Annotated in this window: 53 protein-coding genes (2 of these 53 cut by a window edge); 22 read left to right on the top strand and 31 right to left on the bottom strand. The window is 68.6% G+C overall.

All coding sequences use genetic code 11. The features are described 5' to 3' along the window. Together ACLIVD_RS07245 and ACLIVD_RS07240 are read left to right on the top strand one after the other, a co-directional pair. Positions 1-194: the 3' end of an MFS transporter gene (locus tag ACLIVD_RS07245; RefSeq protein WP_283330805.1), read on the top strand. Its footprint begins 1390 nt before the window's first position; 194 of the gene's 1584 nt are visible here — the last part of the coding sequence; its start codon lies beyond the left edge, outside the window; its stop codon occupies positions 192-194. 99 nt (positions 195-293) lie between these two features. Beyond that, complete coding sequence (locus ACLIVD_RS07240; RefSeq protein ID WP_283351561.1) at positions 294-1190, top strand: AurF N-oxygenase family protein; 897 nt, start codon at positions 294-296, stop codon at positions 1188-1190. Between the two features lies 1 nt (position 1191). On the opposite strand, the gene ACLIVD_RS07235 is transcribed toward ACLIVD_RS07240, so the two are convergent. The 4 genes from ACLIVD_RS07235 to ACLIVD_RS07220 all read right to left on the bottom strand — a co-directional run bounded on the left by ACLIVD_RS07235 (position 1192) and on the right by ACLIVD_RS07220 (position 7191). Then, positions 1192-3471 (bottom strand): SulP family inorganic anion transporter, encoded by a 2280-nt coding sequence (locus ACLIVD_RS07235; protein WP_283330804.1) that lies wholly within the window; start codon positions 3469-3471, stop codon positions 1192-1194. A gap of 220 nt (positions 3472-3691) precedes the next feature. Beyond that, positions 3692-5059 carry an SLC13 family permease gene (locus tag ACLIVD_RS07230; protein WP_491932188.1) on the bottom strand — a complete coding sequence of 456 codons (1368 nt, stop codon included), beginning with the start codon at positions 5057-5059 and terminating at the stop codon, positions 3692-3694. Positions 5060-5087: 28 nt separating this feature from the next. Beyond that, on the bottom strand, positions 5088-5957 hold the full coding sequence (locus ACLIVD_RS07225) for a hydroxymethylglutaryl-CoA lyase (RefSeq protein WP_005561919.1): 870 nt from the start codon (positions 5955-5957) through the stop codon (positions 5088-5090). 16 nt (positions 5958-5973) lie between these two features. Next, complete coding sequence (locus tag ACLIVD_RS07220) at positions 5974-7191, bottom strand: CaiB/BaiF CoA transferase family protein (RefSeq protein WP_491932187.1); 1218 nt, start codon at positions 7189-7191, stop codon at positions 5974-5976. Between the two features lie 213 nt (positions 7192-7404). Between ACLIVD_RS07220 and ACLIVD_RS07215 the strand changes: the two genes are divergently transcribed. Then, complete coding sequence (locus ACLIVD_RS07215; protein WP_196775237.1) at positions 7405-7947, top strand: gamma carbonic anhydrase family protein; 543 nt, start codon at positions 7405-7407, stop codon at positions 7945-7947. A gap of 5 nt (positions 7948-7952) precedes the next feature. On the opposite strand, the gene ACLIVD_RS07210 is transcribed toward ACLIVD_RS07215, so the two are convergent. Further along, complete coding sequence (locus ACLIVD_RS07210) at positions 7953-8600, bottom strand: IclR family transcriptional regulator (RefSeq protein WP_009478110.1); 648 nt, start codon at positions 8598-8600, stop codon at positions 7953-7955. 217 nt (positions 8601-8817) lie between these two features. On the opposite strand from ACLIVD_RS07210, the gene hppD reads away from it, so the two are divergent. Further along, on the top strand, positions 8818-10023 hold the full coding sequence (hppD, locus tag ACLIVD_RS07205; RefSeq protein ID WP_491932186.1) for a 4-hydroxyphenylpyruvate dioxygenase: 1206 nt from the start codon (positions 8818-8820) through the stop codon (positions 10021-10023). 48 nt (positions 10024-10071) lie between these two features. On the opposite strand, the gene ACLIVD_RS07200 is transcribed toward hppD, so the two are convergent. Then, positions 10072-10530 carry a carboxymuconolactone decarboxylase family protein gene (locus ACLIVD_RS07200; protein ID WP_491932185.1) on the bottom strand — a complete coding sequence of 153 codons (459 nt, stop codon included), beginning with the start codon at positions 10528-10530 and terminating at the stop codon, positions 10072-10074. Between the two features lie 49 nt (positions 10531-10579). On the opposite strand from ACLIVD_RS07200, the gene pdxR reads away from it, so the two are divergent. From pdxR to ACLIVD_RS07185, 3 genes are all read left to right on the top strand, one after another. After that, positions 10580-11989, top strand: a complete 1410-nt coding sequence (gene pdxR, locus ACLIVD_RS07195; RefSeq protein WP_491932184.1) for a MocR-like pyridoxine biosynthesis transcription factor PdxR — start codon at positions 10580-10582, stop codon at positions 11987-11989. Positions 11990-12219: 230 nt separating this feature from the next. Further along, on the top strand, positions 12220-12747 hold the full coding sequence (locus tag ACLIVD_RS07190) for an OsmC family protein (protein ID WP_283330798.1): 528 nt from the start codon (positions 12220-12222) through the stop codon (positions 12745-12747). 40 nt (positions 12748-12787) lie between these two features. Then, positions 12788-14089 (top strand): bifunctional o-acetylhomoserine/o-acetylserine sulfhydrylase, encoded by a 1302-nt coding sequence (locus ACLIVD_RS07185; RefSeq protein ID WP_491932183.1) that lies wholly within the window; start codon positions 12788-12790, stop codon positions 14087-14089. Between the two features lie 46 nt (positions 14090-14135). On the opposite strand, the gene ACLIVD_RS07180 is transcribed toward ACLIVD_RS07185, so the two are convergent. Beyond that, positions 14136-15314, bottom strand: coding sequence for an acyl-CoA dehydrogenase family protein (locus ACLIVD_RS07180; protein ID WP_105414235.1), 1179 nt, complete (start codon positions 15312-15314; stop codon positions 14136-14138). A gap of 166 nt (positions 15315-15480) precedes the next feature. Between ACLIVD_RS07180 and ACLIVD_RS07175 the strand changes: the two genes are divergently transcribed. Further along, positions 15481-16743: an Nramp family divalent metal transporter gene (locus ACLIVD_RS07175; protein WP_280778532.1), complete on the top strand. Its 1263-nt coding sequence runs from the start codon at positions 15481-15483 to the stop codon at positions 16741-16743. On the opposite strand, the gene ACLIVD_RS07170 is transcribed toward ACLIVD_RS07175, so the two are convergent. Then, complete coding sequence (locus ACLIVD_RS07170; protein WP_491932182.1) at positions 16744-18981, bottom strand: serine/threonine-protein kinase; 2238 nt, start codon at positions 18979-18981, stop codon at positions 16744-16746. A gap of 77 nt (positions 18982-19058) precedes the next feature. After that, a complete protein-coding gene (locus ACLIVD_RS07165; RefSeq protein ID WP_025431932.1) occupies positions 19059-19754 on the bottom strand; it encodes a TetR/AcrR family transcriptional regulator in 696 nt (231 codons plus the stop codon). 104 nt (positions 19755-19858) lie between these two features. Between ACLIVD_RS07165 and ACLIVD_RS07160 the strand changes: the two genes are divergently transcribed. Genes ACLIVD_RS07160 through ACLIVD_RS07135 form a run of 6 tightly spaced genes read left to right on the top strand, consistent with a single transcriptional unit; the run spans position 19859 to position 26647 of the window. Next, positions 19859-21043 carry a lipid-transfer protein gene (locus ACLIVD_RS07160; RefSeq protein WP_491932181.1) on the top strand — a complete coding sequence of 395 codons (1185 nt, stop codon included), beginning with the start codon at positions 19859-19861 and terminating at the stop codon, positions 21041-21043. Positions 21044-21090: 47 nt separating this feature from the next. After that, positions 21091-21522 carry a type II toxin-antitoxin system Rv0910 family toxin gene (locus tag ACLIVD_RS07155; RefSeq protein WP_005243970.1) on the top strand — a complete coding sequence of 144 codons (432 nt, stop codon included), beginning with the start codon at positions 21091-21093 and terminating at the stop codon, positions 21520-21522. Positions 21523-21527: 5 nt separating this feature from the next. Continuing rightward, a complete protein-coding gene (locus ACLIVD_RS07150; protein ID WP_491932180.1) occupies positions 21528-22403 on the top strand; it encodes a MaoC/PaaZ C-terminal domain-containing protein in 876 nt (291 codons plus the stop codon). Between the two features lie 10 nt (positions 22404-22413). Next, the gene (locus ACLIVD_RS07145) at positions 22414-23283 is read left to right on the top strand and encodes an SDR family oxidoreductase (protein WP_491932179.1); all 870 of its coding nucleotides are present in this window, start codon (positions 22414-22416) and stop codon (positions 23281-23283) included. A gap of 11 nt (positions 23284-23294) precedes the next feature. After that, positions 23295-25508, top strand: coding sequence for an acyl-CoA dehydrogenase family protein (locus ACLIVD_RS07140; protein ID WP_491932178.1), 2214 nt, complete (start codon positions 23295-23297; stop codon positions 25506-25508). After that, positions 25505-26647: a CaiB/BaiF CoA transferase family protein gene (locus ACLIVD_RS07135; RefSeq protein WP_491932177.1), complete on the top strand. Its 1143-nt coding sequence runs from the start codon at positions 25505-25507 to the stop codon at positions 26645-26647. Before ACLIVD_RS07140 ends, ACLIVD_RS07135 begins: the two co-directional genes overlap by 4 nt. Positions 26648-26658: 11 nt before the next feature. Here the strand turns inward: ACLIVD_RS07135 and ACLIVD_RS07130 are convergent, their stop codons facing one another. Then, the gene (locus ACLIVD_RS07130; protein WP_280778540.1) at positions 26659-27120 is read right to left on the bottom strand and encodes a PPOX class F420-dependent oxidoreductase; all 462 of its coding nucleotides are present in this window, start codon (positions 27118-27120) and stop codon (positions 26659-26661) included. Positions 27121-27214: 94 nt separating this feature from the next. On the opposite strand from ACLIVD_RS07130, the gene ACLIVD_RS07125 reads away from it, so the two are divergent. Beyond that, on the top strand, positions 27215-27907 hold the full coding sequence (locus ACLIVD_RS07125) for a FadR/GntR family transcriptional regulator (RefSeq protein WP_491932176.1): 693 nt from the start codon (positions 27215-27217) through the stop codon (positions 27905-27907). Further along, positions 27904-28710 (top strand): ABC transporter ATP-binding protein, encoded by an 807-nt coding sequence (locus ACLIVD_RS07120; protein ID WP_491932175.1) that lies wholly within the window; start codon positions 27904-27906, stop codon positions 28708-28710. The genes ACLIVD_RS07125 and ACLIVD_RS07120 overlap by 4 nt, the downstream gene beginning before the upstream one ends. A 129-nt stretch (positions 28711-28839) precedes the next feature. Here ACLIVD_RS07120 and ACLIVD_RS07115 read toward each other — a convergent pair whose 3' ends face one another. The 3 genes from ACLIVD_RS07115 to ACLIVD_RS07105 all read right to left on the bottom strand — a co-directional run bounded on the left by ACLIVD_RS07115 (position 28840) and on the right by ACLIVD_RS07105 (position 32093). Further along, positions 28840-30327, bottom strand: a complete 1488-nt coding sequence (locus tag ACLIVD_RS07115; protein ID WP_491932174.1) for a DUF4153 domain-containing protein — start codon at positions 30325-30327, stop codon at positions 28840-28842. Between the two features lie 78 nt (positions 30328-30405). Further along, on the bottom strand, positions 30406-31383 hold the full coding sequence (locus tag ACLIVD_RS07110) for a HAMP domain-containing sensor histidine kinase (protein ID WP_283330786.1): 978 nt from the start codon (positions 31381-31383) through the stop codon (positions 30406-30408). Positions 31384-31406: 23 nt separating this feature from the next. Continuing rightward, a complete protein-coding gene (locus ACLIVD_RS07105; RefSeq protein ID WP_283330785.1) occupies positions 31407-32093 on the bottom strand; it encodes a response regulator transcription factor in 687 nt (228 codons plus the stop codon). A gap of 258 nt (positions 32094-32351) precedes the next feature. Between ACLIVD_RS07105 and ACLIVD_RS07100 the strand changes: the two genes are divergently transcribed. After that, entirely contained in the window at positions 32352-32897 is a 546-nt protein-coding gene (locus ACLIVD_RS07100; protein ID WP_283330784.1) for a hypothetical protein, read from the top strand. 21 nt (positions 32898-32918) lie between these two features. Beyond that, positions 32919-33185, top strand: coding sequence for a hypothetical protein (locus ACLIVD_RS07095; RefSeq protein ID WP_280778547.1), 267 nt, complete (start codon positions 32919-32921; stop codon positions 33183-33185). On the opposite strand, the gene ACLIVD_RS07090 is transcribed toward ACLIVD_RS07095, so the two are convergent. Then, a complete protein-coding gene (locus ACLIVD_RS07090; RefSeq protein ID WP_491932173.1) occupies positions 33135-33731 on the bottom strand; it encodes a hypothetical protein in 597 nt (198 codons plus the stop codon). The genes ACLIVD_RS07095 and ACLIVD_RS07090 overlap by 51 nt on opposite strands. Then, the gene (locus ACLIVD_RS07085) at positions 33731-36007 is read right to left on the bottom strand and encodes an ATP-dependent DNA ligase (protein WP_491932172.1); all 2277 of its coding nucleotides are present in this window, start codon (positions 36005-36007) and stop codon (positions 33731-33733) included. Before ACLIVD_RS07085 ends, ACLIVD_RS07090 begins: the two co-directional genes overlap by 1 nt. An 88-nt stretch (positions 36008-36095) precedes the next feature. Between ACLIVD_RS07085 and ACLIVD_RS07080 the strand changes: the two genes are divergently transcribed. After that, on the top strand, positions 36096-37010 hold the full coding sequence (locus ACLIVD_RS07080) for an ABC transporter substrate-binding protein (protein ID WP_283351540.1): 915 nt from the start codon (positions 36096-36098) through the stop codon (positions 37008-37010). On the opposite strand, the gene ACLIVD_RS07075 is transcribed toward ACLIVD_RS07080, so the two are convergent. From ACLIVD_RS07075 to ACLIVD_RS07010, 14 genes are all read right to left on the bottom strand, one after another. Next, positions 37011-37442 carry a type II toxin-antitoxin system Rv0910 family toxin gene (locus ACLIVD_RS07075; protein ID WP_283351539.1) on the bottom strand — a complete coding sequence of 144 codons (432 nt, stop codon included), beginning with the start codon at positions 37440-37442 and terminating at the stop codon, positions 37011-37013. It abuts the gene before it with no gap. A 71-nt stretch (positions 37443-37513) separates the two neighbouring features. Further along, positions 37514-39148 (bottom strand): monocarboxylic acid transporter, encoded by a 1635-nt coding sequence (locus ACLIVD_RS07070; protein WP_491932171.1) that lies wholly within the window; start codon positions 39146-39148, stop codon positions 37514-37516. Further along, complete coding sequence (locus ACLIVD_RS07065; protein ID WP_105414256.1) at positions 39145-39507, bottom strand: DUF485 domain-containing protein; 363 nt, start codon at positions 39505-39507, stop codon at positions 39145-39147. Before ACLIVD_RS07065 ends, ACLIVD_RS07070 begins: the two co-directional genes overlap by 4 nt. 184 nt (positions 39508-39691) lie before the next feature. After that, positions 39692-41449, bottom strand: a complete 1758-nt coding sequence (locus tag ACLIVD_RS07060; protein ID WP_491932170.1) for a sodium/solute symporter — start codon at positions 41447-41449, stop codon at positions 39692-39694. A 7-nt stretch (positions 41450-41456) separates the two neighbouring features. Then, entirely contained in the window at positions 41457-41816 is a 360-nt protein-coding gene (locus ACLIVD_RS07055) for a hypothetical protein (RefSeq protein ID WP_283351537.1), read from the bottom strand. Next, positions 41813-42607 carry a LytR/AlgR family response regulator transcription factor gene (locus ACLIVD_RS07050; RefSeq protein WP_005244000.1) on the bottom strand — a complete coding sequence of 265 codons (795 nt, stop codon included), beginning with the start codon at positions 42605-42607 and terminating at the stop codon, positions 41813-41815. The genes ACLIVD_RS07055 and ACLIVD_RS07050 overlap by 4 nt, the downstream gene beginning before the upstream one ends. Before the next feature lie 33 nt (positions 42608-42640). Next, on the bottom strand, positions 42641-43849 hold the full coding sequence (locus ACLIVD_RS07045; RefSeq protein ID WP_477955138.1) for a sensor histidine kinase: 1209 nt from the start codon (positions 43847-43849) through the stop codon (positions 42641-42643). After that, a complete protein-coding gene (locus ACLIVD_RS07040) occupies positions 43846-44211 on the bottom strand; it encodes an MmcQ/YjbR family DNA-binding protein (RefSeq protein WP_283330778.1) in 366 nt (121 codons plus the stop codon). The genes ACLIVD_RS07045 and ACLIVD_RS07040 overlap by 4 nt, the downstream gene beginning before the upstream one ends. Beyond that, positions 44208-45455: a lipase family protein gene (locus tag ACLIVD_RS07035; protein ID WP_491932169.1), complete on the bottom strand. Its 1248-nt coding sequence runs from the start codon at positions 45453-45455 to the stop codon at positions 44208-44210. The genes ACLIVD_RS07040 and ACLIVD_RS07035 overlap by 4 nt, the downstream gene beginning before the upstream one ends. Beyond that, a complete protein-coding gene (locus ACLIVD_RS07030) occupies positions 45452-47068 on the bottom strand; it encodes a Na+/H+ antiporter (RefSeq protein WP_418339464.1) in 1617 nt (538 codons plus the stop codon). Before ACLIVD_RS07030 ends, ACLIVD_RS07035 begins: the two co-directional genes overlap by 4 nt. 106 nt (positions 47069-47174) lie before the next feature. Beyond that, positions 47175-47366: an antitoxin gene (locus tag ACLIVD_RS07025; protein ID WP_005244012.1), complete on the bottom strand. Its 192-nt coding sequence runs from the start codon at positions 47364-47366 to the stop codon at positions 47175-47177. A gap of 126 nt (positions 47367-47492) precedes the next feature. Then, positions 47493-49943, bottom strand: a complete 2451-nt coding sequence (locus tag ACLIVD_RS07020; RefSeq protein ID WP_491932167.1) for an HAD-IC family P-type ATPase — start codon at positions 49941-49943, stop codon at positions 47493-47495. Between the two features lie 50 nt (positions 49944-49993). Then, the gene (locus ACLIVD_RS07015; protein WP_283330774.1) at positions 49994-51109 is read right to left on the bottom strand and encodes an MBL fold metallo-hydrolase; all 1116 of its coding nucleotides are present in this window, start codon (positions 51107-51109) and stop codon (positions 49994-49996) included. 44 nt (positions 51110-51153) lie between these two features. Further along, positions 51154-51885, bottom strand: coding sequence for an enoyl-CoA hydratase (locus ACLIVD_RS07010; RefSeq protein ID WP_198602033.1), 732 nt, complete (start codon positions 51883-51885; stop codon positions 51154-51156). 144 nt (positions 51886-52029) lie between these two features. Between ACLIVD_RS07010 and ACLIVD_RS07005 the strand changes: the two genes are divergently transcribed. Then, positions 52030-53139 (top strand): NAD(P)-binding domain-containing protein, encoded by a 1110-nt coding sequence (locus ACLIVD_RS07005; protein WP_491932166.1) that lies wholly within the window; start codon positions 52030-52032, stop codon positions 53137-53139. On the opposite strand, the gene ACLIVD_RS07000 is transcribed toward ACLIVD_RS07005, so the two are convergent. Further along, positions 53132-54232, bottom strand: a complete 1101-nt coding sequence (locus tag ACLIVD_RS07000) for a lipase family protein (RefSeq protein ID WP_491932165.1) — start codon at positions 54230-54232, stop codon at positions 53132-53134. The two genes, ACLIVD_RS07005 and ACLIVD_RS07000, sit on opposite strands and share 8 nt — an antisense overlap. 116 nt (positions 54233-54348) lie before the next feature. On the opposite strand from ACLIVD_RS07000, the gene ACLIVD_RS06995 reads away from it, so the two are divergent. Further along, positions 54349-55842, top strand: coding sequence for a phospholipase D-like domain-containing protein (locus ACLIVD_RS06995; protein WP_491932164.1), 1494 nt, complete (start codon positions 54349-54351; stop codon positions 55840-55842). Here the strand turns inward: ACLIVD_RS06995 and ACLIVD_RS06990 are convergent. Next, positions 55815-56489 carry a hemerythrin domain-containing protein gene (locus ACLIVD_RS06990; RefSeq protein WP_491932163.1) on the bottom strand — a complete coding sequence of 225 codons (675 nt, stop codon included), beginning with the start codon at positions 56487-56489 and terminating at the stop codon, positions 55815-55817. The genes ACLIVD_RS06995 and ACLIVD_RS06990 overlap by 28 nt on opposite strands. Before the next feature lie 67 nt (positions 56490-56556). Here ACLIVD_RS06990 and ACLIVD_RS06985 point away from each other — a divergent pair, with 67 nt between their 5' ends. Beyond that, on the top strand, positions 56557-57333 hold the 5' end (the start) of the coding sequence (locus ACLIVD_RS06985; protein WP_491932162.1) for an ATP-binding protein. 2508 nt of this gene lie beyond the right edge of the window; the window shows 777 of its 3285 coding nt (coding positions 1-777); it begins with the start codon at positions 56557-56559; its stop codon lies off the right edge, out of view.

The following is a 57333-nucleotide window of genomic DNA, read 5'->3' as shown; positions in this document are numbered from 1 at the left end:
AGTCGGCGGGACCGCAGGGCGAGCAGCTCGCGAGCTTCGCCCGGAAAGCGTTCCTCGAGGGAATGGACGAGGCGTCCATCGCCCTGGCCTGCGTGTGCTTTGCGGCCGCGGTGGTGCTCGCGGTGTGGGCGCCGGGCCGGAAAGGGTCGTCTCCGGCGCCGCGGAAGGACGAGGAACTGGCCGACGTCGACTGATCGGACGTTGCCCTTGTGACCGCCGTCATTGTATCGTTCAGTATCAGTTACTGAATGTCACAGTTAGTTGACCGCCTAGTCACAGAACAAGGGGTAGTGATGACCGCATCGATCGTCGTCTCCGACCGCGAAGAGACCGCCCAGCGCTTGCTGGCGTCGTCGGCACGCAAGTCCTACGACCCGATGGTCGAGGTCGACTGGGAAGCACCGATCCCCGACGACAAGTTCGGTCTCACCCCCGAGTGGAGCACGCTGTACGGCACCGCCCTCTGGGACGAGATGACCGAAGAGCAGAAGATCGAGCTCACCAAGCACGAGGCCGCCAGTGTCTCCAGCGTCGGACTGTGGTTCGAGATCCTGCTCATGCAGATGCTGCTGCGCGACGTGTACGGCCGGGACAAGCACTCGCGCCACGTCCAGTTCGCGCTCACCGAGGTGGCCGACGAATGCCGCCACTCGGTGATGTTCGCCCGCGCCGGTGAACGCCTCAACATGCCGAGCTACGGCCCGCACCCCGCGATCCACAAGCTCGGACGCATCTGGGGCGGCTTATTCCGGGGCGCCAACGCGTACGCCAGCGTGATGGCCGCCGAGGAGATCCTCGACATGATGCAGCGCGACTTCATGAAGGACGAGCGCGTCCAGCCCGTCACCCGAACGGTGAGCAAGATCCACGTCCTCGAAGAGGCCCGCCACATCCGCTTCGCCCGCGAAGAGGTCGGCCGCCGCATCGAGGGTGCCAGCTGGGCACGACTGCAGTTCGAGCGCCTCAACACCGCGGTGGTCGTGTACTTCGTGATGAAGAGCATGATCCGCAAGGACGTGTATGCGAACGCCGGACTCGACCCGGAGCGGGCCGCCGCCGAGGCCAAGAACAACCAGCACTACAAGGACACCGTTCGCACGTCCGGTTCCAAGTTGATGCAGTTCCTCGATGGCGTCGGCCTCGTCGGCGGCCCGTCCAAGCGCCTCTACAAGAGGGTCCATCTCCTCTGACTCATGTGGGGACGTGGTCCAGGTAGGACACACCGGTCGAGGTGATCTCGAGTACGCGCGCGGACGGAATGTCGAAGAACATTCCCGCGACGCGTACTCGACCCTCGGCCGCCGCCGCGCCGACGAGGGGATGGCGCCCGAGCGTTTGCACCTGGACCGCCACGTTCACCATGCCCAGCTGATCGACCTCGTCGAATCCGAGTTCGGCCGCTGCCCGTGCCACCGGATGACCGCTGAGAAACGCGTTCCGGCTCGGCTGCGCGAACGTCAGCCACTGTTCGACGGCGTCGCGATCGGACCCGTCGGTCTCGGTCGGTGCACTCGCGAGCACGGCCTTCATCGCGCCGCAGCCGGAGTGGCCGCACACGATCACCGAGCTGACCTCGAGTTCGTCGAGGGCGAAGGCCAGTCCGGCCTCGACGGAGACGTCCTGCTTTCCGGTCGGGACGAGGTTGCCCACGTTGCGCACCGTGAACAGGTCGCCCGGACCGCTGCTGGTGATCACGTTCGGCACGATGCGTGAATCGGAGCAGGTGAGGAACAACGAGTCGGGGCGCTGCCCGTCCCGCAGTTCGTCGAGGTGCGGTTGCAGCTGAGCCGCGTTCCGCCGGTGATATTCCGACACTCCCGCGAGGACCGGCCGGAGTGCCGCCGGTGTGGTGGTGGAGTTCTCGGTGTCGGTGTGCCGCGGCTGCCAGCTCTTCCACGGGGCGAACCCGCGGGGGCTCACCACGCCGATGCCGCGCCGGGGCGGCGACGCGCCGACGGCGTCCATGTCGACGGGACCGAGCGCGTCGATCACGACCGTTCCGCCGTTCCGCTCGTGGTGACGCTTCCAGTCGTCGATCGCCTCGAACATGGCGTGGTCGAGGAAGTCGACCGCCAGTTCCACGGTGACGTGCGCGCCCTCGGGCACCTTCGCGAGGATCCCCGTCAACGCCGGCATGGACAGGAAGCTGCACGACCCCTCGACGGTCACGCGCCACCGCCCGGAATCCTCGGAGCCGACGGGTTCGGCCCGCATCTTGGGGTGGATGACCCGCCACAACAGCAGGACCACCGCGAGTGCGAGGCCGATGATCACGCCCTCGAGCAGGTTCAGGAAGACCACGCCGGCCACGGTCACGCCGTACACCCACAGGTCGCCGGTGCGCCGGGCCGTCCGCAGATGAGCCATCTTGACGAGCTGGATGCCGATCACGATCAGGAGGCCGGCCAGGGCTGCCATCGGGATCTGCTCGACGAGTCCGGTGAGCAGCGCGGCGAAGACGAGGATCCACACGCCGTGCAGCACGGCGGACGCCCGGGTGCGCGCCCCGGCGGCCACGTTGGTGGAACTGCGCACGATCACACCGGTGACCGGCAGGCCGCCGATGAGACCCGAGAGCATGTTGGCCGAGCCCTGACCGACGAGTTCACGGTTGAACTCCGAACGCGTTCCGCCGTGCATCTTGTCGACGGAGACCGCGGACAACAGGCTCTCGACGCTCGCGATCAGCGCGACGGTGAGTACACCGGTGGCCACTGCGAGCCACGGGCCGTCCGGCATCGAAGGCAGTGCCACGGCGTCGAACAGGGAGCCGTCCAACGTGATTCGATCGATGTCGAGTGGGAGGACAAGGGACAGAACGGTGGCGGCGACGACGGCGACCAGCGGGCCGGGGAGCACCTGCAGCTTGCCGGGGATCTTCTTCCAGAACAGCAGGACGGCGATGACCACCGATCCCACGAGGACGTCGCCGTACCGGGCGGACGTCAGCTGGCCGGGGAGCTGAGTGATGTTCTCGACGGTCGAGCTGTGCGAGCTACCACCGAGTAGGACGTGAATCTGCTGGAGGGCGATCGTGATTCCGATACCGGCCAGCATGGCGTGGACCACGACCGGCGCGATGGCCAGGGCCGCACGGGCAATTCTACTGAGCCCGAAGATGATTTGGAGGAATCCGGCCGCGACGGTGATCGCGCACGTGGCCTTCCAGCCGAACGTGGCGACCAATTCTGCTACCACCACGGTCAATCCGGCAGCAGGACCGCTGACCTGGAGTGGTGAGCCACCGATGGAACCCGCCACAACACCGCCGACGATCGCCGCGATGAGCCCCGCCATGATCGGGGCGTCGGACGCGATCGCGATACCGAGCGACAGTGGTAGTGCGACGAGGAAGACGACGAGCGACGCGGGTAGGTCGTATCGCGCGTTATCTCGCAACCTTTCGCCGAGGGTCGGTCCGGGGGCGGGTGCACCGGATGGGGGTGCTTTCTCGTTCTCGAGGATCGACATGACGACACCTTACGGGCGGAGAACGACGAAACGCCCGAAACGGACGGGGTCTTGTGGCATGTGTCACTGTAACAGCACTTTTCACCCAGTTGAATCGAAAACTATTGGACAACAGTCCATTACATGAAGCTTAAAGTTCACAAAGTTCACGTCGCCCGCTCTCACACTGTGAGACGTGCCGGTCACCGAGGGAAACGGTGACCGGCACGGCCGGTCGGATCTAGACGGACGTGGGCACGACAACCAGTGCCCAGACGAACATCGGGGCCGACAGCACGATCAGACCGCAGTAGGCGAGCATCTTGCGCTGGAAACGGCCCTTGTCCTCGACCTGCGCGTTGGCGAGCACCATCACACCGTTCGTCGAGAACGGGCTGACGTCGACCACCGTCGCGGAGAATGCCAGGGCCGCGACGAATCCCACGGCGCCGACCTCTCCCATCGCGAGCATCGGCGCGGCGAGGGGCAACGCGATGCCGAGGGTACCGATCGACGATCCGAACGCGGAGATGATCGCAACCGCGTAGCAGAGGATCAACGCGGTCAGCAACGGCGATCCGAGAGCCGACGCCGCATCGCCGAGGAAGTCGAGCGTGCCGTTCTGCGTCATGACCGCCATGTAGGTGAGCATCCCGCACACGAGCACCACGGCCGGCCATGCCACGTTGTCGATGACCTTGGGGTGTGACTTGGGCGCCATCAGCAGCAGCACCGCACTGATGCAGATCGAGCTGACGCCGACGTCGATTCCGAACGCGACCGACCCGACGACGAGAAAGCCGATGCCGGCGAGCGTCGCGAACCGGTACCGATTCATCTTCACCGGCTTCACGCCTTCGTGGATCAGCGCCTCCTCGATGACCTCGCGATCGGTGAGGGTCGCGGTGTTCCCGCCCGGGCCGTTGCCCGGAGTCACGCCCCCGGACGGCCGGCGCGAGGAACCGCCGAATCCTCCGCCGTCGGGCGTCTCCTCGACAAAGCGGGGAGTGCGGCGACCGATCAGGTCGAGGCCGTAGATCAGGAACAGCACGATCGCGATGGCCAGGTTGAGCACGAACGGCAGAGCGAACAGGACCAGGGGATTCGATCCGACGCCGGTCGAGTCCATCAGTCCGTTGATGAATGCGCCGTAGAGATTGATGGGTGAGAACGCGCAGGCCAGGGCACCGTGGCTGATGACCATACCCATCAGGAACGGGTTGATCTTGTTCTTGGCCGCGAGAGGCATCGCGATGGGGGCGAGCATCCCGACCGCGAGGACGGACCCGAGGGCCATCAGCAGTCCGGACAGCAGGAACATCATCCACAGGATCGCCCACCGCCTGCCGCGCACGAGTCGGAGCGAGGCCTCGATGACGAGGTCGATGGTCCCGTTCGTCTTGGCTATGGCGAACAGCAGCGTGATGCCGCCGACGATGATGAACGTGCTGCCGGGGAAGGCGTCGATGATGTCCTCGACCGGGATCCCGGACACCCAGCCGCCGATGACGAACGCTCCGGCGAACGCGAGGATGCCCATGTTGATCGGGGTGAGGGTCGCCACTGTGAAGATCGCGATCAGAGCGACGATGGAGATTGTGTAGACCATGGTCGGCCTTTCGAGGTGAGTTCGCAGATCACACTGCGGTGAGGGGCCGAGCTTGGGCCAGAGCGTGTTTCACGGTGTCGACGGCGAGGCCGAGGGCCTGCTGATCGATACCCGTGTCGATGTCGTGCGCGTGCAGGTGCGCGACCAGTTCCTCGGTGGCGAGGTTGCCGTGGGCGCCGGGCGCGAACGGGCAGCCACCGTACCCGCCGATGGCGCTGTCGAAGTGCGTGATGCCGAGCTGCCGGTGCGCGGCGATCACGGTGCCCAGGGCCTGACCGTGCGCGTTGTGGAGGTGCAGGCTCAGTTCGATGTCGGGGAGGGCGTCGCGTACCGCCCCGGCCGATGCGAGCACCTGCTCGGTGGTGGCCGTCCCCAGCGTGTCGGCCAGCCCGAGCCGGCGCACACCCATTGCGGCCATCGCGCTGGCCACCCGTACCAGTGTGGCGGGGGCGATGATGCCCTCGAACGGACAGACGAACGCGGTCGACACACCTCCGAGGAAACTCCGGTCCGGGTACTTCTGCAATGCCTCGGCAAGTCCGTGCAGCGCCTCGTCCGGGTTCCGGCCCGTGTTCGCCGTGCTGTGCCCCGCACTGGCGGACGTCACGACCTGGATCTCGTCGATGCCGGTCGCGATCGCACGGTGCACCCCGCGGGGGTTGAGTGCCAGAGCGCTGTACGTGACCGACGGGTCGGTGCGGGGCAGCCGGGCGATGACATCGTCGGCGTCCGCCATCTGCGGGACACGCGTGGGTGAGACGAACGATGCCGCTTCGATGTGCTTCACACCGGCGGCGACGAGGGCGTCCGCGACGGCGATCTTGTGGTCGGTGGAGACGACGACATCCTCGTCCTGCAGTCCGTCTCGCAGCACGACATCCGTTATGGTGACTGACATTTCACTTTCCTCCGGTTCAGATGACGTTGCGGGCGCGGTAGTCGTCGAGCTGATCACCCGACAGATTCAGCAATCCGCCGAGGATCTCGTCGGTGTGCTCACCCAGCTCGGGGCCGGCCCAGCGGATCTGCGTGGGTTCGCCGTCGAGCTGCGGGACCACTCCGGGGAAGCGCACCTCTTCGGGTTCCCCGTCGACGGACACCTTCAGGCTCTGCAGCATGCCGCGGGCGTTGTAGTGCTCGTCGTCGGCGATCTGCACGGCGTCGTACACCTCGCCCACGGGCACACCGGCGGCGCCGAGTTCGGCGACGACGTCGCGGGGGCGACGCACCGACGTCCACGACGAGATGGCCTCGTCGAGTTCGGCTTCCCGACGGAATCGCTGATCACCGTCGGCGAGCTCGGGATCGTCGGCCAGATCGCCGCGCCCCACGGCCTGCATCAACCGGCCGAACACGCCACTCGAGTTGCCGGCGATGATGACGGATCCACCGTCGCACGGATAGACGCCGCTGGGCACCACGCCGGGCAGGTTGCCCGCGGTCCGTTCTCGGACCATGCCGTACGCGTCGTAGTCGGGGACGAGGGATTCCATCGCCATGAACACCGATTCGTAGAGGGCCACGTCCGCGACGCGCGGGGTCGAGTGATCGCCCTGCCTTGCCTTGGCCAGCAACATCATCAGGGCGCCGATCGCGCCGTGCAGTCCGGCGAGCGTGTCGGCGATGGGGGCGGCCGCCCGGACCGATTGACGGTCCGGATAGCCGGTGACGTGCCGGAGTCCGCCGAAGGCCTCGGCGACGCCGCCGAAGCCGGTGCGCTCCCGGTACGGGCCCGTCTGCCCGTAGCCGGAGATCCGGACCAGCACGATGTCGGGGTTGGCGGCCGTCAGCTGGTCGGGCCCGATTCCCCACCGCTCGAGCGTTCCGGGACGGAAGTTCTCGATGACGACATCCGACTTCGCGGCGAGGTCGAGAATCATCGCGCGGCCCTCGTCGGTCCGGAGGTCGAGGGTGACGGACCGCTTGTTGCGCGCGATCGTGCGGAACATCATCGACGTCGCGCCGCGGCGGCGACGCCAACCCCGCAGTTCGTCGCCGACGCCCGGTCGCTCGATCTTGACGACCTCGGCGCCGAAGTCGGCGAAGATGCGGCTCGCCATGGGGGCTGCGATGAAGTTGCCGAGTTCCAGCACACGGATGCCGTGCAGTGGGCCGTTCTCTGGGACCTGCATGTGAGAGTTCTCCCTCGTCGATCTGTACTGGATGACGACTGGGTTCCTACCTGCTGATTCTCATTATTTGGCAGCTGGATTCCCGTCTGATAAGAACGACGGTAGTGGTACCAGTCACAATTGGCAATGCCCGGAGTCGGCGCCACACGACAATGGACGACGGGACGCTGCGAAATGCAGCAGGAATCCGCTGCTCGACAGGAGGAGAACACGGTGAGAGAACCACACGTCGTTGCGATCGATGGACGTTCGCCGCGCGCGGAGAAGACCACGTGGGTCGCGCCGACCGCCGCGGTGATCGGCGCCGCAACACTCGGCGCGGAGACCAGCGTCTGGTACGGCGCGGTGCTGCGTGCCGATTGCGATTCCATCACCCTCGGCGAGGGCAGCAACATTCAGGACGGTGTGGCCGTTCACGTCGATCCGGGCTTCCCCGTCGTCGTCGGCCGGGACGTCAGTGTGGGGCACAACGCCGTCCTGCACGGCTGCACCGTGGGAGACGGCGCCCTCGTGGGCATGGGGGCCACCGTCCTCAACGGAGCGGTGATCGGCGAGCAGTCGCTGGTCGCCGCCGGCGCGCTGGTACTCGAGGGCACGCGAATTCCGCCGCGCTCACTCGTCGCCGGCGTGCCCGCGAAGGTGCGTCGCGAACTGACCGACGACGAGGTGGCCCACAACGCCGCCAACGCCGCGGTCTACCGTCAACTGGCGCAGCAACATCGGTCGGCGGACGTCACCACGTTCGACATCGCCTGAGCGACTCAGTCGCCCGGGACGGATTTCTCGATCTGCCGCGCGGCAGCGACGACCGCGCGGCCCATCGACGCACCCAGGTTCTTCCCCATCCGCCCCTCGGGACCCGACACGCAGACGGCGGCTACGATCTCGCCGTGCCTGCGGACCGGCGCACTGATGGACGCGGATCCCGGCGTCCGTTCCGAAACCGACACCCACCAACCCGATTTCACGGCTTCGGGGTCGGCCTCCCAGTCTCCGGACAGCACGTGGCCGCTCGACCCCTGCGGTAGCGGGACCAACGTTCCGACTGGCAGTGCCACCCGCAGTTCGTGCTGGGAATCGACGCTCGCGGCGCAGAGACGGGATTCGCCCCGGCGAACCCACAACTGCGCGGATTCCCCTGTCGTTTCACTCAATTCCCGCAGCGCCGGGATCGCGAGGTCGCTCAACGCCGTGGTGACGAATCGCTGCCCCAGATAGAATCGGCCTTCCTGATCCTTGCGCAGGAGGCCGTGCTTGACCATGTCGGTCGCCAGCCGGTACGTGGTCGAGAGGGACAGGTCGAGTTCACGGGCGAGGTCGCTCGCGCCCATCGGGCTCGACTCGACGACGTCGAGGATCGCCACCGCACGGGCGAGCACTCCGACGCCGATCTCACTCCGCGCAACCATCGCAGTCCATTTCTATTGCCCCATTGAAGTATTCAGATTGTATAGGAAAGCCGGTGCGCGACCACCCGCATCCGTCGATGCGGCTAGTTGTCCGGGTGTCGGTTGACGACCGGATCGGGGCCCGGTTACCTCTGTGTCAGGCATTCGCCACTCCCCCGGTGCGCAGTCGCACGCACATCCCCGGTATCCGAAAACCCTTGCAAGGAAAGGCACCATCATGACGATCGAGCAGACTCTCACCGACAAGGAACGCCTGGCAGGTCTCGACCTCGGCCAGCTCGAGCAAGTGGTCGGGCTCGTCGAGTACGACGGCACCCGCGACCCGTTCCCGGTCAGCGGCTGGGACGCCGTCGTCTGGGTGGTCGGCAACGCCACCCAGACCGCCCACTACTTCCAGTCCGCGTTCGGGATGACCCTCGTCGCCTACTCCGGACCCACCACCGGCAACCGCGACCACCACAGTTTCGTCCTCGAATCCGGCGCCGTCCGCTTCGTCATCAAAGGCGCCGTGAACCCGGACAGCCCCCTGATCGAGCACCACCGCACCCACGGCGACGGCGTCGTCGACATCGCCCTCGCCGTCCCCGACGTCGACAAGTGCATCGCCCACGCCCGCGCCCAGGGCGCCACCGTCCTCGACGAACCGCACGAGGTGACCGACGAGCACGGCACCGTCCGCCTCGCCGCGATCGCCACCTACGGCGACACCCGCCACACCCTCGTCGACCGCAGCAACTACACCGGCCCCTACCTGCCCGGCTACATCGAGCGGGCGTCGTCGCACACCAAACGGGACGGGGCCCCCAAGCGCCTGTTCCAGGCCCTCGACCACGTCGTCGGCAACGTCGAACTCGGCAAGATGGACCACTGGGTCGACTTCTACAACCGAGTCATGGGCTTTACGAACATGGCCGAGTTCGTCGGCGAGGACATCGCCACCGACTACTCCGCCCTGATGTCCAAGGTCGTCTCCAACGGCAACCACCGGGTCAAGTTCCCCCTCAACGAACCCGCCCTCGCCAAGAAACGCTCGCAGATCGACGAATACCTCGACTTCTACCGCGGGCCCGGCGCCCAGCACCTGGCGCTGGCCACCAATGACATCCTCACCGCCGTCGACCAGCTGACCGCCGAGGGCGTCGAATTCCTGGCCACCCCCGACTCCTACTACGAGGACCCCGACCTGCGGGCCCGGATCGGCAACGTCCGCGCCCCGATCGCCGAACTGCAGAAACGCGGCATCCTCGTCGACCGCGACGAGGACGGCTACCTGCTGCAGATCTTCACCAAACCCCTCGTCGACCGGCCCACCGTGTTCTTCGAACTCATCGAACGCCACGGCTCCCTCGGCTTCGGCATCGGCAACTTCAAAGCCCTCTTCGAAGCCATCGAACGCGAACAAGCCGCCCGCGGAAACTTCTGAGCGGGCGGCAGTGCAGCGGGCGCGAGGCGGCGGGTCCGTTACCCGGGATCAGCGCACCCGCGGGGTCTTCCGCGTGCTCACGGCGATGCGATTCCACGCGTTGATCGTGAGCACCAGCGAGATGAGCTGCGCCAGTTCCGTCTCCTCGAAGTGCTCCTCCGCCTCCTCGTACACCGAGTCGGGGACGAAGCCGTCGGTCAGCACGGTGATCGCCTCGGCGAGCGCGAACGCGGCACGCTCCTTGTCGGTGTACAGCCCGTGCGCCTCCTCCCATGCGCCCAGCAGGTACAACCTCTGTTCGCTGATGCCGATCTTGCGGGCATCGGCGGTGTGCATGTCGATGCACCACGCACAGTGATTGATCTGAGAGCAACGGGTGAGCACCAGCTCGACCAGCTCCGGGTCGAGGCCCTGCCGTGCCGCGGCGTCGAGGGCGATCATCGCCTTGTAGACGGCGGGGGCCTTGCGGGCGAGGTCGACGCGGGTCTTGCGCTCTGTTGTGGTCATACGAGAACAGTAAGCGCGAAATAGCCCATCTGTATGGTTCAATTCGTGCATGGAAACTTGGGCCAATTCGGGTCTGGGCCGCGACCTCCATCTCGACCTCACCGCGTCCGGCGGCGGACGGGCGCCGGGGGTGCGCGCGAACCTGGTTTCCGCTCTGCGCGAGTCGATTCGATCGGGACGGCTCGTCGCAGGCACCACCCTCCCGCCGTCCCGCACCCTGGCCCTCGACCTCGGCATCGCCCGCAACACCGTCGCCGAGGCGTACTCCGAACTCGTGGCCGAGGGCTGGCTCACCGCCCGGCAGGGGTCGGGGACCCGGGTCGTCGATCGGGCAGGCGAGCCGGCCCGACGTCCGCACACCCGCTCCGCGGTGGCGCCCCGACCGGCGTTGAGCCTGATGCCCGGTTCTCCCGACGTCGGGGAATTTCCGCGTGCCGCCTGGATGGCGTCGGCCCGCCGCGCGCTCTCCGCGGCACCCAACGACGCGTTCGGACCGGGTGATCCGCGGGGACGTCCCGAGCTCCGTCACGCTCTCGCCGAATACCTTTCTCGTGCACGAGGAGTGCGCACCGATCCCGACCACATCGTGGTCAGTGCGAGCTCGGGGCACGGACTGTGGTTGCTCGCCCGCGCCGTGAAGGGGCCGATCGCCGTCGAAGGGTATGGGTTGCACCTTCATCGCGAGCTGCTCGGCGATGCCGGCGTGTCCACCGTCCCCCTGCACCTCGACAACCGCGGAGCGCAACCCCCGGATGCGACGGGCAGGCAACTGTCGGCAGCGTTACTCACCCCGGCTCATCAATTCCCCACCGGCGGGCCACTCCACCCGAGCAGGAGAACGGCTTTCGTGCAATGGGCACGTGCGGCGGGCGCGATCGTGATCGAGGACGATTACGACGGGGAGTTCCGGTACGACCGCCAACCCGTCGGCGCCCTGCAGGGTCTGGCCCCGGACGAGGTGGCCTATCTGGGCACGGTGAGCAAAACTCTCTCCCCCGCGATCCGCGTGGGCTGGATGGTGCTGCCGGAACGCCTGATCGACCGTGTTCTGGCAGTCAAGGGCGGATACGAGAGATGGGTCAGCTCGACGGACCAGCTCACCCTGGCAGACTTCATCGAGAGGGGCGCATTCGATCGGCACGTCCGCAGGATGCGCACCCTCTACCGTCGCCGGCGCGACACCCTCGTCGAAACCCTCGCCGCCCGTGCACCACACGTGCACGTCACCGGCATCGCGGCCGGTTTGCACGGCGTACTCGAACTTCCCGACGGGACCGAGGCGGCCACCGTCGACCGGGCCGCGTCCCTCGGTCTCGCAGTGGAGGGTCTGCGCACGTTCCGTCATCCCGACGGTCGCGCGGACCGGTCCGACGGACTCGTCGTCGGCTACAGCACGCCGTCGTCCGCGCGTTTCTCGGCCACTCTCGACGCCCTGTGCCGCGCGCTGCCCACTCCGTGAGCAGAATTTCCTATGGGACTGGTCGGAATGCGTGTCGTGCGGTTACAGTCTGATCCGTGACCGAATCCGGCGTGATCGACTCAGGTGAGCTGCTGACGCGGCGTCGCCACGTCGATTTCGCACTGGTGTGTACCTCGAGGTGTCCGATCTCCTGATCGGACCCGTCCCGGCGTGACGTTTCACGCCGGGTTCTTCCTGCACACCCTCGTTTTCGAAGGATTCGTACTGTCATGACCACTGCATCCGTTTCGCATCTCGCGTCGGTCATCGGCGCCAGCCGCGACGCCGTGTCCGAGGATTCCGCGAACGCTCACGTCGTCTTCCGCGCCTCCGCGCAGGCGCACGACGCCGTCGCGAGCACCGTCACGCTCGGCAAGTACAGCGTCGAGGTGGACGAGCCTCCGGCGCTCGGCGGCGACAATTCGGCGGCCAATCCCGTGGAGTACTACCTCGCGTCGCTGCTCTCGTGCCAGGTGGTCACGTACCGCTTCTGGGCCGAGAAGCTCGGTGTCCGCGTCGACGACATCTCGGCGCGGGCGGAGGGCGACCTCGACGTACGCGGGTTCTTCGGCTTCGACGACGCCGTCCGTGCCGGGTTCGGCGAGGTGCGGGTCGTCGTGACGCTGACCGGCCCGGAATCGCGGGAGCGCTACCTCGAACTGCAGGAGGCGGTGGATGCGCACTGCCCCGTCCTCGACCTGACCCGCAATCAGACCCCGGTCCGCACCGTGGTCGAAACACTCACCGGCGAAAACTGATTCACCACATCCACCTCACCGAATCTGGAGCACACCACTCGTGACCGAGAGCATCGATCCCACCGTCAACTGGTCGTTCGAGACCAAGCAGATCCACGCCGGGCAGACGTCCGACGCGACCACCAAGGCGCGGGCGCTGCCGATCTACCAGACCACCTCGTACACGTTCGACAGCACCGATCACGCTGCCGCGCTGTTCGGTCTGGCCGAGCCGGGCAACATCTACACCCGCATCATGAACCCCACGCAGGACGCGGTCGAGCAGCGCATCGCGGCCCTCGAGGGCGGCGTCGCCGCACTGCTTCTGTCCTCCGGGCAGGCCGCGGAAACCTTTGCGGTGCTGAACCTCGCGGAGGCGGGCGACCACATCGTCTCCAGCCCGTACCTGTACGGCGGCACCTACAACCTCTTCCACTACACGCTGCCCAAGCTCGGCATCGAGGTGTCGTTCGTGGAGGACCCCGACGACCTCGAGCAGTGGCGCAGCGCCGTCCGCCCGAACACCAAGGCGTTCTACGGCGAGACGATTGCCAACCCGAAGAACCACATCCTGGACATCCCGGGAATCTCGAAGGTCGGCCACGACAACGGGATCCCGCTGATCGTCGACAACACGGTGGCCACACCGTATCTGCTGCAGCCGCTGAAGCACGGCGCCGACATCGTGGTGCACTCGGCCACCAAGTACCTCGGTGGTCACGGCACGGCGATCGCCGGTGTCATCGTCGACGGCGGCACGTTCGACTGGACCCAGGGCCGCCACGGCAACTTCACCACCCCGGACCCGAGCTACCACGGTGTCGTCTTCGCGGACCTCGGCGCCCCGGCCTACGCGCTGAAGGCGCGCGTGCAGTTGCTCCGCGACCTGGGTTCCGCGGTCGCCCCGTTCAACGCGTTCCTCATCGCGCAGGGCATCGAGACCCTCAGCCTGCGCGTGGAGCGGCACGTCGCCAACGCCCAGAAGGTGGCCGAGTTCCTCGAGGCCCGCCCGGAGGTCACGTCCGTGGCGTACGCGGGTCTGCCGTCCTCGCAGTGGCACGAGCGCGCACGGCAGCTCACCCCGAAGGGTCCGGGTGCGATCGTGACGTTCGAACTGGCCGGTGGTGTCGATGCCGGCAAGAAGTTCGTGAACGCGCTCACCCTGCACAGTCACGTCGCGAACATCGGCGACGTGCGCTCGCTGGTGATCCACCCGGCGTCGACGACGCACTCGCAGCTCACCCCGGAGGAGCAGCTCGCCGCCGGTGTGACTCCCGGACTGGTCCGGCTGGCCGTCGGCATCGAGGGTATCGACGACATCCTCGCCGACCTCGAGACCGGATTCACCGCAGCCGCACTCTGATCCGATGCCGGGAGGCCGGGGCGCGCGCCTCGGCCTCCCGGCGCTTTCAGATCATGGCGCGCATCATCCCCTGCGGTTCGCCGCCGAGCTGGGTGAGCGCGCTCGCGTGGTTGGTGGGTCCGGGAACGTGAACCGCGTGGGCCAGGCCGGCGTGCGCGTCCCGCCAGAACCGTTGCATCGGCGTCTTGTAGTGCAGCGCGCCGCCGCCGGCGCGCGCGAAGATCTCGTCCACGGCACGCACCGCACGCCAGGCCGCGGCGATCTGGGTGCGGCGTCCGATCGCCCGCTCCTCGAACGTGATCTCCTTGCCCGCGTCGACCTTGTCGTAGAACCGGTCGGCGGTCTCGATGAGGGAGACCCGCGACGCATTGATCTCGGCGGCGGACTCTCCTATCGCACTGAGCACGTAGGGATCCTCCTTGATCTTCTGGCCCGTGATGGCGACGCGGTCCTTCTGCACCGCGATGTGACAGGCCAGCGCGCCCTCGGTGATGCCGATGACGGCGGCGGTGATGCCGAGCGGGAACATGCACGAGTACGGCATGTTGAACAACGGCTCCGGCCTGCCCGCCTCCTTCTGCGCACGTCCGTCCATCACCTTCGCCGCGTTCAACGTCCGGTAGCCCGGGACGAAGGCACCGTCGACGATCAGGTCCTTGCTTCCCGTTCCGCGCAGGCCGATGACGTCCCACGTGTCCTCGACGATCTGATAGTCGGTGCGCGGCAGAATCACGTGCAGCGACGACGGCGGCACCGCGATGCCACCCTCGCCGTCGCCGACCATCGCCCCGAGGAAGGCCCACTGACAGTGGTCGGTTCCGGACGAGAACGACCACCGTCCCGTCAGGACGTACCCGCCGTCGACCGGTGTCGCGACACCCATGGGCGCATACGGCGACGCCATCCACGTGTCGTTGTCCTCGCCCCAGATCTCCTCCTGCACCTGCGGGTCGGCGAACGCCAGTTCCCACGGGTGCACGCCGACGATCCCGGTGACCCATCCGCTCGCACCGTCGAGTGCGGCGACTCCCATGACGGTCTCGGCGAACTCGCGGGGGTGCACCTCGTAGCCGCCGTAGAGCTTGGGCTGCAGCAACCGGATCGCGCCGGAGTCGCGCAGGAGGGCCGCGGCGGTGTCGGTGAGCCGGCAATCCGCCTCCGACCGGACGGCCTGCCCGCGAATCTCCTCGGCGACGCCGTCGATTCTGTCGAGAACCTGTCCCATCGGGACTCCCTTCCACCGCGAGTAGAACACGTTCTAGTCAATATAGCGCCGGAGGTGGCAATTCCGGGTCGATCCGCACCCCACGCTTGAAAGTTCGTTATCCCTAAATCTATAGTGCGGATATACGAATCAGCAGGTAGATCCGCAGACCACGACCAGGAGCTCCGTGAGCATCGAGGCACCCCGCCCTCTCCTCCCGCGCCGCACGCCCCGCAAGGGCAGTATCCGAACTGTCGCGCTCCTCGGGCCCGCCTTCGTGGCTGCCATCGCGTACGTCGACCCCGGAAACGTGGCCGCCAACCTCACCGCGGGCGCGAAGTACGGGTACCTACTCGTCTGGGTCCTCGTTCTCGCCAATGCCATGGCCGTGCTGGTGCAGTACCTGTCTGCGAAACTCGGGCTGGTCACCGGCAAATCACTGCCCGAAATGCTGGGGACCCGCCTGCGGACCGGGAACCGTCGCGCGTTCTGGCTGCAGGCGGAGGCGATGGCGATCGCGACCGACCTCGCCGAGGTGATCGGCGGCGCGATCGCACTCAATCTCCTGTTCGGCGTTCCCCTCTTCGTCGGAGGGCTGATCACGGGCGTCGTGTCGATGGGCATCCTGTCGATCCAGAGCCGCCGCGGTCAGCGGACGTTCGAGTTCGTCGTGATGGGACTCCTGACGATCATCACCGTCGGGTTCCTCACCGGGCTCGCGTTCACCGACGTGTCGGGTACGGACGCGCTCGCCGGACTCGTGCCGCGTTTCGAGGGCACCGAGACGGTCCTGCTCGCCGCGAGCATGCTCGGCGCCACCGTGATGCCGCACGCGATCTACCTCCACTCCGCCCTCGCCCGCGACCGGCACGGGAACGACCTGGAAGGCCCCCGCCTCGCGCGACTGCTGCGGGTGACGAAGTGGGACGTGGTCGGTGCCCTGATCGTGGCGGGCGCGGTGAACATCGGCATGCTGCTGCTCGCCGCCTCCGCCCTGCGCGGCATTCCGGGCACCGACTCGATCGACGGCGCGCACGCCGCCATCCAGAGTTCGCTCGGCCCCACGGTCGCCGTCGTCTTCGCCGTCGGACTGCTGGCGTCCGGCCTGGCGTCCACGTCGATCGGCTGCGCCGCCGGCTCCGAGATCATGTACGGCCTGCTGTCGATGCGCATCCCCCTGCTGCTGCGCCGGGTGGTCACCCTGATTCCCGCACTGGTCGTGCTGGCGATCGGCGTCGATCCCACGTTCGCGCTCGTCCTCAGTCAGGTCGTTCTCAGCCTGTGCATCCCGTTCGCGGTGATTCCACTCGTGCGGATGACGTCGAGCCGCGACCTGATGGGCGTCCACCGCAACGCGACGGCCACCACGGTCGCCGCCTGGGTGGCGGCGTCGTTGATCGTCGTGCTCAACGTCTCGCTGCTGTGGCTGACGTTCACGGGTTCGGCCTGATCACTCGTGCCGCGGCGCGCCTGACACGACGCGCTCCAGCGCGTGCAGGTCCTCGGACAGCATCCGGAACATCCAGTAGGCCGCCACGAACGCGACGACGCTGCCGACGCACAGGACGCGGAGCGCGACGATCACCCGGGGCAGGTCCTCCGGGGGAATGAACGTGGCTCCCGCGATCCCGAGCAGCGGCACGGCGGCGGCCGCGGCGAGGAAGAACGTGCTGCGGCGCCCCAACCGCTTCAACATCCGGGCGTCGGACGCACTGATCTCGCCGTGCCTCAGAAACACCGGGTAGAGGCAGCGGACGGCGTAGAAGTTCACGAAGAAGAACGGGTAGACCACCGCGATCGCTCCGCACACGAGCTGAGATGCGGTGAAGTGGACGATCGTGTTCCACGGAACCTGACTGCCGCTCACCTCCAACGTGATCGGCACAACGAGGCCGCTGACGATCCACAGCCCGAGGCAGAGCAGTGCACACCGCTGGCCGAGCAACAGGGTGTCCCGGCGCGCCCGGGCGAGCTGGGCGCCGGTGTAGACCCGCCCCCGGCGCAGCCCGCCGGCCACCATCGTCAGGTAGATCACCATCGACACCGTGCCGACGGCTCCGATGAGGAACGCGACCGTGTAGTCGATCCGGGTGATCCGCTCGAAGTTCTCCTGCGCGGCGGGCGGCAGCTTGCTGATGATCAGGGTGCTGTTGTGCTGGTAGCTGTAGAGGATCGCCAGCAGGTTGGGAACTGCGATGGCCAGGAACATGATCGGGTGCGTCCACCGCCGCATCCGCAGCCGCCAGCTTCCCGGCGGCGGATCGACCAGATCTCGGGCGTGCGCGTCGAGGCAGACGTCGAGCTGCTGGGCTAGTTCGGCACCGGAGGAGAACCGGTCCTTCGGTGCCGGCGCCAGCGATTTCAGCAACACTCGCCGCAGCGCGTTCGGACAGTCGGCGGGCAGCGCGTCGGCGGCCGGTTCGTCCGGTCCGCGCCGCCGCGCGAGCATCGCGTCGAGAGTGGTGCGGTCGCCGGGCGGGTGGGAGTGCAGTTCGGCGTCGCTGTCGTCGAAAGGTCTTCTGCCGGTCAGCAACTCCCACAGGACGACCGCGAGCGAATACAGGTCGCTGCGGGTGTCGAGATCGCCGGGTGCGCCCGGCCGGTCCGGGTGGATCGCCTCGAGCTGTTCGGGTGACATGTAGGCCAGCGAGCCGCCGAAGTACGCGACCGGACTCGACCCGGCGACGTTTCGGCTGAAGCTGATGTTGAAGTCGGCGAGCTTGGGGACGCCCTCCGTCGTCAGCAACACGTTCGCCGGTTTGACGTCGCGGTGCAGGACGCCGTGGCGTCCGGCGTAGTCGAGTGCCTCCGCGAGCCGCCGGCCGAGCCAGGCGACCGTCTCGGGCCAGGTCAGCGTCGCGATCTCCCGGCGCACCCCGGATTCGCTGGGCCGGATCTCGCCTCGCCCGACCAGGGCCCGGTCGATCGCGTCCAGCAGCACGGCGCCGCTGCGCGCTTCCGGCGGAGTCTCACGGACCCGCCCGACCACGTCGAGCAGGGTGCCGCCCGGCACGTACTGCATGTACAGCAGTCTCAGGTCACGGCCCGCGAGGAGGCGTTGATCGAAGACCCGGACGATGTAGTCGTGGTCGAACTGGGCCAGGGTCTGTGGCTCGGTGCCGTGGTCCAGGGAAATCTTGACGGCGACCATCCGTTGCAGCGACCGCTGCCGGGCCAGGAACACCCGCGCGAACGCGCCCCTGCCGAGACCGGTCACGAGATCGAAATCGTCGATCCGCTGGCCCACCTCCAGATCGTCGAGCGTTCCGCCGCTCCCCGGAGACACCGACAGCGTCGTCTCCCCGTGATGGAGCGCCGTGCTCTGGTACTCGCCGGTGCCGAGCAGTTCGTCGAGCTCACCGGCCTGACCCGGAAAATTCTGCGTGTATTCGCTCGCCTCGACCGACTCCCCGCTGCGCCGCCGGATGTGGAACTCCTCGTACAGCAGATCCGGCGGCAACGGCCACCGCCGCAGTTCCGGCAGCTCCTCACAGTATTGGTCGAGCCGCTTCGGGTGGTCGCCGCGCAGCCAGCGGTTCTCGAGGTCGACCTTGACGAGTTCGATGAGCGTGACCCGGCGGAGCGCGGGAGACACGGGCAGGTAGGCGACCAGATCGGGCGCGGACGACGAGGACTCCCAGGCACTGGTGAAGCGCGCGACGGCGTCGCCGACCGCCGTGTCCGACACCCAGGCCTGCTCGGAAGCGGCCGGTGAACCTCGCCGGGAGGGCATGAAAGCCATGGTAGCTGGCCACAGCCGGCCGACTACTGCAGTTCCGACACCGGGGTCGACGGGTCGATGGTGACGCCGATCCGCGCCAGATTGCCGTGCAGCACTTGCCAGATCGACACCTCCAGGAACTCGGCCAGCTCGTCGCTGCCGAGCGCCGACTGCGGGTTGCTCAGCCACCGGTTGACGCTGGCATCCACGAGTCCCACCAACCCGAAGGCCAGCGACTCGGCGAGATCCGAATTGCCGGCCACCGTGTCGAGGACCGTCGCGAGCAGACCGGACAGCTGGAGCGCGATCGCGGTCTTCGTTCCGGTCACCACACGCGAGCCGGTGGTGCGCCTGCTCGGCGATCCGGTGCCGAGGAATTGGTGGAGCCGTGGATATTCCACGATCCACCGCAGGTACGTCTCGACGGCGCGCGCGATCGCCTCGCCGACGGTCCCCTCCGGTGTCAACGTGGGCGCGAGGTCCGCCATCAGTCGTTCGATGATGCGTCCGCGCAGCTGCTCGTCGAGGTCGCCACGATCGGTGAAGATCCGGTAGACCACCGACCGCGGCACGTCGGCGCGGTTCGCGATCTGCTGGACGCCCACGTCGGGGCCGTCCTCGTTGATGGCGTCCATCGCGGCTTCGAGAATCCGGCTTCGGCGTTCCGCCTTGTGGTCCTCCCAGCGCGTGGCGCGGCCGTCGCCCTGGGGCGACGCGGCGGTTTCCACTTTGTCCGGCATCACGCACACGTTACCCATCCAACTGTTGACTGGACAGACTGTCTCACATACTTTGGTGGGACAGGGTGTCACACACACATTTCTCCGGACTCTAGGGAGCCGCAATGGGTAACAGGGTGTTCGTCGTCGGCGTCGGGATGACGAAGTTCGAGAAGCCGGGTGCACGCGAGTGGGACTACCCCGACATGGCGCGCGAGGCCGGCGGCAGGGCACTCGCGGACGCCGGAATCGAGTACGGGCTCGTGGAGCAGGCGTACGTCGGATACGTGTACGGCGAATCGACGTCGGGACAGCGGGCCGTCTACGAACTCGGCCTCACCGGCATTCCCATCGTGAACGTCAACAACAACTGTTCGACGGGGTCGACCGCACTCTTCCTCGCCACGCAGGCCGTCCGGAGCGGTCAGGTCGACTGCACGCTCGCGCTGGGCTTCGAGAAGATGCAGGCCGGTTCGCTCGGGTCCACGTACGACGACCGGGAACAGCCGATGATGCGCCATCTCCTCGCGCTCGCCGAACTTCAGGAGTTCGCGATGCCGCCGGCCCCCTACATGTTCGGCGCCGCGGGCAAGGAACACATGGAACGCTTCGGGACCACGGCGGAACAGTTCGCCAAGATCGGCGTGAAGAACCACCGCCACTCACAGAACAACCCGTACGCCCAGTTCCAGGACGAGTACACACTCGACGAGATCCTCGGCTCGAAGCCGATCTACGGGCCCCTCACCAAACTGCAGTGCTCCCCCACCTCCGACGGCTCCGGCGCCGTCATCGTCGTGAGCGAGGAGTTCGTCGACAAGCACGACCTCGCCGGGCAGGCCGTGGAGATCGTCGGCCAGTCCATGGTCACCGACCTCCCGAGCACATTCGACGACCGGAGTGCGATCAGCCTGGTCGGCGCGGACATGACCCGCACGGCCGCGGCCCGCGTGTACGAACAGGCCGGCATCGGACCGGACGACATCGACGTCATCGAACTCCACGACTGCTTCTCCACCAACGAACTGCTGACCTACGAGGCGCTCGGCCTGTGCGGCCAGGGCGAGGGCGGCAAACTCGTCGACAACGACGACACCACGTACGGCGGGCGCTGGGTGGTCAACCCGTCCGGCGGTCTCATCTCCAAGGGACATCCCCTCGGCGCCACCGGACTCGCCCAGTGCAGCGAACTCACCTGGCAACTCCGCGGCACGGCCGACAAGCGCCAGGTCGACGGCGCCGCGGTCGCCCTTCAGCACAACATCGGCCTCGGCGGTGCCGTCGTCGTCACCGCCTACCGCGCACTCTGATCCGCCTCTCTCACAATTCCTTCCACCTCGAACACCAGGAGTACACCATGGCTTCCGTTTCCGTCGCAGCGTCCCTTCCCGCCTCCCCCGACAAGGCGTGGGACGCGCTCTCCAACCTGTCCCGCTGGGAGGAGTGGCTCACCATCCACCAGTCGTGGAAGAGCGAGATCCCCGCCGAGGTGGCACTCGGATCGAAGTTCACCGAGGTCGTCTCCGTGATGGGCATGGCCAACAAGATCGAGTGGACCGTCACCGAGGTGCAGGTGCCCGAGATGGTGAAGATCTCCGGCACCGGCATGGCGGGGGTCACCGTCGAATTCACGCTGAAGGTCGAGCCGGACGGCGCCGGATCCACGGCGATCATCGACGCGAGCTTCACCGGCACGATGATCGTCGGCCCCATCGGCAAGGCCGTCGCCAAGAACGCCAAGGCGGATCTGGAGGCGTCCCTGGCGGGGTTCGCCGACATGGTGGGCTGATCCGCATGACTACCCCCACAGTCGAATTCGACACGAGCGGCCTCGGCGAGTGGACCGATCCGCAGCGGTTCGAGGTCACCGCCGAGCGCATCGCCGACTACGCCGCGGCCACCAACGATCCCATCGAACGCCACCTCGCCGGCGAGGTGGCACCACCGGTGTTCGCCGTGGTCCCCGCGTTCACGTCGATGGCACCGGCGGCACTGTCCGTCGCCCCCGTCGAACTGCTCATGAAACTCGTGCACGGGGAGCAGGATTTCCACTTCCACCGTCCGATCCGTCCCGGCGACAACCTCGTGGTCCGCGCGAAGCCGATCGGATTCGAGGGCCGGGAGAACGGCTCCACCGTCGTCGTCTACGTCGAAACCACGACGGACGGCGGCGAACTGGTCAACGAGCAGTGGATGACCGCGTTCTTCCGGAAGGTCGACGCGGGAGCCGGACTCGGCGAGCAGGCACCCGCGCACCGGTTCGACGAGTCCCTCCGCGGACAGGCCCCGGTCGCGTCGATCACCCAGCACATCGACGAGAACCAGACGTTCCGGTACTCCCCCGCCTCCGGTGATCCGATGCCGATCCACCTGGACGACGAGATCGCCCGGATGTCCGGACTTCCCGGAATCATCAACCACGGCCTGTGCACCATGGCGTTCACGTCGTGGGCGGCGCTCACCGAACTCGCCGACGGCAGGGTCGAACGGCTCCGCCGGCTCGCGGTGCGGTTCGCGAAACCCGTCCTGCCCGGCCAGGACATCGCCACGCAGTTCCGGCAGGTCGGCGAGTCCACGAGCCGGACAACGTCGTACGCCTACGAGACCAGCGTCGGCAACGAACTCGTCATCAAGGACGGCCTCGCCGTCATCGCGGACACAGAAACCTAGGAGTACGCACATGGGAACACTCGACGGACGGGTGGCCATCGTCACCGGCGCCGGACGCGGAATCGGCCGGGAACACGCACTGCACTTCGCCCGTGAGGGCGCTGCCGTGGTCGTCAACGACCTCGGCGGCGCGAACGACGGCACCGGCGAGGACGCGGGCCCGGCTCAGCAGGTGGTCGACGAGATCGTCGCCGCGGGCGGCAGGGCTGTCGCGAACACCGACAACGTCGCGTCCTGGGACGGCGCCGAAGGACTCGTCGGCCAAGCGGTGAGCGAATTCGGCCGCCTCGACGTCCTCGTCAACAACGCGGGCATCCTGCGGGACGCCTTCATCGCGGGCATGACCGAAAGCCAGTGGGACGCCGTCATCGCCGTGCATCTCAAGGGACACGCCGCCACTCTGCATCACGCGGCGGCGTACTGGAAGGCGCAGACCAAGGCGGGTGAGACCGTGAACGCGTCCGTGATCAACACCGCGTCGGCGTCGGGCACGTTCATGCCCAATGCGGGCCAGGCCAACTACGGCGCCGCGAAGGCGGGCATCGCCGCACTCACCCTGGTCGCGGCGGACGAGCTCGAACGCTACGGCGTCCGGGTCAACGCGATCGCCCCGATCGCCCGCACCCGGCTCACGCTGGCCACCCCGGGTATGGGCGCGCTGTTCGCCGAGGAGGTGCCGGAGGGCGAGTTCGACGCGTTCAGCCCCACCAACATCTCTCCGCTCGTCGCGCGTCTCGCCGACGCGAACTGCAAGATCACCGGCAAGGTGTTCGCCGTGCAGGGCGGTGCCATCTCCGAGCTCGCCGGCTGGCACGACGTCACGACCATCGAGAGCGACGGCCCGTGGACCGTCGCCGACCTCGCCGACCGGCTCGGCTGAAGGGCCGCGACATGGCCAAGAACACGTACGAGCTCGGGCTCGGGCTGACCGAGGAACACCGGGCCCTCGCCGACTCGGTCCGCGCTTTCGCCGAACACACCATCACCTCCGATCATGTCCGGTCCGCGGTCGAGTCCACGAGCGAGGAGAAGTTTCCGCCGTTCTGGGATGCACTCGTCGGCCAGGACCTGCTGGGACTGCACGTCCCCGAGGACAAGGGCGGTCACGGCGCCGGGCTCCTCACGTTGGCGGTGGCTCTCGAAGCGCTTGGGCGGACCGCCGCCCCGGGTCCGTTCGTCCCCACCGCACTGTCCGCCGCGCTCGTGGCGGCCGCGGATTCCAAGGTCGGCATCGAGGTGATGCCTGGTCTTCTCGACGGATCACACACCGCCGCAGTCGCGTTGGGCCGCCCACTCGACGCATCGGCGCACGAGGGCGGATACCGCGTCACCGGGGTCGCGGACGCGGTTCTCGGCGGCGAACACGCCGATATCCTGCTACTCCCGATCACCGTCGGCGACGACATCCGCTGGGCCGTTGTCGATTCCGCGGACGTCACCGTCACGGTGCAGGACAGCATCGACGTGCTCCGCGGTTCCGCACGGATCACGGCCGACGCCGTCGACGTGGGCGCCGACCGGATCCTCGACGGTCTGAGCGAGCAGCGCGTCCGGTCCGTCGCCACCGTCGTCCTCGGTGCGGAGGCGATCGGCGTGATGTCCTGGTGCGTGTCCACCGCATCCGAGTACGCGAAGACGCGGGTGCAGTTCGGGCGACCGATCGGCCAGTTCCAGGGCGTCAAGCACAAGTGCGCCCACATGGGCATCGCCCTGGAGAAGGCGCGCGCGGTGCTGTGGGATGCCGCCTCCGCCCTCGACAACGGCGACGACACCGCCGATTTCGCCGCGGACATCGCCGCCGTGGTCGTTCCCGATGCCGCGGTGCAGTGCGCACAGGACTGCATCCAGGTCCACGGCGGCATCGGATTCACCTGGGAGCACGACGCACACCTGTTCTACCGCCGGGCGCTGGCCATCCGGGGGCTCCTCGGCACCCGCGAGGAGCGGGCCACCCGGGTGGCCGACCAGTCCCTCGCAGGCACCGCCCGCACCTCCGAACTGGAACTGCCGGACGAAGCCGAGGCGATCCGGACCGAGGTGCGGGCGGAACTCGCCCCGCTGGTGGGCCTCGACGAGGACGACCAGCTGATCGCACTCGGCGACGGCGGCTGGGTGCAGCCGCACCTGCCGAAACCGTACGGGCGCAGCGCGTCCCCGCTCGAGCAGATCGTCATCGCCCAGGAGATCAAGGCCGCCGGAATCCCGATGCCGCAGCTGCTGATGGGCGGCTGGGCGGTGCAGGCCGTCGTGGCCCACGGCACGGACGCGCAGAAGCGGGATCTCGCCGTCCCCACGCTGCGCGGAGATCTCGTGTGGTGCCAGCTGTTCAGCGAACCGGGGGCCGGTTCCGACCTGGCGTCGCTGACCACCAAGGCCGAGAAGGTCGACGGCGGCTGGACGGTGACCGGGCAGAAGATCTGGACCACGGTGGCACAGTTCTCCGATTGGGCGATGCTGATCGCCCGCACCGACCCGTCCAGGCCGAAACACGAGGGCATCACGTACTTCGTGCTGGACATGTCGACGCCGGGGGTCACCGTCCGGCCGCTGCGCGAGATGACCGGCTCGGCCCTGTTCAACGAGGTCTTCCTCGACGACGTGTTCATCCCGGACGAGAACGTGGTCGGGAACGTGAACGACGGCTGGAACGTGGCCCGCACGACCCTCGCCGGCGAGCGGGTGGCCCTGAGCCAGAAGATGGAGGCCTACGCCACCGACAAGGATCTGCTGCAGTTCGCCCGCGGCCGCGACCTCGGCCCGCTGGCACGCTTCCGCGTCGGCGAACTGGTGGCCGAGAGCCAGGCAATCGATCTGATCGGTTCACGGATCGTGCTGAAGCAGCTGTCGGGGGCGGACGTGAGCACCACGTCCAGCGTCGGGAAGCTGCTCGGTATGGGCCTCGGGCAGTCGATCGCCGAATTCGTCGTCGCCGAACTGGGGGCAGCGGGCGCCGTCAGCATTCCCGGGGAGCCGAGCGACAAGGCGATGGAGCAGTTGATCGCCGGCCGCGCCACCACCATCTACGGCGGCACCACCGAGGTGCAGCTCAACGTGATCGGGGAACGCATGCTCGGACTGCCCCGCGACGCGCAGGGGGTGTCGTGACCGGCGGGCCGCTGAGCGGGCTGACCGTCGTCGAGATCGCGAGCCTCGCGCCCGCCCCGTTCGGGTGCATGATCCTCGCCGACCTCGGCGCGGACGTGATCCGCGTCGAACGGGCGGGTGACGGCGGCAGTGGGCTGATGGCGCCGTCGGGTGTACTCGACCGGGGACGACGATCGATCGCCGTGAACCTGCGGACTCCTGAGGGGCTGGAGGCCGTCCTGACACTCGTCGAAACAGCCGACATCCTCGTCGAGGGTTTCCGTCCCGGCGTCGCGGAACGCCTGGGCATCGGCCCCGACGACTGCCTGTCCCGCAACCGCGGACTGATCTACGGGCGCATGACCGGTTGGGGCCAGGACGGACCTCTCGCACCGCGGGCCGGGCACGACATCAACTACATCGCGCTCGCGGGCGCGCTCGAACCCATCGGGCGCGCCGGCGAGCGGCCGGTGCCGCCGCTGAACCTGTTGGGCGACTTCGGCGGTGGCGGCCTGATGTTGGCGATGGGGATCCTGGCCGCGCTGCACGAGCGTTCCCGGTCGGGCCGCGGACAGGTGGTGGACGCGTCCATGGTCGACGGCGCGGCGCTGCTGACGGCGTTCGTCCACGGCATGAACGCCGCCGGTCTGTGGCAGGAGGGTCGGGGGCGGAACGTCCTCGACGGGGCCGCCGCGTTCTACGACACCTACGAGTGCGCCGACGGTCTGCACGTGGCGGTCGGGTGCGTCGAACCGCACTTCTACGGTGAACTCCTCGACGTGCTGGGGTTGAGCGGTGAGGATCTGCCGTTGCAGTACGACCTCGATGCGGCGCCGGAACTGAAGAAGCGTCTCGCCGAGGTGTTCGCGACCCGGCCGCGGGACGACTGGGCAGCCGTCTTCGCCGATTCCGACGCGTGCGTGTCGCCCGTCCTGTCGCCGTGGGAGGCGCACGAGCACCCCCACAACAAGGAACGGGAGACGTTCATCGAGGTGGGCGGCATCCGCCAGCCCGCACCGGCACCGCGCTTCAGCCGCACCCCGGCGACCGTTCCCCGGCCGGCCCCGCGGCCCGGGCAGGACACCGATGCGATCCTCGCGCAGGCCGGTTACGACCCGTCGGGCATCGAGCAGCTGCGCTCGGCGGGTGCCGTCGAGTAGGTGGCGGGGACCTATCCGCGATCGGCGTCCGGCGGGAAGCCGCCGGTCGCGATGGGTCCCCACTCGTCGATGGTGATCCGGATGAGGCTCTTGTTCTGCTTCCGCATGGCGTCCCGGTACTCGTCCCAGTCGGGATGCTCGCCGGAGATGCCGCGGAAGTACTCAACCAGCGGCTCGAGTGCGTCGGGCATGTCCAGTACCTCGGCCGTGCCGTCGATCTGCACGTAGGCGCCGTTGAACTCGTCGGACAGCACGCAGACGCTCACGGCGGGGTCGTGTCGCACGTTCGCGGCCTTGGCGCGCTGCGGGTAGGTGGCGACGACGATCCGGCCTTCCGAGTCGAGTCCCGACGTGACCGGGGAGATCTGCAGGCCGCCGGAGCGCTTCCGGGTGATCAGCACGCTGCGATGGCGCGGACGGACGAAGTCGAGCAACTCTTCCCGCGTGACACGGTCTGCGGTGGCGATGGCCATGGTGCACCTCTCCTCTGCTGCGTTGATTCTCTCCGGTTCACCATAGGCTCCACCACAGTCCTCAGACGTCTGAGGACTGTGTTAGCGTCGCCGAATGGCCGGACGTCACACCCTCCGCAGCGGACCGCTGGTTCCCCAGCTCGAGGAACTCCTCACCGCCTGGATCCGTGAAGGCAAGTGGGCCCTCGGCAGCCGCATCCCCAGCGAGGCCGAACTGGCCACCGAACTCGGCGTCGGCCGCTCCTCCGTCCGCGAGGCCGTCCGGCTGCTCGCCCGCGACGGCCTGCTCGACGTGCGGCACGGCGTCGGCACGTTCGTCGCGAAACCACCCACGGGCGGTGCGGGACTCGAGAAGTTGCTGCGCCGCGCGCGCCTGCTCGAGGTGTACGAGGTGCGGCGCGCCCTCGAGATCGAGGCCGCCCGGCTCGCCGCGGAACGCGCACGCCCCGAGGACCTTCGGCGACTGCGAGAGCAGCTGTCGGCCCGGCACGACAGCACCACCGAGTCGACCGCCGTCTTCGTCGCGGCCGACCTCGACTTCCACGCCGCGATCCTGGAGATCGCAGGCAACTCGATCCTGTCCGCCCTGTTCGATTCGATCCGGCCGCTGCTCGTCGACGCGCTCGCCGAACTCGTCGACCACGAACCGGGCCGACCCGACACCAGCTGCGCACACGACGACCTGGTGCGCGCGCTGGAAGCAGGCGATGCAGGGGCGGCTGTCGCCGCCACCGCCGCCAACCTCGATCCGACCATGTCGATTCTGCGGAAAGGCGAACATCAGTGACCACCCCGAACTCGGTCGTCAGCACCGACCACGTCGACCTCGTGCGGAGCGGCCGATATCTGCTCAGCGACATCACCCTCCACATCGAACGCGGACAGCACTGGGTGCTGCTCGGCGCGAACGGTGCGGGCAAGAGCACGCTGCTGAGCATGCTCGGCGCCTTCGCGCATCCGACCCACGGCACCGTCCACGTCCTCGGCCATCAGCTGGGCCGGGTCGACATGCGGGAGTTGCGCGCCCACATCGGGCACGTGAACCCGCGACACCGGATCGACGCGCCGCTGACGGTGCGCGACGTCGTGCTGACCGGCCTCACCAACACACCCGAGTTCGTGCCGAGGTGGGCACCGACCGCCGGCCAGGTCGCCCGCGCCGACGAACTCATCGCCTCCCTCGGCATGCAGAAGCACGCGGACGCCCTGTGGCCCAACCTGTCCCAGGGCGAACGCGGACGCGCCCTGATCGCGCGGGCCCTCATGGCCGAGCCGCAACTCCTCCTGCTCGACGAGCCCGCCACCGGCCTGGATCTGGCTGCGCGAGAACAACTCCTCACCGCACTCGACGAACTGCGCGTCACGTACCCGAGCCTCGCCAGCATCCTCGTCACCCACCACCTCGAGGAAATCCCGACCACCACCACCCACGCCGTCCTCATCCGCGAGGGCCGGGTGATCGCACAGGGCCCCGTCACGGACGTCCTCACCACCGGCAACATCAGCGAATGCTTCGACCACCCGATCGAGATCACCCGGCAACGCGGCCGGTGGGTCGCGCAGACACGGGTGCCCGAGACGGTCGGATAACCGCGGACGCGGTGCACACTGGTGGGTATGGCGCGCGCTCGGCGCGCCACAGCCGCACGGACATTGGCCGGATTCCCACGCAATTGCCTGTGATTCCGGCAAATCCGTCGGCAAACGGCGCGAGAACCGCTACGACCCCACCCGCTCACACGAGCCGACGGAATGCGCGGCCAGCAGTTTCTTCGCGCGACTGCGTGCCGCATTGTACTCGTACCACTGCGACTCTCCCCTCACCTGCCGGTCGAGTCGGTACAGGGCGCACGACCGTTCCGGTTCGGGCAGCCGATCCAGAGCGGGGACGGCGTCGACGGACAGCGAATCGAGGTAGCTCACGTCGATCCGCCCGGTCTCGTCGAACCGCTCCACGTTCTTCCTGGCGACGTACGCGTCCGGATCGATCGCGGCGAGGAGGAGCACCCCACCCACCGCGGACGCCAGGACGGCACGCGGCAACCACCGCCCCGACAACCGGACGCCTGCCGCGATCAGCAACACGAACACCAACCCCAGCCACAGTTCCGTCACCGTCACGGACACCCGCAACCGCGTGTACCCGTACTGGTTCTCGTACAGCGACATCCGGTGGATCGCCGAGGCCACGACGACGAGCGTCAACGCGCAGAGCAGTCCGAGCAGCACCCGCACGAGGACACGATCCACGACTTCCACTCGCGCCGCCTTCCGGACCGCGACGGCGATCACCACCAGTGTCAGCGCGGTCACCGCCAGCAACTGCCAGAAACCCTGTCGCGCGTACTCGGCGTACGTCAGGTCAGCCGTGGTCAGCACGTGCGTGCTCCCACCGAACAGCACCGTCAACTGCACCGCGACGAATCCGAGGAACAACAGATCCAGCAGTGCCAGCGGAAACACCCACTCCCACCGGGCAACCGGGCGCCCCGGCCCGGGGGCGAGTGCGTCGACGCGGGGCGTCCGCCTCAGCAGGTACGCGGCCCCCAGCGTGCCCCCGCACACCAGGACACCGAGCACGAACCGCCCGAACGGATTCGACACGTGGACGGTCGATGCGGCCCTGCCCAGCAAGGCGGCGAAACCGGCATCCGCGCCGGCGAACAGCGAACCGAAGACCAGGAGCAGCACGGCCGTCACGGCCGCGACACCGAGAGCCCGGCCCACCGGCACCTTCCCGCTCGCATGCCACCGCCTCGCACCTCGACGCGTCCACCGCGCCACCCGCAGCGGTGTGAACCACAACGCGAACGACCCCGCCGCCAACCCCGTCCACGTGCGTCCGCCGACGAGGGCGAACGACCCGACCACCCAGCTCAGCGCCACACAGACCGCGGCCAGCCACCCCGCACCGCGGACGCTGAGCACGGCCAGCAGGGCGAGGGCACCGAGGATCGCGACAGACTGAACAGCCGTCGGCATCGTCCTGCGCGTGGCGAACACCGCGACGGCCACCGCAGTGCCGGTGACGACGTAGCCGAGGCCGACCACCGTGACCTGCAGCGTCAGCGCCGCGACCATGCCTGCCGCCAAGGCCGCGAGGACGATCGGCCGTGGAGCCATCGACGTCCGGTCGCGGCGCCAGGCACGTCTCGGCCAGAAGTCGCCCGACGTGGGCGCGGCGGGTTGTGGGGGTGCGATGGTCATTGTTCCCTCCCTGGTTGTCGCTGCCGGATGAAGGCAGGTGTCATCGCGGGACGTCGCGTCCCGGTTGTGGATCGGTAATCAGGCGGCGGGCAGACTCACCCGGATACAGCAGCCTTCGGCCGTGTCGACGACCTCGATGCGGCCGTCGTGGAGATCCACCGCCCAGCGTGCGATGGCGAGACCGAGGCCGGTCCCACCGTCGGTGGAGCCGCCGCGGGTGAACCGCTCGAACACCCGCGACCGCTCGCCGGGCGCGATACCGGGGCCGTCGTCCTCCACCTCGATGATCACGCCGCCGGCGTCCGGTCTGGCACGGACGACCACGCGGGTGCGCGCCGGGCCGTGCCGAAACGCGTTGTCCACGAGATTCGTCACCACCTGATGCAGGCGTGCGGTGTCCGCGTCGGCGCGCAAATGCGGCGGTTGCACGTCGACGGTCACCCGCCGCGGTCGCCGCGGGTCCTCCGACTGCCGCACCACATCCTCGAGGAACTCACGGACCGGAAAGTTCTCCCGCTCGAGTTGCACCGCCCCGCCTTCCACCCTCGACAGGTCCAGCAACTCGGCGACGAGGCGCCCGAGCCGCTCGGTCTGGTCGAGCGCCACCCGCATCCGGGCGGGGTCGGGTTCCTCCACCCCGTCGACGACGTTCTCGAGGAGTGCCTGCAGAGCGGAGATCGGTGTGCGGAGTTCGTGCGAGACGTTGCCGATGAGTTCGCGGCGATACCGATCGGCGGCCTCGAGGTCCTCGGCCATCTGGTTGAACGCGCGAGCCAGTTCGCCGATCTCGTCCCGCGACGTCGACCGCACCCGGCGTGAATAGTCGCCGGTCGCCATCGCGCGGGCCGCGGCGGTCATCGCGCGGAGCGGAGACGTCATGCCGTGCGCGAGGATCTGGGTCACGGCCAACGACACCAGCAACGCCAGGACCAGCGCGTATCGGAACGGCCAGCGAGCGGTGACCCAGAACGTCAGCGACGCGAAGAACAGCGCGGCCACGACGAGAAGACCGGTCTTCACCTTGAACGACCGCAGCGGATCGAGAGGTCGGGGCATCCGGTCCAGGATCCGGCCCGCGCTCACCGCTGCACGTCCAGTGCGTAGCCGACGCCGTGCACGGTGCGGATCAGGTCGCCGCCGAGTTTTCGGCGCAGCGCCTTGACGTGACTGTCGACGGTCCGGCTACCCGCCCCGTCACCCCACCCCCACACCTCCGCGAGGAGCGACTCCCGTGCGATCGCCGCGCGCGGCCGGGAGGCGAAGTAGGCCAGCAGGTCGAATTCGGTTCGTGTCAGATGAATTTCGTCGGCGCCGCGCCGGACGCGACGCTCCACGAGGTCCACCTCGATGTCGCCGACGGACAGTCCGTCCCGCTCGGCCGGCACGGTCTCCTGGGCACGATCGGCCCGCCGCAGCAGCGCGTGCACCCGCGCCACCAGCACCCGCATGCTGAACGGCTTGCTCAGGTAGTCGTCGGCACCCACGCCGAGACCGATCAGCATGTCCGTTTCGTCGGCGCGCGCGGTGAGCATCAGCACCGGCACCGGCCGCGACGCCTGGACGCGGCGGCACACCTCGAGGCCGTCGAATCCCGGCAGCATCACGTCCAGTACCAGCACGTCGGGCGACGAGGCCGCGCACTCCGCAACGGCGGAGGGACCGTCCGACGCCGTCACGACGTCAAAGCCCTCCGCCCGCAACCGCGCCGCGACCGCCTCGCAGATCGTCGCCTCGTCGTCGACGACGAGCACTCTTCGCTGGCTCATTCCCCGACTGTATTGGGCGCACGTGCGGATCCCCGTCAGAGCTTGTGAAGATTCTGTGCAGGTTTGCCCGCGGTTCCGCCGCGGGGTGGGAGATGCGCACCCTGGGGTGCCTGTCGAATCGCTCGCGCCCGGCGCAAGCTTGGTCTATCAGCCCAGCTAGACACCCCAAACCACCGGAGGCACCCCATCGTCCACACCGCAACTCGCATCGCGATCGGCGCAACCGCCGCCCTCACGTTCTCCCTCGCAGGAGCCGCAGTGATCGTTCTTGCCGGTGGACATACCGACGGGGCTCCGACCCCGAGTTCGGAGGGGGCCGTCTCGCAGCAGCAGCCGGCTCCGGCGATCGCGCCGGCCCCGAGTCGGATCGTCGTCGCAGACCCCGGCTACTCGGTGAATCCCGGGTACTCGGCGCCCGGCTATTCGGCCGACACCGAAACGGTGGCGCCGGGACCGGGTGTCGTTCCGCCCGTCGTGGCGGCACCGCCCATCGTCCGAGCACCGATCGCCCAGCCGCCGATTGTCCAGCAGCCCATCGCCCAGCCGCCGGTTGCGCAGCCGCCCGTCGCCCAGCCGCCCGTCGTGGTGGACCCGCCCGTCGTCGTCGATCCGCCCGTCGTCGTCGACCCCGTTCACCCGCCGAAGGGTCCGTTCGAAGGACCGGGCCAGGTCGAGCCGGGCGTTCTCGAACCCGAAACCAATCCGTTCCCCGTCGGCGGCGGCCCGAAGCCTGCCCCGCCCGCGGCCCCGCAGTCACCCGGCGGCGTCGGCCCCGTCGACGGCGGAACCGTCGTCGGCCCCTGATCACCGGAGGAAATCCACACCATGTCCCACACCAAGACCCGCATCGCGATCGGCGGGGGCGCAGCCTTCGTCCTCTCGGTCGTCGGAGCCGCCGGAATCGCCGTCGCCAGCGGCACGGCATCACCGACCGCCGAGGTGAGTGTCACCGAGCAGCACCAGGACGAGGACACGACGTCCACGCCCCTGCCGGTCTTCACCCCGCCGGCGCTGCACACCCCGACACAGGAACCGCCCGGGTCATTCGACACCGCGTCGGCCGGCCCATTCGAACCAGCCCCCTGGCGGTAGCTCGAGCTCCGGCGGCTGCTGTCGGTCGTCCGGTGCCTCGACGAGCGCGTGGACCGGTTCCGGCCACAGTGTCTCGACCCGCTCCGCGGCATCGGCGAAAACGGCGGCATCGAGGTCGGTCCGAGATTCCGGAACCCCGAAGTAGGGCCACGCCGTGATCATCGACCAGCGTTTCGGCGGCGGGAGCGGCTGGAGAAAATACGTCTTGTCCGCGGTGAGCGGTCCGCCGCGCCCTGCCCCGCCATGCAGGCCGTCGGTCATGCGGGCACCGGGAAGGTTCGTGAACACAGTGCCGTCCGCGTACTCGATTCCGAACAGAAACGGCCCGCTGCTCTTCGCCGACCCGGGTTTGCCGAATCCGAACATGTCGAGCAGCACCGTGGACTCGGGCCTGCGTGCCTGGATCGTGAACTCGACACCACAGCTGTACACGTGAACGTCGGTCAGCCACAGCACGAGCGACTCGGTGCGGGCCAGCACGGTGTCGACCGGCACGGAGACGGGGATCTCGTTCTCCGGGGTCGATTGGAATCGGATACCGGTCATCACGAGACCTCCACTTCGACGTCCTCGGGTGCCTTGTCGTCCCTGAGCCCACGCCAGCTGGGGTGCCGCAGTCTCTTCGAGCCGGTCCAATCCATGAACCGCACCTCCGCCACCAGTGTCGGGGTGACCCACACGGCCCCCTTGCGGTCGGCGGTGGGCAGGTCTTCGACGAACGGGCTGGTGTCGGTTTCGAGCGGCCCCAGGGTGGACGCGAGTTCCTGCAGATCCCGTTCGGTGAAGCCGGTTCCGACGCGCCCGATGTAGCGCAGCCCACCGTCCTCGGGGACGCCGAGCAGTACCGACCCGATTCCCGTGGACCGCCCGCCCTGACCCCGGCGCCACCCGCCGATCACCGCTTCCTGTGTGCGCCAGTTCTTCACCTTGATCCAGCTCGACCCCCGCTTGCCCGGCAAGTACACGGACTCGCGGCGTTTGGCCACGACACCTTCCCAGCCCTTGCCGCGGCTCTCGTCCAGAGCGTCCTGCGCGGACCCGTGCAGTTGCGGCGGAACGACCAGGTCGTCCACCTTGGCCGCCAGGGCTTCGAGGACGCGGCGCCGGTCGGTGTACTTCTTGCGTAACAACGACACTCCGTCGAGATACAGCACGTCGAACGCAAGGAAGTGCGGCTCGTTGCCCTGCTGCAGGAGGCCGAAGTTCGCGACACCCCGCTCGTCGAACGCGACCACTTCACCGTCGAGGACCACCTCGTGGTCGCCGAGAGCGTCTGCCAGCCAACCTAATCGGGCGTAGTCGCGGGTCTTGTCGTTGCCCGCCCGGCTCGTCAGCTTCAGCTCGCCGCCACCGATCTCGGCGATCACCCTGATCCCGTCCCACTTCCCTTCGAACGCCCACTCGTCGGCGTCCAGTCCGTCGAGGGTGCCAGGGCTCGCGAGCATCGGCGACAGTCCGCGCGGCAATTCGGAGGTGTGCGACCCACCCGGTGTCTGATCCTTCATCAGATGCATCAGCCACTGGTCGCCCTTCGTGCGGATCAGCGCGAACCGGCCCTCCACCTGCTCGCCGTGCAACTGGACGATCACCTCGTCGTCCCGCCACTTCTCGGTGTCATAGGTTCCCGTGTCCCAGATGGTCATCTCGCCGCCGCCGTACTCGCCCTTCGGGATGGTCCCGGAGAACGTGAGATATTCGAGCGGGTGATCCTCGGTGTGCACGGCGAGCCGGTTCTCCCCCGTCGTCGTCGGCACGTTCTTCGGCACCGCCCACGACACCAGCACCCCGTCGCGTTCGAGCCGCAGGTCGTAATGCAGACGCCGGGCGTGGTGTTCCTGGATGACGAAGCTGTTGCCCGCCCCCGGCTGCACCGTGTCCGGCATCGGCTCGGGTGTCCGTCCGGGATCACGCTTGCGGCGGTACTCGGCGAGGGTGGCGTCGTCCTCGATCGGCGGATCGAGTCCGGCGAGCAGGTCGCCGTCCGACTCCCACCGTTCGAGCACTTCCTCGAACCGCAACTGTCGTAGGTCGGGGTCGTCGAGTTCGTCCCAGCTCCGCGGCGCCGCCACATACGGCTGGGCGCGCCCCCGCAGCGAATACGGCGCGATGGTGGTCTTGGACGGATTGTTCTGGCTCCAGTCGACGAAGACCTTTCCCGCGCGCACCGCCTTGGCCATGGTGGCGGTGACGAGTTCGGGCCGCAGCTTCTCCAGTCCCGTCGCCACCTGCTTCGCGACGGTCGACGCGCCCGAACCGTCCAGCTTCCGGTCGAGCGGCACGTACAGGTGAATACCCTTGCTGCCGCTGGTGACCGGGTACGCGGTCCAGCCGAGGTTCGCGACCAGGTCGCGCACGGCCCGTGCCACCTCCGCGCATTCGGCCAGGCCCACACCGGGGCCGGGGTCGAGGTCGAAGACGATCCGGGTGGCGGGACCCCGATGTGGTCCGTCGAACCGCCACTGCGGCACGTGCAGTTCGAGTGCGGCCTGCTGCCCCGCCCACGCCAGGGCCGCGACCGAGTTCAGGAGCGGATAGTGCACGGACCGATCCGAGTGCTCGATCGCACGGCGCTCCAACCACGCCGGTGCGGAGGCCGCGAGGTTCTTCTCGAAGAACGGCTCGCTGTCCACCCCGTTGGGCCAGCGTTTCCGGGTGGCGGGGCGGTCGACGACGTGCGGGAGCATGGCGGGCGCGATCCGCGTGTAATAGTCGATGACCTCGCCCTTCGTCGTTTCCGATTCCGGGTAGAGGACCTTGCCGAGATTGGTCAGGGACAGGCGATGTCCGTCGACCGTCAGTTGCCGGGTTCCCGCAGTGGCCACGCGCGCCTCCCTCCGCCAATACATACATATTGTGCGCCGCGCGGCCGCTTCGCTGGCCGGATCGCTACCCGCCAGGCAAGATGGCGGGGTGCACCGAGGTCCCAAGACAGCCGTCGCCGCCATATCCGCTGCACTGACATTGCTCGCCGGATCCTGCTCCACCGACACCACGTCGGAGGTCGACGCCCAGGCCGAAGCCTCGACGATTCCCGAAGCGTTCACCAAACTTCCGTCCACCCGCGCGGTCGGCGACTGCGCCCCCGGCAGCGGCGTCACCGCGCGGGACGGCGTCGTCACCATCGCCACCGACAGTCCGTCGTACCAGCCGTGGTTCGTCGACGGTGACCCGTCCAACGGCAAGGGCTACGAGGGCGCCGTCGCCCGGGAAGTGGTCGAGAAGCTGGGATACGGTCCGGACCAGGTGCAATTCGAGACAGTCGGGTTCAACGACGCGCTGGCGCCCGGCGAGAAGAACTTCGACTTCGCCATCGACCAGTTCACGATCGTCGACACCCGGCGCGAGACGGTCGATTTCAGTTCGCCCTATTACGCCGTCACGCAGTCGGTGCTGGCGCTGAAGAACTCTCCCGCCGCGAGAGCCAAATCGCTCGCCGACCTCGCGCCGTTCCGTCTCGGGGCGCAGGTGGGGTCCACTAGTTTCGACGCCATCACCGAGACCGTGCAGCCCCGCCAGGCGCCGGTCAGTTTCACCACCACCGACGACGCCAAGGCCGCCCTGGCCGCGGGCGACATCGATGCGCTGGTGGTGGACATCCCGACCGGATTTCAGATCACCGCCAACGAGGTGAAGGACAGTGTCCTCGTCGGACAGTTCCCGCGCCCCAACGCCGTCACCGAATTCTTCGGCCTCGTGCTGGAGAAGAACAGCCCGCTCACCGCGTGCGTCTCGGCGGCCGTCGATTCGCTCTACGCCGACGGGACGCTGGACGCCCTTGCCGCCGAGTGGATCACCGACACCGGCGGCGCGCACGTCCTCGACTGATCAGGCGTACAAGTCGACGAACGTCTTCAGGGACTTCTCGATGTCGCCCTTCAGTGCCTTCGCGACACCCGAGCCGATGGGCCCGAACAGCGGTGCGCCACCGAGTTCGATGGTGAACGCCACCTCGGAGGCGTCGCCCTTCGCCTTGACGTCGAGCACCATTCCGAGCTTCACGCCGCCCTTGCCGTCACCCTTGAGAACGATGCGGTTCGGGGCGTCGTACTCCTTGATCGTCCACTTCACGCGGTTGCGGAGTCCCTTGACCGTCACGACGGAACTGATCTCGGTTCCGGCCGTGAGGGTCTCGGGAAGTTCGCCGCGCCAGCCGTCGTGGACCACGAACCACTTGTCGAAGTCCTGCAGATTCGAGGCCTTGTCCCAGGTGTCCTGGGGGCTGAGGGGAACATCGGTCTTGACCGTGAGTTTCGCCATTGGTGCAGCCTAACGGCCTGTGAGTACTTATTAACCGCGGGCGGTTAATAAGTACTCACAGGCCGAAGGCATTAGTGGGAGACGGCCTTCTCCACACCGACACCGGTGAGAGAGCGGACCTCCATCTCGGCCTGCTTGGCGGGATCCTCCGCCTTGCCGCGGCCGATGTAGGTGCCGACGATGCCGAGAACGAACGCCAGCGGGATGGAGACGATGCCCGGGTTGGCGAGCGGGAAGTAGTCGAAGTCGGCGTTCGGGAACATCGACGACGGCTTGCCGGACACGGCCGGGGAGAACGCGATCAGCAGGAGGCAGCTGACCAGGCCGCCGTAGATGCTGAACAGGGCGCCGGTGGTGTTGAACTTCTTCCAGAACAGCGAGTACAGCAGCGTCGGCAGGTTGGCCGAGGCAGCCACCGCGAAGGCGAGCGCCACCAGGAACGCGATGTTCTGGCCCATGGCCATGATGCCGAGGACGATCGACACGAGACCGATCACGACGACCGTGATCCGGGAAACCCGCACCTGGGACTCTTCCGACGCGTGTCCGCGCTTGATGACGCTGGCGTAGATGTCGTGGGCGAACGACGCGGACGCCGTGATCGCCAGCCCCGCCACGACCGCGAGGATCGTTGCGAACGCGACCGCGGAGATGATCGCCAGGAAGATGGTGCCGCCCAGTTCGAACGCGAGCAGCGGCGCCGCCGCGTTCTCCTTGCCGGGTGCTGCGAGGATGACGTCGGGGCCGACCATCTTGGCGGCACCGTAGCCGAGGACGAGCGTGAACAGGTAGAACGCGCCGATCAGTCCGATCGCCCAGGTGACCGAGCGGCGGGCTTCCTTGGCGGTGGGGACGGTGTAGAACCGCATCAGCACGTGCGGCAGACCCGCGGTGCCGAGGACGAGGGCGATGCCGAGCGAGATGAAGTCGAGCTTGCTCATCGAGCTGATGCCGTACTTGGCGCCGGGAGCGAGGATGTCGCGGCCCGCGATGGCCTCGTTCGTGGAAGTGCTGACCGTCGCCTGGGCGTCGGTCAGCAGCTGGGAGAAGTTGCCGCGCACCGCGAACAGCACGAGGAAGAACATGATGCCGGCTCCGGCGACCAACAGCACCGCCTTGACCATCTGCACGTAGGTGGTGCCCTTCATGCCGCCGACGAGCACGTACACGATCATCAGCACACCCACGACCGCGACGACGACGCCCTGACCGACCTTGCCGTCGATGTTCAGCAGCAGGGCGACGAGTCCGCCGGCTCCTGCCATCTGCGCGAGCAGGTAGAACAACGAGACCACCAGTGTGGACAGCGCCGCGGCCATCCGCACTGGACGCTGCTTGAGGCGGAAGCTCAGCACGTCCGCCATCGTGAACCGGCCGGTGTTGCGGAGCAGTTCCGCGACCAGCAGCAGGGCCACCAGCCAGGCGACGAGGAAGCCGACCGAGTACAGGAAGCCGTCATAGCCGTACACGGCGATGGCGCCGGCGATGCCGAGGAACGAGGCGGCCGACAGGTAGTCGCCGGCGATGGCGAAACCGTTCTGCGGTCCGGAGAACTGACCGCCGCCGGTGTAGAAGTCCGAGGCCTTCTTGGTGGTGCGGCTCGCCCGGATCACGATGGTCATCGTGATCACGACGAACGCCACGAAGATGGCGATGTTGAGGAGCGGGTTGCCGACGTCGGTGCCGACTGCGAGCGTGGTGATCACTTGAGGGGTCCTTCCAGCTCGTCGCGGATCGCGGCGGAGCGCGGGTCGAGTTCCCGGTTGGCGAACTTGACGTACAGCGCGGTGATCACGAACGTGGTCACGAACTGGCCGAGACCGAGGATGATGCCGAGGTTGATGTTGCCGATCACCTTGGTGGCCATGAACTCGGGCGCGTACGTGGCCAGCAGGACGTACGCCGCGTACCAGGCGAGGAAGAACGCCGTCATCGGGAAGACGAAACTACGCAGGCGGTGTCGCAACTCCTGGAACTCGGGGCTCGCCTGCATGTCTACGAAGGCTTGCGCATCAGGAGCGCTCCGCTTCTGCGGTGCGCCCTCACTGAGATCGGCTGTGGTCACTGCAGACTCCTTGGTCGTGTGAAGTGAACTGGTTACCGACGTTAGTGAGAGTTGAGTCACAGAAATAGGTTGTGGTGCCTGTCACACGGCGAGCTGCCGGACTGTGCGCCGAACGGTCACCCGACCGCGACAAGCGGCTCCGCCACCCGTGCGCCTTTCTGGTTGCGGGAGCTACCAAAAAGGCTCACGGGGAGCGGAGCTCCCTCTCGCGGTCGGAGCCCACCTCGAGGCGCTCGGGGGCGTGCATGCGGGTGAAGATCCGGCTGAGGTCGGCGGGAATCTGACGCTTCGTCACCTTGCTGATCAGCACCATCGTGACGAAGGCCAGCGGAACACTGACGGCCGCCGGGTACGCGACCATCGCCGCGGGCCAGCCGTTCCAGACGTCGACGGTGAAGCCGCCGAGCACCGAGATCCCGGCGGCGCAGCCGGCGACGAGCCCGCCTGCGACCATCCCGGCACCAGCCCCGGCGGCGGTCAGACCACGCCACCAGATGCCGAGCACGAGCAGCGGGCAGAGGGTCGACGCCGCGACCGCGAACACCAGCCCCACCGTGCGCGACAGGTCCAGCGACGTCACCGCCAGCGACAGCACCAGCGGCACCGCCCCGGCCAGGACTGCGGCGATGCGGAAGTCCCGGATCCGTCCGCGCAGGACGTCGGTGCTGAGCACCCCGGCGATGCTGACGAGCAGACCGGACGACGTGGACAGGAACGCCGCGATGGCCCCGGCGGCCACCAGCGCGGCGAGGAGTTGCCCGGCCCACCCTGAGATCACGGAGCCGGGCAGCAGCAGGACCGCGGCGTCGGACGTGCCGGTGATGAGCAGCTGCGGCACGTACAGCCGGGCGAACACCCCGAGCAGCGTCGGGAACAGGTAGAACACTCCGAGCAGCCCGACCACGGCCAGCGACGTCAGCCGCGCGGCCCGCCCGTCGGGGTTGGTGTAGAACCGGACGAGCACGTGCGGCAGCCCGAGCGTGCCGAGGAACGTGGCGAGAATCAGCGAGTACACCTGGTACATCGGGTGGTCGCCGCCGAATCCCCAGCCGGGGGCGATCCAGTCGGAGTTGTCGGCGGGAGCGCCCGCGACCACGGGCACCGGGGCGCCCGCCTCGAGGGTCATCGACGTGCCCTCGCCGAGGTGATGCTCGCCCGGCTCGAGGAGAACGTCACCGGTCGCCGCGGCCCCGTCGATCGTCCCCGACCCGCCGACGGTCACCGGTTCGGACACCTGCACGACGACGTCGGTGGTGATGTCGACGGTGGTCTGTTCGCTCACGGTGGGGGGTGCGGCCGCGCCCAGCTCGTGGTGGTCGCCGAAGAAGTACACCGACAGCACCAGCGCCGGGATCGCGACCGCGGTGAGTTTCAGCCAGTACTGGAAGGCCTGGACGAATGTGATGGACCGCATGCCGCCACCCACCACGTTGGCGATGACGATGAGCCCGACGACGACGGCCCCGACCCAGGTCGGCACCCCGAGCAGGATGTTCAGGGTCAGCCCTGCGCCCTGGAGTTGCGGGACGAGGTACAGCGCGCAGACGGCGGCGACGACGAGCATCGCGAGGGTGCGGAGCCGGCGGGAGCCGAGCCGGAACTCGGCGAAGTCGGGCACCGTGTACGCGCCGGAGCGTCGCAGCGGTGCGGCGACGAACAGCAGCAGCCCGAGGTAGCCGGCCGTGAACCCGATCGGGTACCAGAGGGCGTCCGCACCGTATTTCGCGATGAGGCCGGCGACGCCGAGAAAGGATGCGGCCGAGAGGTACTCGCCGGAGATGGCGGCGGCGTTCCACCGCGGTCCGACGCTGCGGGACGCGACGAGGAAGTCGGAGGTGGTGCGCGCCAACCGCACTCCGTAGATGCCGATGGCCACCGTCGCGATCGCGGCGGCGGCGAGCCCGGCCAGGGTCAGCCAGGGAATGGGTTGGTCGGGGGTCACGGGATGCTCAGTCGTCCACCAGGTCGGCGAATTCCTGTTCGTTGCGCTCGGCCTGCCGCACGTAGATCCAGCCGGTGGTCAGGAGCACCGGGTACACGAGCGCCCCGAGCACCACCCACGGCAGCCGGATCCCCAGCACCGCCACGTCCGACAACGCCGGGAACAGGAACATCACGAGCGGCACCGCCCACAGCAGGCACGCCGCGAGGAGCGCGAGCCTGACGGCCAGCACGAGCTGGGTGCGCACGAGCCCCCGGATCATCGCGTCCCCGACCGCGGTCTGTTCCTGCACCTCGACGCGGGTGCGGACGATCCGCGCACCGCGGCGCTGGGCGAGGACGACCCGCACCCGCTCGGGCGAACTCATCGCGCGGTCCAGGTTTGCTTCGGCGCCCGGACCAGCCGGTCCTTGAGCATGCGCGTGTGCCTGCGGCTGACAGGCAGTTCGACGGGCGGGTGGTCGCCGTGCGCGCGGAGGCACACGACGAGACCGTTGCCGACGGTCCGGATTCCGGTGACCCGCGGCAACGCGACGAGGTACGAGCGGTGGACCCGCAGGAACCCGGCGTCCGCCCAGCGCGTCTCGAGCGCCGAGATGGGGATGCGGACGAGGTGGGAGCCGTCCGCGGTGTGCAGTCGGGCGTAGTCGCCGTCCGCTTCGACCCACTCGACGGAGGACCGGTGCACGAGTGTGGTGATACCGCCGAGTTCGACCGGGATCACCTCGTCGGTGGGGGCGGCCGGTCCCGCGTCGACCCGCCTGCGGCGCCCCTCGACGATGCGGCGCACGGATTCCGCCAGCCGCTCCTCGCGCAGGGGTTTGAGGAGATAGTCGACGGCTCCGAGGTCGAATGCGGCGACGGCCCGGTCGTCGTGGGCGGTCACGAACACCACCTGCGGTGGGGACGCGAAATTCGCGAGGATCCCGGCCAGCTCGAGTCCGTCGAGTCCGGGCATGTTGATGTCGAGGAAGACGGCGTCGATCTCGCCGTCGCGGAGGATGCGCAGCGCCGTGGTGGCATCTCCCGCGGTCCGGATGTCCCCGACCGCGTCCTGGGCGCGCAGCAGGAACGCCAGCTCGTCGAGGGCGGGTTTCTCGTCGTCGACGGCCAGCACGGTGAGGGGTGCGTCCGGAGACTTGTCGTCAGTGTGGTTCACAACGACAGCAATCGTCGCACGGACCCTCCCTGTTCATGTCGAGATCCCCCGCCGGAACTTCGGGACGCGCATGCTCACCTTGGTGCCCGCACCGGGGGCGGTCTCCACCACGAGTCCGTAGTCGTCGCCGAACGCGGCGCGCAGGCGGTCGTCGACGTTGGCGAGCCCGACGTGCGCCGCCTCCTTCACCCCCGACGTCTCGGCCACCGAGTCCAGCGACCCCGACCGCAGCAGTTCGGGATCCATGCCGACGCCGTCGTCCTCGACGCTGATCACGCAGTCGGTGCCCTCGTCGGCGGCGACGATGCTGACGGTGCCGCCGTCCGGTTTGGCGGCGATTCCGTGCCGCACCGCGTTCTCGACCAGCGGTTGCAGCGCGAGGAACGGCAGCACCACGTTCAGCACCTCCGGCGCCACCTGCAATTTCACGGCGAGGGCGTCGCCGAACCGGGCGCGCTCGAGGGTGAGGTACCGGTCGATGTTGCGCAGTTCGTCGGCGAGCAGGGTGAATTCCCCCGCCGAACGGAACGAGTACCGCGTGAAGTCGGCGAACTCGAGGATCAGCTCCCGGGCGCGATCGGGGTCGGTGCGGACGAACGACGCCACCGTGTTCAGCGCGTTGTATATGAAATGGGGGCTGATCTGTGCGCGCAGCGCCCGGACCTCGGCGCGGTCGAGTCGGGCGCGGGACGCGTCGAGGTCGGCGAGTTCGATCTGGCTGCACGCGTACCGGGCGACTTCCGTGACGGCGCCGAGCATGCCCGGGCCGGGGTCTTCCGTGGTGACGATGCCGAGGACCCCGACCACGCCGATGGCCTCGATGAGCAGGGGCTGGGCGATCAACCCTCGCACCGCGTTGTCACCCGCGCCCCGGACGAGGCCGCCGTACGCGACGAGCACCCGACGCTCCCCGTCGACGGCGCGGGCGGCCGCGTCGTGCAGTTGTTCGGTCATGGCCTCGTGCGGTCCGCTCCACGCGAGGAGGTCACCGCCGGCGTCGAAGACACCCAGCGCCTGCGCGCCGGTCAGCTGGCGAAGGTGCGGCGCGGCCTCCTCCGCCGACGTCTCGTCCAGCCCCCGCCGCAACGGCCGCGCCGCCAGCGACGCAGTGTGGAGGGTCGTGTGAACGGCCCGTTCGGTGGGTGTCGTCAGCTCGCGCCGGGCGCGCAGCCACACGGCGGTGAACGCGAGGACGGGAATGAGGACGAGCAACGCGACGACGGCGACGACGGTTCCCGTCATTCGCCGGCGTCCAGTCGGGCGATCAGGGTTTTCGGGGCGACGGCGCGGTAGGCGTCCTCGACGATGTCGGCGACGTCGTCCCAGTCCTGCGGGACGTCGAGATAGACGCCGATCCACCCGCGTCCCCCGACGTACGGCGGGACGAAGAACCTGCCGGGGTCACGCTGCACCCAATCCTGCTGCGCGCCCGGCGGAGCCGCCGCCCAGAACGCCACCCGGTCGTCGTGGTGGCGGTCGGCGAGTGACGCGAACTGCGGCGCCTTGCGGACGAACCACGCCGGTTCGCCGTGACTGACCCGTTCCGTCGCCTCGGGCAGGGCGAGGCACAGCGTCCGCAGCCGTTCGAGGTCGGCTTTCTTCACGGGGTTCCTCCCTCGGGACACGTGTCGGGGGCGGGCACGTCGGCGAAGCGGTCGGCGATCCACTGCACCGCGCCGGGGACGGAGCGCCCGTCGGCGTGCCCTTCCCCGGGCCGGGAGTCGAACTCGACGATGTCGCCGAGTGCGCACGCGCGGTCGACGGCCTGCGAAGTCCATTGCGGCAGAATGAGGTTGTCCCGCTCCCCCACCACGACGAGCATCGGCCCGCCCGCGCCGTTCTTCGGCACGGCGATGTCCTCGAGCCATCCTCGCATGCGCTCGGCATCGGCCTCCGTCCGCGGTCCCGTGTCGGCCGGGGTGAGTTGGGTTGCCACCGTCCACTTCTCGGGGAGTTTCGCGGCGACGCACGACAGCGTGACGTCGGGTGCGGCGGCGAGGGCACCGCGCATGTAGTCGTCCGGATTCAGCTCGGGATGCACCACCTTCAGTCCCTCGAGGAGGTACGGGAGGAACATCTTCTGCGGCAACGACAGTGGTTCGACGGTCCCGTCGGCGACGATCCCCGACAGATCGGCCGCGGGTGACAGGTTCGCCGAGCCGACGAACTCGAGCCCGTCGCCGTAGTTCTCGGCGTGCTCGGCCGCGGACCACGACGCCTGACCGCCCTGCGAGACCCCGATCGCCGCCCAGCGCGTCGACGCCTCCGGCACCACGTTGCGCGCGGCCCGGACCGCGTCGATCAGGTCGTAGGCGGCGGTGTCGGGTTCGAGGTAGGGATGCGGGCCGTCGGTGCCGAGTCCCTGGTAGTCGGTGACGGTCACGACGTAGCCCCGCTGCAGCAGCGGGCGGACGAGGTTCGTCGTGCCCAGCAGGGTCGGTGACGACGAGGGGGCGCACTCGTCTGTGACGCCCGTGGTGCCGTGCCCGACCGTGACCACGGGCCTGCCGCCGTCCGGCGCGGGGCCGGCCGGAGTGAACACCGTGCCCACGACCTCCGAGCCGCCGCCGTCGACACCGGACGTCGACCGGTAGACGACCCGGGTGGCGGTCGCGCCGAGGGCGGTGATCGCCGGATCGATATCGGGCACCGGCTCCTGGCTGGTGAGCGCGCCACGCTGATCGCCGGTCGGCGCCGAAGAGCCGGCAGGACCGGAATCCGCGGCCACCGAGGTGGTGGGAGACGGGCTCGGGGACACCTCGTCCGTGGCGCAGGCGGTCAGCGCCACGACAGCGGTAAGGGCGACCACGGCGGTTCGCACCGGACGCACACCCACCTCGCACCTCATTCGCGACGTCTCCGCACCCGCTCCTCGGCTGCTGCCTCCTCCACATCGAGGCCTTCCAACACGCTACGCATCACCTCGTCGTCGAGCGTTCCCGCGTCGCGGGCGGCGATGATCGCCTCGCGCTGCGCGCGCAGGGCGGCGCGACGGTAGTGGTCGAACAGTGCGCCGGCCCGCTGCTTCTCCGCGGCGTCCTCCGCCTCCTCGGCCTGGAGCCTGGCCCGCATCGACCGCCGCACCCGTTCGAGGATGTCGGTCAGGTCGGCTCGGTCGATTCCCTCCGGCGGGTGTTCGGTGAAGTCGACGAGCGCCCGTTCGCCTGCGTCGCGGGAGATCGCGCGGGCCAGTTTCACCTGTTCCTCCTCGCGCTCGCGTTCGCCGGGATCCGCCAGATCGAGTTTCCGGATCAGCAGCGGCATGGTGGCACCTTGGATCAGTAGAGTGCCGACGGCCACGACGAACGCGATCGCCTGGATCACCTCGCGTCCCGGAAACGGCTGTCCGCTCGCGATCACCACGGGCACACCGGACGCGGCGGCGAGGGTGACGACCCCGCGCATCCCCGCCCAGGACACGACGAGGCTTTCCCGCCACCCGAGTTCCACCGAGCCGCCGGGCGCCTCGATCGCCAGCCCGACTCGGCGGCGGAGCCAGTGCAGCAGGATCCACGCCGGCCGTATCGCCATGACCACGGCGAGGACTGCGAAGCCGTAGAAGAAGACGTGGTGCACCGGTAGGCCCTGGTCGCGGACGTCGTCGATGACGAACTTCAGTTGCAGTCCCATGTAGGCGAACACGAACATCTCGAGCAGGAGATCGACGCTCTCCCACAGCGACCGTTCCTGGATGCGGGTGGCCACGGAGGCGTCGGTGGCCTTGTGCCCCATCAGGAACCCCGCGGCGACCACCGACAGCACACCGGACGCGTGCACCTCCTCGGCGGCGAGGTACGCGGCGAACGGGAGCATCAGCCCCAGCACCGTTTCCAGCGGGGAGTCGTACATGCGGTGGCGCACCCACTCGACGATCTTGGCGAGCACCAGCCCGATCAGGACCCCGCCGACCACCTCGTAGCCGAAGAACACGACGGGATGGACCGGGATCTTCGCCCCGACGACGGCGGAGACGGCGACGGTGAACAGGGTCAACGCGGTGGCGTCGTTGACGAGTCCCTCGCCGGTGAGGATTGCGATCACCCGGTTCGGCAGGCCGAGCCTGCGGCCGACCGCGACGGCACTGACCGCGTCCGTCGGCGCGACGACGGCGCCGAGGACCAGCGCGGCGCCGAGGGTGAATTCGGGGACCAGCCAGTTGGCGAAGAAGGCCACCCCGATGGCGGTCGCCAGGACGGTGAAGATCCCCAGCCGGAGAATCGGTGCGAGGTGGCGCCGGAACGTGGCCACCGAGAACTTGAGCGCCGCGGAGTACAGCAGCGGCGGCAGCACCACACCGAGGATCGCGTCCGGGTCCAGTTCGAGCCGCGGCATCCCGGGGATGAACGACGCCACCGACCCGATGGTGACGAGGACCAGCGGCGCCTGGAGGTCGCGGCGCTTCGCGAAACTCGTCACGGCAATGGCCGCGATGATGACGAGGAGCACGAGGACGCCGTTCACGACACCGATTCTGCCGCGCCCGCCCGCCGTGTGCGGGTCATCTCCGAAGACGCGCGTGGGCCCCGGTCCGAGAACCGGGGCCCACGCGCGTCTGTACGAGAAGTGTTCACTCCTTCGGAGGAACAGCCTTCTTCGCCGCGTCGGCGGCCTTGTCGATCTTGTCGCTGTACTTGCCGCCGGTCTTGCTGTCCGCGACGTCGGCGGCCTTGTCGATGGCGCCGTGAACCTTGTCCGCGTTCTGCGAAGCGGCTTCCCTCCCCTTGCCGAGCAGGCCCTTCAGTGTGTCGACGAAACTCATCGTTCTTCCTCCTCCGGTGCATGCGCACGCACTGTCCGCGCGAGTTCGATCACTCGCCGTGCCACCAGTCTCACAGCATTGACTCGGCGACGCCAACCGTTCGAATCGTCGCGAGCGGTACTCGCGTCAGTGCACGCCCGGCAGGTCTTCCGGCGCGGCGAACAGGCGGCGATGCTCACCGTGCAGGCGGCCCGTCACCCACCAACCGATTTCGACGAGAACCACTCCCACGAGCCCGCAGACGAGAGCGGACGTGGTGGCTCCGACGTTCGTCGGATCGAGTTTGAAGAACTCCCGTGTGAACGGCAACGCGAACAGGATGAGATATCCCGCTACGGATCCGGAGATCAGCACCAGTTTCCACCACACGTACGGCCGCGCGACCACCGCCAGCACCCACATCGCGATCATGATGAGCGTGATCAGTGCCGACGTGCCCGCCTGGACCTTCTCCGTCTCCGTCTGATCCGGTCCCGCGTAGACGAGAAGATACGAAATGAACGTCGTGACACCGATGATCACGCCCGACGGCACGGCGAGACGCATCACGCGCGGCACGAAACCGGAGCGCGCCCGCTCGTTGTTCGGGGCCAGCGACAGGATGAACGCGGGAATGCCGATGGTGAACCAGGCGGCGATCGTCACGTGCCGCGGCAGGAACGGATACGGCACGGGCTCGAAGTGGAAGATCTGCGACAGCACACCGGTAATGCCGATGAGGAACGCCAGCAGCACCGAGTACACGGTCTTGGTGAGGAACAGGTTCGAGACGCGTTCGATGTTGCCGATCACCCGACGGCCCTCACCCACCACGTAGGGCAGGGTCGCGAACTTGTTGTCCAGCAACACGATCTGCGCCACCGCGCGGGTGGCGGGGCTGCCCGAGCCCATCGACACCCCGATGTCGGCGTCCTTGAGGGCGAGCACGTCGTTGACACCGTCGCCCGTCATCGCGACGGTGTGCCCGCGAGATTGCAGGGCCCCCACCATCTCCCGCTTCTGATCGGGGCGCACGCGGCCGAACGTGGTGGACGTCTCCAGGGTCTCGGCGAGGGCGTCGCGGTCGTCGGGCAGTGCGCGGGCGTCGACGGGACGGTCGCCGCCGGGCAGTCCGAGCGATCCGGCCACCGCACCGACCGACACGGCGTTGTCCCCCGAGATGACCTTCACCGTGACGTTCTGACTCGCGAAGTACTCGAGGGTGCCGCGGGCGTCGGGACGCACCCGCTGCTCCAGGATCACCAGTGCCCGGGGTGTGATCGCGCCCGGCGCCGCGGGGTGGTCGACCGGAACGTCACAACTGCCGAGCAGGAGCACCCGCAGTCCCGAGGACCCCACGTCCTCGGCCTGCCGGGCCATGTCGCTGCCGGGGTCGAGCAGCACGTCCGGCGCACCGAGGACCCAGTTGCCGTGGGAGCCGTACGACTGTCCGCTCCACTTCTTGGCCGACGAAAACGGTGCGTCCGCCGTGGCGTCACCCCACCCGGGGTCGTCGGGAAACGCCTCCTTGATCGCGAGGACACTGGCGTTCGGCCGCGGGTCGGACGCCGCCATCGCGGCGAGGGCCGCACGGGACGGTGCGGTGTCGGCGCTGTCGGCGCAACGCAGTTCGGACAGCCGCATGCCGTTCTCGGTGAGCGTTCCGGTCTTGTCGGCGCACACCACGTCGACGCGCGCGAGACCTTCGATGGCGGGCAGCTCCTGCACGAGGCACTGCCGCTGACCGAGCCGGACCACCCCGACCGCGAACGCGATCGACGTCATCAGCACCAGTCCCTCGGGCACCATCGGGACCAGCGCGGCCACCATCCCGCTCAGCGCCGGCCGGATCGATTCGCCGCTGGAGAACAACTGGTTGTAGATGATCAGCAGACCGGCCGGAATCATCAGATACGTGATGAATTTCAGGATCTTGTCGATGCCGCTGCGCAACTCCGAGTGCACGAGCGTGAACTTGCTGGCCTCGTCCGCGAGTGTGGCGGCGTACGCGTCGCTTCCGACCTTCGTGGCGCGGTAGCAGCCGCTGCCGGACGCGACGAAGCTTCCCGACAGCACCTGCTGGCCGGCGTCCTTGTGCACGGGGTCGGCCTCACCGGTGAGGAGGGATTCGTCGATGTCGAGGGACATCGCCTCCACCACGACACCGTCGACGACGATCTGGTCGCCGGCGCCGAGTTCGATGATGTCGTCGAGCACGACCTCCCGGGGTGCCATCGCGACGGCGGCCCCGTCGCGGCGCACCACCGGTTTGGTCTGGCTGACGATCGCAAGTTTGTCGAGGGTCCGCTTGGCCCGCACTTCCTGGATGATGCCGATCCCGCTGTTGGCGATGATCAGCAGGCCGAACATGCCGTCGATGATCGAACCGGTGGCGAGCACGATGATCAGGAGGACACCGAGGATCGCGTTGATCCGGGTGAACACGTTGGCGCGCACGATGTCGCGTACCGATCGGCTGGCCCGATCGGGCACGTCGTTGGTCTTGCCGGCCGCCACCCGCTCCGCCACCTGGGCGGCCGTCAGCCCCTCCACTGCGACGACTGCAACGTAGTCGGTGCCCGTTTCGTCGTATGCCATGGTCAAAGGCTACGCAACGCGGCTTCGCTCCGAGGGGATGCGCGCCGGACTCAGCCGAGCGCGGACCACCACGGTGTCTGGGCCGTCGGCTTCAACGCGTCGATGCGCTGTCCGGGCATCGGGACGGCCACCGGGGTGCCCTTGTCCTGCGCGGCGGCGAGCAACCGGACGATTGGCTCGGACCACGAGTGGAACGCGAGATTGAACGTGGCCCAGTGCACCGGAACCAGCAGTCCACGGGTGCCGTCGCCGCCGTTGAGGTCGGCGTGGGTCTGCACCGCCTCCTCCGGGTTCATGTGGATGTCGGCCCACCGCGTGTCGTAGGCGCCAACAGGCAGGAGTGTGAGATCGAACGGTCCGTACCGGCGGCCCAGGTCGGCGAACCGCGGCGTATACCCGCTGTCGCCGCCGAAGAACACCCTCCGGTTGGGTCCGGCGAGCACCCACGACGCCCACTGGGTGGTGTTCCGCACCAGCCCGCGGCCGGAGAAGTGCCGGGCCTCGGTGCACGTGAGCGTGAGTTCGCCGAGTGTGGTCGACTCGTCCCAGTCGAGTTCCACGATCCGCTCCTCCGGCACCCGCCACTGACGCAGGTGCGCGCCGAGCCCCACCGGAACGACGAACGGCGCCTTCTGGGTGGCGGCGAGTTGCTGCACGGTGGCCATGTCGAGGTGGTCGTAATGGTCGTGCGAGATGACGATGGCGTCCAGAACGGGCAGGTCGGCCAGCGGCACCGGGGTCGGGTGCATGCGGGACGGACCGAGAATCGCGGACGGCGACACGCGATGACTCCACACCGGGTCGGCCAGCACCCGGTACCCGTCGATCTCGACGAGCACGCTCGAATGGCCGTACCAGGTGACCGCTGCGTCGGCGGCCTCGACGGGCGCGAGGGGTGTGGCGAGCGGGATCGGCCTGCGCGGGCGGCCCGCGCTGCCCCGCGTGATCAGTGCCTTGACGATCCCGGTCTCCGATCCGGGCATCATCGTGCTGCTCGGATCGGTGTTGTGGAACTGCCGGTCGCGGTACCGCGGCGACGTCGCGGCGTACGGGCGCACCTTGGCACGCGACGCACCGATCTGAGACGGAAGCCCCCACGCGGCCCGCGTCAGCCACCCGAGGGCGGCGGTGGCCAGAACTGTCGTCACAGCGTTCTTCGCTTTCACCCCGACAACTGTAACCACGCGTGCGGGAAAGGTGCGGCGAGCGGCTACTGACCCCGGAACACCGGCGGACGCTTCTCGGCGCGCGCGGCGCGCGCTTCCTGCGCGTCGTAGCTCTTCCACGCCGCATGCAACGCCGCGAGCTGCTCGGGCGGCGGCGGGCTCTGGGTGCCGTCGTCGTTGAGCACCATCTTGAGGTGTTGCAGCGACAGCGGCGCCAGGCGCGCGATCGAGTGCGCCCACTGCCGCGCGACGGCGAGGTCGCCGCGCTTGTTGGCGAGGCCGTGCGCGAGCGCCTCGTCGGCACCGACCTCTTCCGCGCCGAGCAGGATCGTTCGTGCCGGTCCGCCGCCGATCAGGGCGGCCAGACGGTGCACCGTCCACCGGTCCACGGAGATGCCGAGCTTGGCGGCCGGGATGGCGAAGCGCGCCTCGGGAGCGACCACACGCAGGTCCGCGGCGAGCGCCAGCTGGCTGCCCGCGCCGATCGCGGGGCCGTTGATCGCGGCGATGACGGGGACGGGCACCGAGTCGATGGTGTGCAGCATCTCGAGCAGGGTGTCCGTGAATCCGTCGGCGTACACGTCGCCCGACAGGTCGGCGCCGGCGCAGAACGCGCTGCCCTGCCCTGTGAGGACGATCACCCGCGCGCCGTCGGTGACGGACTTCTCGGTTTCCTCCCGCAGGAGTTCGCAGATCTCGGTGTTCAACGCATTGCGACGGTCGGGGCGTTGCAGTTCGAGGGTGAAGACGTCGCCGTCACGACTCGTCCCGATCATGTCCACTCGCTTTCTTCGTGATTGCTGTCCACTGACGAATTCTCCCCTGCCCACCCGACTGGACGTCTGTCAGCCAACCACAACCGAATCGGCCGGAACACACGAGGCTCTCCGGTAGTTGTGAGGGTGGAGGTGAGGACCGACATGAACAGCGATGTGGACGTGGCCGTGATCGGCGCGGGGCAGGCGGGGCTGTCTGCCGCCTACTATCTGCGCAGGTTCGGGGTGGAACCGGAATCCGGTTTCGTGGTGCTCGATCACGCCCCGGGGCCCGGCGGCGCGTGGCAGTTCCGGTGGCCGTCATTGACACTGAGCACCGTCAACGGTGTCCACGACCTTCCCGGGCTCGGCTTCGCCGACACGATCGGCGTGGACCCGAACGACCCGGAGGCCGCACTGGTGCATGCGGCGGCCGCGGTTCCCCAGTACTTCGCGACGTACGAGAAACAGTTCGAACTGCCGGTGCACCGTCCCGTGCACACGCGGGTGGTGTGTGCCCGCGGCGAGCGTCTGCGGATCGAGACCGACCGCGGCGTCGTATCGGCCCGCGGTCTGATCAACGCGACGGGTACGTGGGAACGCCCCTTCATTCCCCGGTACCCCGGCGCCGAGTCGTTCGCCGGCCCCCAGGTGCACACCAAGGACTACTCCTCGGCGCAGGACTTCGCGGGACAGCACGTGCTCGTCGTCGGCGGCGGCATCTCGGCGGTGCAGTTGCTGGACGAGATCTCCCGCGTCACGACCACCACCTGGGTGACGCGCCGCCCGCCGGAGTTCCGGGACGAGCCGTTCACGCCCGAGATCGGCCGCGCCGCCGTCGCTCTCGTCGAGGACCGGGTCCGTCGCGGGCTGCCGCCGGGCTCGGTGGTGTCGGTGACGGGCCTGCCCGTGACGCCTGCGATCCGCGCCGCCCGCGAACGCGGGGTGCTGGCGCGGCAGCCGATGTTCAGCGAGATCACCGCGGACGGCGTCCGGTGGTCCGACGGCCGCGAACTGGAGGTCGATGTGATCCTGTGGTGCACCGGGTTTCGCAGTTCACTCGATCATCTTGCCCCGCTGCGGCTGCGCGGGCCGGGCGGCGGGATCACGATGACGGGACGCCTGGCCACCCAGGTGGCGTCGGATCCGCGGATTCATCTCGTGGGCTACGGACCGTCGTCGTCGACGATCGGCGCGAACCGGGCCGGGCAGGCCGCGGCCCGCGAGCTCACCCGGCACCTCGGCGTGCCGGCCGGATCGGCGCGCCCTACCTGATCAGCGAGGCGATGAACGCCGCTTGGTCGGGGCCGGCCTGGTACATGCTGCCGAAGTGACCACCCGAGTACACCCGATAGTCGAGAGCTGTTCCTGCACCATGCATCTCGGAAACCAGCTTCTCCGTCAGCGGGATCGGCACCGACGCGTCGGTGACCCCCTGCACGAGCAGCAGCGGACGGTCGTACCCCGCGACCGGGACCGCGAGATATTCGCGCAGCGCGTCCTGCAGCGCCGGGACGTCGAGTGCCCGCGACAGCATCTGCGCCACCGACACGTTCCGGGTCATGGCCGCGAACTGCCGGAACGGCACTTCGGGAGCAGCGTCCACGAACTGCTTCCCGACCGGCGTCAGATAGCTGTCGATGTCCAGCTCCGGATACGCGTCACGGACCCCGGCGATCAGGTACGAGATGTACACGGTGAGTCCGGCGAGGCCCTGCGGCGGAAACGAGGGACCGCTCCAGTTCGCCACCATCTCGATGTTCGACGGCACCCCGTTCGCGACTGCCCCGCGGTAGTCGAGTTCCGGCGCGTACGACGTGGCGGCGTGTGCGGCGAACACCGCGGCCTGCCCGCCCTGGGACAGCCCGACCGCCATCCACGTGGCGGAGAGGTCGGCGTCGACCTCGCGGGCGGCGCGCACGGAGTCCACGACGCTGCGCCCGGCGACCTTCCCGTCGAGGTAGGGCGGCACCCCCGGGGTGCCCAGGCCCACGTAGTCGGTGGCGGCGACGGCGTAACCGAGTTGCAGCCAGCTGCTCACGTAGTCGGAGGATTCCCTGTCGACCCCGGTCACGGAGGGTGCGTCGGCGTCGGAGTCCCCGACCGTTCCGTGCGCCCACGCGATGACGGGCCAGCCCCCGGCGGGCGGTGCACCGGGCGGCACGAACACCATTCCGGTGCACGGGGTGATGCCGTGCCGGTCGGTGGTCAGGTACGTCATCCGGTAGGCACTGCCGGTTCCGCGGAGCCAGAGCTCCGCCGGCAATTCGGACGAGGCGACGACCGTGCCGGGGCTCGATCCGGCCCGCAGCGGATCCGCACCGACAGTTGGTGCCCACAGCACGCTGACCAGTGCGAGCAACGCCACGATGCGCCACCACCTCCGCACCTCTCAACGGTAGCTGGGTGGGGGTGGCGCAGTACTGTGAATCGTCCACCCGCAGGGGACGGGCGGACGAACGAGACGGGGAGAACCGAAAAGACATGAGCGACGACGGCACGATCCTGACTCCCGGCGACACGTGCTGGCAGGTTGCCCACGCCGATCGTCTCGCGTGCATCGTCGACGCGGCGGACTACTTCCGTCATGCCAAGTCCGCGATGCTGCAGGCCCGCAGGCGCATCATTCTCATCGGCTGGGACTTCGACACGAGGATCAAGTTCGAGCCGGACGAGAAGACGCTCGACGGCCCCAACCAGCTCGGCCGGTTCCTGGCCTGGCTGACGCGGGAACGCCCCGATCTCGACATCTACCTGCTCAAATGGAACATCGGGGCCTTCACCGCGATCGGGCGTGGCATGACGCCGATCTTCGTGGTCAACTGGGTGACCGACCGCCGCCTGCACTTCGAACTCGACGCCGCCCACCCTGTCGGCTCGGCGCACCACCAGAAGATCGTCGTCATCGACGACGCGCTCGCGTTCTGCGGCGGCATCGACATGACCGTGGACCGATGGGACACCCCGGAACATCGGGACCGCAACCATTACCGGACGCAGCCGAACGGCAGGCGGTACGGGCCGTGGCACGACGCGACGACCGCCGTCGACGGGGACGCGGCGAAGGCCATCGGCGAGCTCGCCCGCACCCGGTGGAAGGCGGCAACGGGGCAGGATCTGGCGCCCGTCGACGACATCGCGGGGAGGACGCCGTGGCCGGAGGGGCTGAAGCCGGCGATGCGCTCCGTGGACGTGGGCATCGCGCGCACGCTGCCGGAACTGTCCGACCGGGACGAGGTCCGGGAGATCGAGGCCCTGTATCTGGCTGCGATCGCGGGCGCCGAGCGGTCGCTGTACATCGAGAGCCAGTACCTGGCCTCCCGCACCCTCGCCGAGGCGATCGCCGAGCGACTACGCGAACCGGACGGACCGGAGATCGTGCTGGTGCTGCCGCGCAATGCCGACGGCTGGCTCGAGCAGAAGGCCATGGACGGCGCCCGCCGCCGGTTGCTGCACCTGTTGTGGCAGGCCGATACCGGGAACCGGCTGGGCGTCTACTACCCCGTCACGGCGGGTGGTGAGCCGATCTATGTCCACGCCAAGGTGCTGGTGATGGACGACCGTCTCCTGCGCGTGGGTTCGTCGAACCTCAACAACCGGTCGATGGGGTTCGACACCGAGTGCGATCTGGCAGTCGAGGTCACCGCCGACACGACGAACGGTGACGAGCTGCGGCGGACCATTCTCGGTATTCGCCGTCAGCTCGTCTGCGAGCACCTCGGTGTTCCGGCGACACTGTTCGAGGACACGCTGGCACAGACGTCGTCGTTCCTGGGCACCGTGGAGGCGCTGCGCGGCGGTGGCCGGACCCTCGAGAAGTTCGAGCCGGAGACGGTCGAGGACGAGGACAGTCCGCTCGCGGAGAACGAACTGATGGATCCCGAACGCACACCGCCGAGCCTCTGGGAGCGCACCAGCCGGGGCCGGCTGCGGCGCAGGGTGATTCGGCGTCAGAAGGCGGCCGGTTCGGTGCGGTAGATCCGCCGGTAGTCCTTGCGGAATGCCCGGCGGCCCAGGATCGACCACGCCATTCGGGCCGCGAAGGGCATCTCGGACAGGAACATTCGGCGTTCCTCGGGGGTCGCACCCTGGAGGATGAAGCCGAGGAACACCAGGAGCCGGTCCTTGGGGATCGACGCGCGGCCACGGTCGCCCATCTCCTGCCACTCGGCGAGCGTCATGAACCGCTCCGCCATCGGGAGGATGCGCTGTTCCTCCTCGCCGAGGTGCTCCTCGAGCGCGGCGGACAGCGCGGTCAGTGTCTTCGCCAGCGGTTCGCCGTCCACCGCATCCGCCGTGAACGCGGCGCCCTGCGACTGCGCCCGCGACAGCAGTTCGGAGAGGCGTTCGTGCTGTTCCTCCATCCGCAGCACCAGCGCCGCGTCGGTGGGCGCGCGGTCGAGCAGCTTCGGCCACAGCAGGTCGTCCTCACTCGTGTGATGGTGGTGGAGGGCGGTGGCGAGTTCCTCGAAGAACGTCACCACCTCCCCGGCACGGGCGGTGTCTCGGGCGGGAACGCCCCGGACGAGTACGGGCAGCGCGGCGAACTGCCGACGGAAGCAGTTGTGGACCACCACCATCTCGCGGGTGTCGGGACGGACTGTGTGAGCAGTTGACGTAGTCATGCATTCAGGGTCGGTTCGGCGTCTTGGAGAGGACTTGGAGGCCACTAGTGCTTACGCTTGCTGCACGATGCTGCGTATTCGAGTACTCGGGACGTTCGAGGCGGAGGACGAATCGGGGGCGGTTGACCTCGGCGGCCCCCGCCAGCGCGCCGTGCTCGCGCTACTGCTCGTCGCGCACGGCGAGGTGGTGCCGGTGGATCGGCTCATCGACGACCTCTGGCACGGCGCTCCCCCACCGCGGGCGGTCGGTGCACTTCAGGCATACATTTCGAATCTGCGGCGGGCGCTGGAGCCGCACCGCGCGCCCCGGGCGGACTCCACCGTCCTGGTGAGCCGGGCCCCGGGTTACGCGCTCGTCCTGCCCCCGTCCGGCGTCGACGCGTGGGAGTTCGAGACCCTGATCCGGTCGGCTGCCGACACCGGGCGCGCGGATCTCGAACACGCGCTGAGCCTGTGGCGAGGACCGGCATTCGCCGAGGTGGCCGGTGAGCACTGGGCTCTCGCCGAGATCGCCCGGCTCGAGGAACTGCGGGTGGTCGCGCGCGAACGTCTGGTGTCGGCGGCCGTCGCGAGCGGGGATGCGGCCGGCGCCGTGCTCGACGCGCAGGCCCTCACCCGGGACCACCCGCTCCGGGAAGAGGGCTGGCGATTGCTCGCCCTGGCCTTGCACCGCAGTGGGAGACAGGCCGACGCCCTGGCCGCGTTGCGCGAGGCCCGCGGCCGGCTTGCGAACGAACTCGGCCTCGACCCCGGTCCCGCCCTGACGGAACTCGAACGACAGATCCTCACCGGCACCGTCCCGGCCGCACCCGCACCCGCCCTCGCCGCCGGGCCGGTCGACACG

It is taken from the genome of Rhodococcus sp. G6(2025), assembly GCF_058628105.1.
Note: the sequence above shows the minus strand (reverse complement) of the source record. Positions and strands in the feature narration are given on the sequence as shown.

Bases quoted from the DNA above. Each gene is read 5' to 3' on its own strand.
- ACLIVD_RS07240 (WP_283351561.1), top strand. From the start codon at position 294: ATGACCGCATCGATCGTCGTCTCCGACCGCGAAGAGACCGCCCAGCGC.
- ACLIVD_RS07235 (WP_283330804.1), bottom strand. From the start codon at position 3,471: ATGTCGATCCTCGAGAACGAGAAAGCACCCCCATCCGGTGCACCCGCC.
- ACLIVD_RS07230 (WP_491932188.1), bottom strand. From the start codon at position 5,059: ATGGTCTACACAATCTCCATCGTCGCTCTGATCGCGATCTTCACAGTG.
- ACLIVD_RS07225 (WP_005561919.1), bottom strand. From the start codon at position 5,957: ATGTCAGTCACCATAACGGATGTCGTGCTGCGAGACGGACTGCAGGAC.
- ACLIVD_RS07220 (WP_491932187.1), bottom strand. From the start codon at position 7,191: ATGCAGGTCCCAGAGAACGGCCCACTGCACGGCATCCGTGTGCTGGAA.
- ACLIVD_RS07210 (WP_009478110.1), bottom strand. From the start codon at position 8,600: ATGGTTGCGCGGAGTGAGATCGGCGTCGGAGTGCTCGCCCGTGCGGTG.
- hppD (WP_491932186.1), top strand. From the start codon at position 8,818: ATGACGATCGAGCAGACTCTCACCGACAAGGAACGCCTGGCAGGTCTC.
- ACLIVD_RS07200 (WP_491932185.1), bottom strand. From the start codon at position 10,530: ATGACCACAACAGAGCGCAAGACCCGCGTCGACCTCGCCCGCAAGGCC.
- pdxR (WP_491932184.1), top strand. From the start codon at position 10,580: ATGGAAACTTGGGCCAATTCGGGTCTGGGCCGCGACCTCCATCTCGAC.
- ACLIVD_RS07190 (WP_283330798.1), top strand. From the start codon at position 12,220: ATGACCACTGCATCCGTTTCGCATCTCGCGTCGGTCATCGGCGCCAGC.
- ACLIVD_RS07180 (WP_105414235.1), bottom strand. From the start codon at position 15,314: ATGGGACAGGTTCTCGACAGAATCGACGGCGTCGCCGAGGAGATTCGC.
- ACLIVD_RS07165 (WP_025431932.1), bottom strand. From the start codon at position 19,754: ATGCCGGACAAAGTGGAAACCGCCGCGTCGCCCCAGGGCGACGGCCGC.
- ACLIVD_RS07160 (WP_491932181.1), top strand. From the start codon at position 19,859: ATGGGTAACAGGGTGTTCGTCGTCGGCGTCGGGATGACGAAGTTCGAG.
- ACLIVD_RS07155 (WP_005243970.1), top strand. From the start codon at position 21,091: ATGGCTTCCGTTTCCGTCGCAGCGTCCCTTCCCGCCTCCCCCGACAAG.
- ACLIVD_RS07150 (WP_491932180.1), top strand. From the start codon at position 21,528: ATGACTACCCCCACAGTCGAATTCGACACGAGCGGCCTCGGCGAGTGG.
- ACLIVD_RS07145 (WP_491932179.1), top strand. From the start codon at position 22,414: ATGGGAACACTCGACGGACGGGTGGCCATCGTCACCGGCGCCGGACGC.
- ACLIVD_RS07140 (WP_491932178.1), top strand. From the start codon at position 23,295: ATGGCCAAGAACACGTACGAGCTCGGGCTCGGGCTGACCGAGGAACAC.
- ACLIVD_RS07130 (WP_280778540.1), bottom strand. From the start codon at position 27,120: ATGGCCATCGCCACCGCAGACCGTGTCACGCGGGAAGAGTTGCTCGAC.
- ACLIVD_RS07125 (WP_491932176.1), top strand. From the start codon at position 27,215: ATGGCCGGACGTCACACCCTCCGCAGCGGACCGCTGGTTCCCCAGCTC.
- ACLIVD_RS07115 (WP_491932174.1), bottom strand. From the start codon at position 30,327: ATGACCATCGCACCCCCACAACCCGCCGCGCCCACGTCGGGCGACTTC.
- ACLIVD_RS07110 (WP_283330786.1), bottom strand. From the start codon at position 31,383: ATGCCCCGACCTCTCGATCCGCTGCGGTCGTTCAAGGTGAAGACCGGT.
- ACLIVD_RS07105 (WP_283330785.1), bottom strand. From the start codon at position 32,093: ATGAGCCAGCGAAGAGTGCTCGTCGTCGACGACGAGGCGACGATCTGC.
- ACLIVD_RS07095 (WP_280778547.1), top strand. From the start codon at position 32,919: ATGTCCCACACCAAGACCCGCATCGCGATCGGCGGGGGCGCAGCCTTC.
- ACLIVD_RS07090 (WP_491932173.1), bottom strand. From the start codon at position 33,731: ATGACCGGTATCCGATTCCAATCGACCCCGGAGAACGAGATCCCCGTC.
- ACLIVD_RS07075 (WP_283351539.1), bottom strand. From the start codon at position 37,442: ATGGCGAAACTCACGGTCAAGACCGATGTTCCCCTCAGCCCCCAGGAC.
- ACLIVD_RS07055 (WP_283351537.1), bottom strand. From the start codon at position 41,816: ATGAGTTCGCCCGAGCGGGTGCGGGTCGTCCTCGCCCAGCGCCGCGGT.
- ACLIVD_RS07045 (WP_477955138.1), bottom strand. From the start codon at position 43,849: ATGACGGGAACCGTCGTCGCCGTCGTCGCGTTGCTCGTCCTCATTCCC.
- ACLIVD_RS07035 (WP_491932169.1), bottom strand. From the start codon at position 45,455: ATGAGGTGCGAGGTGGGTGTGCGTCCGGTGCGAACCGCCGTGGTCGCC.
- ACLIVD_RS07025 (WP_005244012.1), bottom strand. From the start codon at position 47,366: ATGAGTTTCGTCGACACACTGAAGGGCCTGCTCGGCAAGGGGAGGGAA.
- ACLIVD_RS07020 (WP_491932167.1), bottom strand. From the start codon at position 49,943: ATGGCATACGACGAAACGGGCACCGACTACGTTGCAGTCGTCGCAGTG.
- ACLIVD_RS07010 (WP_198602033.1), bottom strand. From the start codon at position 51,885: ATGATCGGGACGAGTCGTGACGGCGACGTCTTCACCCTCGAACTGCAA.
- ACLIVD_RS07005 (WP_491932166.1), top strand. From the start codon at position 52,030: ATGAACAGCGATGTGGACGTGGCCGTGATCGGCGCGGGGCAGGCGGGG.
- ACLIVD_RS06995 (WP_491932164.1), top strand. From the start codon at position 54,349: ATGAGCGACGACGGCACGATCCTGACTCCCGGCGACACGTGCTGGCAG.
- ACLIVD_RS06990 (WP_491932163.1), bottom strand. From the start codon at position 56,489: ATGACTACGTCAACTGCTCACACAGTCCGTCCCGACACCCGCGAGATG.